This window comes from Micromonospora sp. NPDC049836, assembly GCF_044465125.1.
In the GTDB taxonomy this organism is placed as follows: domain Bacteria; phylum Actinomycetota; class Actinomycetes; order Mycobacteriales; family Micromonosporaceae; genus Micromonospora.
Map to the genome: position 1 here is coordinate 727,897 of NZ_JBITLH010000001.1, position 55,444 is coordinate 783,340.

General features: G+C 73.2%; 52 protein-coding genes, 1 tRNA gene and 1 pseudogene (1 of these 54 cut by a window edge). 21 read left to right on the plus strand and 33 right to left on the minus strand.

Annotated features, from left to right (window positions below; genetic code table 11):
* Window positions 1–19 precede the first annotated feature (19 nt).
* The gene (locus tag ACIBPB_RS03490; protein ID WP_396838175.1) at window positions 20–877 is read left to right on the plus strand and encodes a hypothetical protein; all 858 of its coding nucleotides are present in this window, start codon (window positions 20–22) and stop codon (window positions 875–877) included.
* Window positions 878–970: 93 nt separating this feature from the next.
* On the opposite strand, the gene ACIBPB_RS03495 is transcribed toward ACIBPB_RS03490, so the two are convergent.
* Together ACIBPB_RS03495 and ACIBPB_RS03500 are read right to left on the minus strand one after the other, a co-directional pair.
* Window positions 971–1,375: a hypothetical protein gene (locus ACIBPB_RS03495; RefSeq protein ID WP_357309294.1), complete on the minus strand. Its 405-nt coding sequence runs from the start codon at window positions 1,373–1,375 to the stop codon at window positions 971–973.
* A gap of 79 nt (window positions 1,376–1,454) precedes the next feature.
* Entirely contained in the window at window positions 1,455–3,653 is a 2,199-nt protein-coding gene (locus ACIBPB_RS03500; RefSeq protein WP_396837994.1) for a hypothetical protein, read from the minus strand.
* Between the two features lie 258 nt (window positions 3,654–3,911).
* Between ACIBPB_RS03500 and ACIBPB_RS03505 the strand changes: the two genes are divergently transcribed.
* Together ACIBPB_RS03505 and ACIBPB_RS03510 are read left to right on the plus strand one after the other, a co-directional pair.
* Entirely contained in the window at window positions 3,912–4,565 is a 654-nt protein-coding gene (locus ACIBPB_RS03505; RefSeq protein WP_396837995.1) for an HAD family hydrolase, read from the plus strand.
* Between the two features lie 164 nt (window positions 4,566–4,729).
* The gene (locus tag ACIBPB_RS03510; protein WP_396837996.1) at window positions 4,730–5,746 is read left to right on the plus strand and encodes an NADPH:quinone reductase; all 1,017 of its coding nucleotides are present in this window, start codon (window positions 4,730–4,732) and stop codon (window positions 5,744–5,746) included.
* Window positions 5,747–5,932: 186 nt separating this feature from the next.
* Here the strand turns inward: ACIBPB_RS03510 and ACIBPB_RS03515 are convergent, their stop codons facing one another.
* The gene (locus tag ACIBPB_RS03515; protein WP_396837997.1) at window positions 5,933–7,582 is read right to left on the minus strand and encodes a fatty acid--CoA ligase; all 1,650 of its coding nucleotides are present in this window, start codon (window positions 7,580–7,582) and stop codon (window positions 5,933–5,935) included.
* Between the two features lie 84 nt (window positions 7,583–7,666).
* Between ACIBPB_RS03515 and ACIBPB_RS03520 the strand changes: the two genes are divergently transcribed.
* Window positions 7,667–8,158, plus strand: coding sequence for an NUDIX domain-containing protein (locus tag ACIBPB_RS03520; protein ID WP_357309280.1), 492 nt, complete (start codon window positions 7,667–7,669; stop codon window positions 8,156–8,158).
* A 122-nt stretch (window positions 8,159–8,280) separates the two neighbouring features.
* Here ACIBPB_RS03520 and ACIBPB_RS03525 read toward each other — a convergent pair whose 3' ends face one another.
* Together ACIBPB_RS03525 and ACIBPB_RS03530 are read right to left on the minus strand one after the other, a co-directional pair.
* Window positions 8,281–9,954: a DHA2 family efflux MFS transporter permease subunit gene (locus ACIBPB_RS03525; protein ID WP_396837998.1), complete on the minus strand. Its 1,674-nt coding sequence runs from the start codon at window positions 9,952–9,954 to the stop codon at window positions 8,281–8,283.
* A gap of 51 nt (window positions 9,955–10,005) precedes the next feature.
* On the minus strand, window positions 10,006–10,554 hold the full coding sequence (locus tag ACIBPB_RS03530; RefSeq protein WP_396837999.1) for a type 1 glutamine amidotransferase domain-containing protein: 549 nt from the start codon (window positions 10,552–10,554) through the stop codon (window positions 10,006–10,008).
* Window positions 10,555–10,682: 128 nt separating this feature from the next.
* On the opposite strand from ACIBPB_RS03530, the gene rfaE2 reads away from it, so the two are divergent.
* On the plus strand, window positions 10,683–12,647 hold the full coding sequence (gene rfaE2 / locus ACIBPB_RS03535; protein ID WP_396838000.1) for a D-glycero-beta-D-manno-heptose 1-phosphate adenylyltransferase: 1,965 nt from the start codon (window positions 10,683–10,685) through the stop codon (window positions 12,645–12,647).
* Complete coding sequence (locus ACIBPB_RS03540) at window positions 12,644–13,510, plus strand: glycosyltransferase (protein ID WP_396838001.1); 867 nt, start codon at window positions 12,644–12,646, stop codon at window positions 13,508–13,510. The genes rfaE2 and ACIBPB_RS03540 overlap by 4 nt, the downstream gene beginning before the upstream one ends.
* On the opposite strand, the gene ACIBPB_RS03545 is transcribed toward ACIBPB_RS03540, so the two are convergent.
* From ACIBPB_RS03545 to ACIBPB_RS03555, 3 genes are read right to left on the minus strand one after another with little or no spacing between them, the layout of a single operon-like run.
* Window positions 13,491–14,612 carry a glycosyltransferase family 9 protein gene (locus tag ACIBPB_RS03545; protein WP_396838176.1) on the minus strand — a complete coding sequence of 374 codons (1,122 nt, stop codon included), beginning with the start codon at window positions 14,610–14,612 and terminating at the stop codon, window positions 13,491–13,493. The genes ACIBPB_RS03540 and ACIBPB_RS03545 overlap by 20 nt on opposite strands.
* Window positions 14,613–14,661: 49 nt before the next feature.
* Window positions 14,662–15,201, minus strand: coding sequence for an Hsp20/alpha crystallin family protein (locus tag ACIBPB_RS03550; RefSeq protein ID WP_396838002.1), 540 nt, complete (start codon window positions 15,199–15,201; stop codon window positions 14,662–14,664).
* A complete protein-coding gene (locus ACIBPB_RS03555; RefSeq protein WP_396838003.1) occupies window positions 15,198–15,704 on the minus strand; it encodes a DUF2231 domain-containing protein in 507 nt (168 codons plus the stop codon). Before ACIBPB_RS03555 ends, ACIBPB_RS03550 begins: the two co-directional genes overlap by 4 nt.
* 162 nt (window positions 15,705–15,866) lie before the next feature.
* On the opposite strand from ACIBPB_RS03555, the gene ACIBPB_RS03560 reads away from it, so the two are divergent.
* Entirely contained in the window at window positions 15,867–16,487 is a 621-nt protein-coding gene (locus ACIBPB_RS03560) for a pyridoxamine 5'-phosphate oxidase family protein (RefSeq protein ID WP_396838004.1), read from the plus strand.
* A 104-nt stretch (window positions 16,488–16,591) separates the two neighbouring features.
* Here the strand turns inward: ACIBPB_RS03560 and ACIBPB_RS03565 are convergent, their stop codons facing one another.
* Together ACIBPB_RS03565 and ACIBPB_RS03570 are read right to left on the minus strand one after the other, a co-directional pair.
* The gene (locus ACIBPB_RS03565; protein WP_396838005.1) at window positions 16,592–19,231 is read right to left on the minus strand and encodes a S8 family serine peptidase; all 2,640 of its coding nucleotides are present in this window, start codon (window positions 19,229–19,231) and stop codon (window positions 16,592–16,594) included.
* 162 nt (window positions 19,232–19,393) lie between these two features.
* The gene (locus ACIBPB_RS03570) at window positions 19,394–20,359 is read right to left on the minus strand and encodes a helix-turn-helix domain-containing protein (RefSeq protein WP_396838006.1); all 966 of its coding nucleotides are present in this window, start codon (window positions 20,357–20,359) and stop codon (window positions 19,394–19,396) included.
* Window positions 20,360–20,598: 239 nt separating this feature from the next.
* On the opposite strand from ACIBPB_RS03570, the pseudogene ACIBPB_RS03575 reads away from it, so the two are divergent.
* Window positions 20,599–21,048, plus strand: a pseudogene (locus tag ACIBPB_RS03575) (SRPBCC family protein); the annotation flags it as partial.
* Window positions 21,049–21,525: 477 nt separating this feature from the next.
* Window positions 21,526–22,011, plus strand: coding sequence for a carboxymuconolactone decarboxylase family protein (locus ACIBPB_RS03580; RefSeq protein WP_396838007.1), 486 nt, complete (start codon window positions 21,526–21,528; stop codon window positions 22,009–22,011).
* Window positions 22,012–22,336: 325 nt separating this feature from the next.
* Here ACIBPB_RS03580 and ACIBPB_RS03585 read toward each other — a convergent pair whose 3' ends face one another.
* A complete protein-coding gene (locus tag ACIBPB_RS03585) occupies window positions 22,337–22,699 on the minus strand; it encodes a hypothetical protein (RefSeq protein WP_396838008.1) in 363 nt (120 codons plus the stop codon).
* A gap of 81 nt (window positions 22,700–22,780) precedes the next feature.
* A complete protein-coding gene (locus ACIBPB_RS03590; protein WP_396838009.1) occupies window positions 22,781–22,915 on the minus strand; it encodes a hypothetical protein in 135 nt (44 codons plus the stop codon).
* A 170-nt stretch (window positions 22,916–23,085) separates the two neighbouring features.
* Here ACIBPB_RS03590 and ACIBPB_RS03595 point away from each other — a divergent pair, with 170 nt between their 5' ends.
* A complete protein-coding gene (locus ACIBPB_RS03595) occupies window positions 23,086–24,213 on the plus strand; it encodes an EcsC family protein (RefSeq protein WP_396838010.1) in 1,128 nt (375 codons plus the stop codon).
* Between the two features lie 212 nt (window positions 24,214–24,425).
* Here ACIBPB_RS03595 and ACIBPB_RS03600 read toward each other — a convergent pair whose 3' ends face one another.
* Both ACIBPB_RS03600 and ACIBPB_RS03605 read right to left on the minus strand, forming a co-directional pair.
* A complete protein-coding gene (locus ACIBPB_RS03600) occupies window positions 24,426–25,025 on the minus strand; it encodes a dihydrofolate reductase family protein (protein ID WP_396838011.1) in 600 nt (199 codons plus the stop codon).
* Between the two features lie 30 nt (window positions 25,026–25,055).
* Entirely contained in the window at window positions 25,056–26,030 is a 975-nt protein-coding gene (locus ACIBPB_RS03605; protein ID WP_396838012.1) for an RNA polymerase subunit sigma-70, read from the minus strand.
* A gap of 139 nt (window positions 26,031–26,169) precedes the next feature.
* On the opposite strand from ACIBPB_RS03605, the gene ACIBPB_RS03610 reads away from it, so the two are divergent.
* The 3 genes from ACIBPB_RS03610 (at window position 26,170) to ACIBPB_RS03620 (ending at window position 28,055) form a co-directional block, all read left to right on the plus strand.
* Entirely contained in the window at window positions 26,170–26,760 is a 591-nt protein-coding gene (locus ACIBPB_RS03610) for a GrpB family protein (protein ID WP_396838013.1), read from the plus strand.
* Between the two features lie 488 nt (window positions 26,761–27,248).
* A complete protein-coding gene (locus ACIBPB_RS03615; RefSeq protein ID WP_396838014.1) occupies window positions 27,249–27,650 on the plus strand; it encodes a nuclear transport factor 2 family protein in 402 nt (133 codons plus the stop codon).
* A gap of 99 nt (window positions 27,651–27,749) precedes the next feature.
* Window positions 27,750–28,055: a tyrosine-type recombinase/integrase gene (locus ACIBPB_RS03620; RefSeq protein WP_396838177.1), complete on the plus strand. Its 306-nt coding sequence runs from the start codon at window positions 27,750–27,752 to the stop codon at window positions 28,053–28,055.
* 104 nt (window positions 28,056–28,159) lie between these two features.
* Here ACIBPB_RS03620 and ACIBPB_RS03625 read toward each other — a convergent pair.
* A tRNA-Thr gene (locus ACIBPB_RS03625) sits at window positions 28,160–28,233 on the minus strand.
* A gap of 167 nt (window positions 28,234–28,400) precedes the next feature.
* Here ACIBPB_RS03625 and ACIBPB_RS03630 point away from each other — a divergent pair.
* Complete coding sequence (locus ACIBPB_RS03630; RefSeq protein ID WP_396838178.1) at window positions 28,401–30,104, plus strand: metallophosphoesterase family protein; 1,704 nt, start codon at window positions 28,401–28,403, stop codon at window positions 30,102–30,104.
* Window positions 30,105–30,211: 107 nt separating this feature from the next.
* Here the strand turns inward: ACIBPB_RS03630 and ACIBPB_RS03635 are convergent, their stop codons facing one another.
* From ACIBPB_RS03635 to tmk, 6 genes are all read right to left on the minus strand, one after another.
* Window positions 30,212–31,051 carry a stage 0 sporulation family protein gene (locus ACIBPB_RS03635; protein ID WP_396838015.1) on the minus strand — a complete coding sequence of 280 codons (840 nt, stop codon included), beginning with the start codon at window positions 31,049–31,051 and terminating at the stop codon, window positions 30,212–30,214.
* A gap of 290 nt (window positions 31,052–31,341) precedes the next feature.
* Complete coding sequence (locus ACIBPB_RS03640) at window positions 31,342–32,010, minus strand: hypothetical protein (protein WP_396838016.1); 669 nt, start codon at window positions 32,008–32,010, stop codon at window positions 31,342–31,344.
* Window positions 32,010–32,315, minus strand: a complete 306-nt coding sequence (locus tag ACIBPB_RS03645; RefSeq protein WP_357309217.1) for a type VII secretion target — start codon at window positions 32,313–32,315, stop codon at window positions 32,010–32,012. Before ACIBPB_RS03645 ends, ACIBPB_RS03640 begins: the two co-directional genes overlap by 1 nt.
* A gap of 1 nt (window position 32,316) precedes the next feature.
* The gene (locus ACIBPB_RS03650; protein WP_046564890.1) at window positions 32,317–32,646 is read right to left on the minus strand and encodes a YbaB/EbfC family nucleoid-associated protein; all 330 of its coding nucleotides are present in this window, start codon (window positions 32,644–32,646) and stop codon (window positions 32,317–32,319) included.
* A 173-nt stretch (window positions 32,647–32,819) separates the two neighbouring features.
* Window positions 32,820–34,040 carry a DNA polymerase III subunit delta' gene (locus ACIBPB_RS03655; RefSeq protein WP_396838017.1) on the minus strand — a complete coding sequence of 407 codons (1,221 nt, stop codon included), beginning with the start codon at window positions 34,038–34,040 and terminating at the stop codon, window positions 32,820–32,822.
* Window positions 34,037–36,190, minus strand: coding sequence for a dTMP kinase (gene tmk, locus ACIBPB_RS03660; protein WP_396838018.1), 2,154 nt, complete (start codon window positions 36,188–36,190; stop codon window positions 34,037–34,039). Before tmk ends, ACIBPB_RS03655 begins: the two co-directional genes overlap by 4 nt.
* Before the next feature lie 218 nt (window positions 36,191–36,408).
* Here tmk and ACIBPB_RS03665 point away from each other — a divergent pair, with 218 nt between their 5' ends.
* Window positions 36,409–37,617 carry an alanine racemase gene (locus tag ACIBPB_RS03665; protein WP_396838019.1) on the plus strand — a complete coding sequence of 403 codons (1,209 nt, stop codon included), beginning with the start codon at window positions 36,409–36,411 and terminating at the stop codon, window positions 37,615–37,617.
* 258 nt (window positions 37,618–37,875) lie between these two features.
* Here the strand turns inward: ACIBPB_RS03665 and ACIBPB_RS03670 are convergent, their stop codons facing one another.
* Complete coding sequence (locus tag ACIBPB_RS03670; RefSeq protein ID WP_396838179.1) at window positions 37,876–38,451, minus strand: TetR family transcriptional regulator; 576 nt, start codon at window positions 38,449–38,451, stop codon at window positions 37,876–37,878.
* A gap of 224 nt (window positions 38,452–38,675) precedes the next feature.
* Between ACIBPB_RS03670 and ACIBPB_RS03675 the strand changes: the two genes are divergently transcribed.
* The 3 genes from ACIBPB_RS03675 (at window position 38,676) to ACIBPB_RS03685 (ending at window position 41,014) form a co-directional block, all read left to right on the plus strand.
* Entirely contained in the window at window positions 38,676–39,983 is a 1,308-nt protein-coding gene (locus ACIBPB_RS03675) for a D-arabinono-1,4-lactone oxidase (RefSeq protein WP_396838020.1), read from the plus strand.
* Between the two features lie 105 nt (window positions 39,984–40,088).
* Entirely contained in the window at window positions 40,089–40,565 is a 477-nt protein-coding gene (locus tag ACIBPB_RS03680; protein WP_396838021.1) for a hypothetical protein, read from the plus strand.
* Window positions 40,562–41,014: a DUF559 domain-containing protein gene (locus ACIBPB_RS03685; RefSeq protein WP_396838022.1), complete on the plus strand. Its 453-nt coding sequence runs from the start codon at window positions 40,562–40,564 to the stop codon at window positions 41,012–41,014. Before ACIBPB_RS03680 ends, ACIBPB_RS03685 begins: the two co-directional genes overlap by 4 nt.
* Before the next feature lie 46 nt (window positions 41,015–41,060).
* On the opposite strand, the gene topA is transcribed toward ACIBPB_RS03685, so the two are convergent.
* From topA to ACIBPB_RS03715, 6 genes are all read right to left on the minus strand, one after another.
* Window positions 41,061–43,877 (minus strand): type I DNA topoisomerase, encoded by a 2,817-nt coding sequence (gene topA / locus ACIBPB_RS03690; protein WP_396838180.1) that lies wholly within the window; start codon window positions 43,875–43,877, stop codon window positions 41,061–41,063.
* A 318-nt stretch (window positions 43,878–44,195) separates the two neighbouring features.
* The gene (locus ACIBPB_RS03695; RefSeq protein WP_396838023.1) at window positions 44,196–44,810 is read right to left on the minus strand and encodes a hypothetical protein; all 615 of its coding nucleotides are present in this window, start codon (window positions 44,808–44,810) and stop codon (window positions 44,196–44,198) included.
* Complete coding sequence (locus ACIBPB_RS03700) at window positions 44,801–45,340, minus strand: hypothetical protein (protein WP_396838024.1); 540 nt, start codon at window positions 45,338–45,340, stop codon at window positions 44,801–44,803. The genes ACIBPB_RS03695 and ACIBPB_RS03700 overlap by 10 nt, the downstream gene beginning before the upstream one ends.
* 121 nt (window positions 45,341–45,461) lie before the next feature.
* Window positions 45,462–47,810: a sodium-translocating pyrophosphatase gene (locus ACIBPB_RS03705; protein WP_396838025.1), complete on the minus strand. Its 2,349-nt coding sequence runs from the start codon at window positions 47,808–47,810 to the stop codon at window positions 45,462–45,464.
* A 316-nt stretch (window positions 47,811–48,126) separates the two neighbouring features.
* Window positions 48,127–48,561, minus strand: coding sequence for an ATP-binding protein (locus tag ACIBPB_RS03710; RefSeq protein ID WP_396838026.1), 435 nt, complete (start codon window positions 48,559–48,561; stop codon window positions 48,127–48,129).
* Window positions 48,561–48,917 carry an STAS domain-containing protein gene (locus ACIBPB_RS03715; protein WP_396838027.1) on the minus strand — a complete coding sequence of 119 codons (357 nt, stop codon included), beginning with the start codon at window positions 48,915–48,917 and terminating at the stop codon, window positions 48,561–48,563. The genes ACIBPB_RS03710 and ACIBPB_RS03715 overlap by 1 nt, the downstream gene beginning before the upstream one ends.
* Window positions 48,918–49,042: 125 nt before the next feature.
* Between ACIBPB_RS03715 and ACIBPB_RS03720 the strand changes: the two genes are divergently transcribed.
* The 3 genes from ACIBPB_RS03720 to ACIBPB_RS03730 all read left to right on the plus strand — a co-directional run bounded on the left by ACIBPB_RS03720 (window position 49,043) and on the right by ACIBPB_RS03730 (window position 53,017).
* Window positions 49,043–51,751 carry a DEAD/DEAH box helicase gene (locus ACIBPB_RS03720; RefSeq protein ID WP_396838028.1) on the plus strand — a complete coding sequence of 903 codons (2,709 nt, stop codon included), beginning with the start codon at window positions 49,043–49,045 and terminating at the stop codon, window positions 51,749–51,751.
* A 338-nt stretch (window positions 51,752–52,089) separates the two neighbouring features.
* Window positions 52,090–52,296 carry a hypothetical protein gene (locus tag ACIBPB_RS03725; RefSeq protein ID WP_357309188.1) on the plus strand — a complete coding sequence of 69 codons (207 nt, stop codon included), beginning with the start codon at window positions 52,090–52,092 and terminating at the stop codon, window positions 52,294–52,296.
* Between the two features lie 142 nt (window positions 52,297–52,438).
* A complete protein-coding gene (locus ACIBPB_RS03730; protein ID WP_357309185.1) occupies window positions 52,439–53,017 on the plus strand; it encodes a hypothetical protein in 579 nt (192 codons plus the stop codon).
* Window positions 53,018–53,119: 102 nt separating this feature from the next.
* Here the strand turns inward: ACIBPB_RS03730 and ACIBPB_RS03735 are convergent, their stop codons facing one another.
* From ACIBPB_RS03735 to ACIBPB_RS03755, 5 genes are all read right to left on the minus strand, one after another.
* A complete protein-coding gene (locus ACIBPB_RS03735; protein ID WP_396838181.1) occupies window positions 53,120–53,434 on the minus strand; it encodes an Rv3654c family TadE-like protein in 315 nt (104 codons plus the stop codon).
* Window positions 53,435–53,652: 218 nt separating this feature from the next.
* Window positions 53,653–54,054, minus strand: coding sequence for a TadE family type IV pilus minor pilin (locus ACIBPB_RS03740; protein ID WP_396838029.1), 402 nt, complete (start codon window positions 54,052–54,054; stop codon window positions 53,653–53,655).
* Window positions 54,051–54,218: a DUF4244 domain-containing protein gene (locus tag ACIBPB_RS03745; RefSeq protein ID WP_013283643.1), complete on the minus strand. Its 168-nt coding sequence runs from the start codon at window positions 54,216–54,218 to the stop codon at window positions 54,051–54,053. The genes ACIBPB_RS03740 and ACIBPB_RS03745 overlap by 4 nt, the downstream gene beginning before the upstream one ends.
* A 23-nt stretch (window positions 54,219–54,241) precedes the next feature.
* Window positions 54,242–55,000 (minus strand): type II secretion system F family protein, encoded by a 759-nt coding sequence (locus tag ACIBPB_RS03750; protein WP_396838030.1) that lies wholly within the window; start codon window positions 54,998–55,000, stop codon window positions 54,242–54,244.
* Window positions 55,000–55,444, minus strand: the 3' portion of a protein-coding gene (locus ACIBPB_RS03755) for a type II secretion system F family protein (protein WP_396838031.1). It continues 668 nt past the right edge of the window; the window shows 445 of its 1,113 coding nt (coding positions 669–1,113); its start codon lies off the right edge, out of view; its stop codon occupies window positions 55,000–55,002. Before ACIBPB_RS03755 ends, ACIBPB_RS03750 begins: the two co-directional genes overlap by 1 nt.

The following is a 55,444-nucleotide window of genomic DNA, read 5'->3' on the forward strand; positions in this document are numbered from 1 at the left end:
CCCGGGAACGGCCCGGGTGATGTGGACCTGCTTCGAGCCGGTCCACGCGGTGACCTACTTCCACCCCCGGGCCCGGGCCGCCTACGAGGCGGTCGGGCTCCGCGGCTACTGGCGGGGCTACTTCGCCGGCCGGGCCGCCCCACTGGGGCCGGTCGGGGCGCCGACGGTGGTCGCCGCCTTCTTCAGCTTCGCCCCGGCGATGGTGGCCCGGGCGCTGCCCTCGGTGTGGCGGCTGGCCACCCCGCAGGAGGCGCTGCGCGCCCGGCTCACCGGGGCGGTGCAGGCGCTCGCCGAGTTCACCTACGAGCTGCCCGAGGCGCACCTGGTCGAGGCGGCCGACCTGCTGGAGGAGGCCGCCGGCCGGGTGGAGGTCGCCGGCCGGGTGCTCGGCGCGGTCAACGCCGCCCTGCCGCAAGGGGAATATCCGCTGGCCCGGCTCTGGCAGGCCGCCACCACGCTGCGCGAGCATCGCGGCGACGGGCACGTGGGGGCGCTGGTCACCACCGGCCTGGACCCGGTCGAGGTGGTGGCCTGGCGGTGCCGGGTCGACCAGTCCCGCGAGTTCCACCAGGCCGCCCGGGGCTGGACCGACGAGGAGTGGACGGCCGCCGAGGAGCGGCTGGTGGCGAAGGGGTGGCTGACCCCCGAGCGGACCGCCACCGAGCACGGCACCGCGACGTTCCGGGCGGTCGAGGAGGCCACCGACCGGGCCGCGCTCGGCCCGTGGCGGGCGCTGGGCGCGGAGCGTACGGCTCGGCTGCGCGAGCTGCTCGACCCGATCGCCACCCGGTGCCGCACGATCATCCCGGCGAAGGCCCCGATCGGGCTGCCGGCACAGCGCGGCAGCGCCCGGGACGCGTCGGCCCCGACCCGCTGAGCCAGCGGCTGGGCCGTTCCTGATCTGGCCGAGGTCCGGATGGTCCGTTGGCACGGGCCTCGGCGTCGCGCCAACGGACCATCCGGGTCGCGGTCAGCCAGCCCCGGGTGGATTGGCCGGCGCGACCAGCTCGAGCGCCTGCTCCGTGGTCAGGTTGGACGAGCGGGGATCGACCGAGTCGAAAAACCGCGCACCCGTGTCGCGGGCGAGCGCGACCAACGCGTCCAGCGCGGGCGTGATCTCCTGCCGGAATTCGTGTACCGGCTCGCCCCAGGATCTGTCGGCGATCTCGACGACCACCCGTTGTACACCCTGCGCGCCGGCATAGACATAACCGTCAATGCTGGCTCGCGCTCCGCTGAATTCAAGCTCGACAACGTCGCCGTCCTCGATCGGCAGATCCAGCTCGGGGTCGTCGCCGAACACTTCCCGCAATCTGCCGAGGACGACGTCGACCGGCAGGTCGGCCCCCGGCTCGCCGGCTTCATCGAATCGCATGACGACAAGTTGGTCACCCATAAAAGGCCGGGTTGGGTCGACCAGCCGGTCGACCCAACCCGATCACCTCCTCAAGCGCTTATTCGGGGAAGTGGATGGTATAGGGGATGTTATTCCGGATCAAGCAGTCGAGCACTTCCTGGGTCGGGCCCAGGCTGTCGTACGCGTTATGCGGCAGGAAATGCCAATGGACCCCGCGAACCTTGTACTTGCTGGTCTGCTTGTTCGCGTCCACCACGTCGACCGACGCCTGCTTGAGCATCCAGGCGTCCTTCTCGCATTCGGCCAATTCGCTGCCGTAGTTCGGGACGCCGGTCTTCACCTCGTGCAGGGTCAGTTCGCCCGGCGGATCCTCAACGGCGACGTCCGGCTTCCGGGAAACGGATCTCGGCGTCGGATACTGAGGCGTCAACACCTTCAGGTTGCGGTGTCGGGTGCCGGTCAGCAGGGTGTTCGCGACGAAGTCCTCCCCGTCCCGCCAGCCGTACATGTAGCGGACCCGCGGACCCGCGACATGCAGCGCATTCTGGTAGGCGGCCCGCAGCCGGGCGAAACTCGTCCGCTCGCCCTTGGCGAGGCGCAGCATGCCGGCCCGCACCGAGAGAGTGCTGAATCCGGCGCTCGGGACACCGGCGTCCTGAAGCGCGGTCCAGTCGTCGCCGAGGATCTGTTCGAGCGCGGCTTCCTTGATGCTGTCCGGAATGCTCTCGTACGTGGCGACGAGCAGGACGACCTGTTCGAGTCGGTGCGCGAACTTGAGGACGAACCGCAGGGCCTTCCCCGGAATCGCCACGGCGTCCCCGACGTAGGGGACGACGCCGAGGATGCTCAGCCCCGCACCGATCCAGTCGCCGTGGATCAGCCCGGCGATGGTGTCGCGGATGTCGGCGAGGCCGCCGACGATCCAACCGACGACCGGGATGAAGCTCAGCGCGCCGGAGCACAGGTTCCCGGAGAGCCAGGCGATCGAGTCGCGCGGGGCGAAGTCGCCGGCGAACATGCCGAGCAGGAAGTCGGACACGTACGTCCACTTGCTGACCTGCTCGTCCGGCCGGCCCGGGTCGAGGCCCTGGTCGTCCTTGTGCGCCACCTCGTAGTCGTCGCGCAGGCCGTCGCCGTCGGTGTCCTGAACCAGGGGGTCGATACCCAGGTCGTTGATCTCCGTGCCGTCGGACAGGCCGTCGCCGTCGCTGTCCACATTGTTGACGTCGGTGAGGGCTTCCTCCTCGGCGACGTCGATCAGCCCGTCACCGTCGGTGTCGGCCTCGTTCGGCACCGGCACGATCGGCGGCACGTCGCCGGGCGCCGGCGGGGCGCGGGGCTGGTCGGGGACCAGTGGGTTGCTGCCCTTGGCGACCTCGGTGCCGTCGTTGACCCCGTCACCGTCGGTGTCCGGATTGGTGGGCGAGGTGCCCAGGTCCTGTTCCTGGAGGTTGCTGAGGCCGTCGTGGTCGACGTCCTCGTCGCCGTCGGTGACCGAGTCACCGTCGGTGTCGACCTGGTTCGGCCGGGTCCAACCCGCCAACTCGGTGATCTCGAACTTGTCGGTCAGCCGGTCGCCGTCGGAGTCGACCAGCAGCGGGCTGGAGCCGAAGCGCAGCTCGACCACGTCGATCACGCCGTCGGAGTCGTGGTCGCCGTCGTAGCTGATGCCCAGCCGGGTCAGCACGTTGAAGCCGCTCGCCCAGGCCCGGCCGGCCTGGATCGTCGCCGGCTCGACGTTGGCCTTGACCAGCATCTCGTCGGCCTTGGCCAGGTTGCCCTTGGCCGCCGCCAGATCCGCGAACGCCTCGGTCAGCCCCGCCGGGGCGGGCGCGGGTGGTGGGTTGGCCCGGAACGGGCCGATGGTCGCCTCGGCGTCCTGGATCGCCGCGTCGGCCAGCAACCGAGCGCCGGAGAGGGTCTCCACCAGCGCCCGGACGTGCGCCTGCTCCGCCTCACCGTTCGGCGGGCTGGCCCCGGTCAACCGGCTCTTGAGGAACGACTCCAGGGGTTCCAGGTTGTCGAAGGCGACCTCGCCGTCGGCGGCGCTCTTGAGCCGCGCGCCGTCGAAGTACCGGCTCTGCACGTCGGCCAGCACCGGGGCGAGCCGGCTGTCACCCAGCCCACCGGTCACGTACGGGGCCAACGCCTCGGCGGACTCGGTGATGTAGAGCTTCGCGTCGCGGGTGTACTTCGCGGTCGGGATCTTCCCGACCTCCGTCTGCCAGAGCGGCGTCTCCCCCGCCGACGCCGAACTGCCGAAGAGCGCCAGCTGCGCCACGACGGCGGTCGCCACCGCCGCAGCCAGGCCTCTTCGTCGTAGTCGTCCATGGAATCTCATACATACTCCCATGTATCGATTGGATGAGATCCTGCGCAGACTAGCCCGCGCGGGTGAGCGCTCGCCGCCCCGTTACGCGCGGAGCCGCCACCACATCGGACGCGTCCCGCGATCTGGACGGGCGTCGCCGCCCGCGCGGTTGCGCCACCGGCACACCCACCCGGCCGCCCTGAGCGGCGGACACCCGACCGGTTGGTCCGGCAGGATGGGTACGTGGTGGACGCGGTGCTCTTCGACCTGGACGGCGTGCTGGTGGACTCCGAGCCGGTCTGGGAGGAGGTCCGGCGGGCGTACGTGGCCGCGCACGGTGGCACCTGGCAGCCGGACACCCAGCGCCGGCTGATGGGGATGAGCACCGCCGAGTGGGCCGCCTACCTCAGCGGCGAGCTGGGCGTGGACCGCGGCGCCGAGCAGGTCGCCACCGAGGTGGTGGCCGAGATGACCCGCCGGTACGCGCGGCGCGTACCGCTGATCGACGACGCCGACGCGGTGGTGCGCCGGATGGCCGCGCGCTGGCCGCTCGGGCTGGCCAGCTCCTCCCCCACCCGGCTGATCGCGGCGGCGCTGGACGCGATGGGCCTGGCCGACACCTTCGGCGCCACGCTGTCCACCGAGGAGACGGCCCGGGGCAAGCCGGCGCCGGACGTCTGGCTGGCCGTGGCGGCCCGGCTGGGCGTGGACCCGGCCCGCTGCGTGGCGATCGAGGACTCCTCCAACGGGGTGCGCTCGGCGGCCGCCGCCGGGATGCGGGTGGTGGCGGTGCCACACGGGTCGTACCCGCTGGACCCGGACGCGGCGGCCCTCGCCGCGGTGCTGCTGCCCGCGATCGGCGCGCTCACCCCCGAGCTGGTGGCCGGGCTCGGCTGAGCGACCTGCCGCACCTCCGGTCCACGCGGTGGTACGTCCGGCATGCCATCCTCCTGCCCGGGTGTGCCTGGTTGTACGGTTTCGGGGGCGCGCCGGACCGGAATGATCAGGCAGCGTCCGGGTAGCGCAGCCGGTGGCGACGTGGCGACGGGGAGGGGACGGCGATGAAGGCGGTCGTGTACGAACGCAACGGGGACGCCTCGGTGCTGGCGGTGGTCGAGCGGCCGATCCCGGAGCCGGGCCCCGGCGAGGTGCTGGTGCGGATGGCGGTGGCCGGGGTGAACCCGACCGACTGGAAGGCCCGCCGGGCGTGGCCGCTGCCGCAGGGCTGGCAGATTCCCGGGCAGGACGGCGCCGGGGTGGTCGAGGCGGTCGGCGAGGGGGTCGACCAGATCCTGATCGGCGAGCGGGTGTGGCTCTGGGAGGCGGCCTGGCAGCGGCCCTGGGGCACGGCCGCCGAATACACCGTGGTCCCGGTCCGGCACGCGGTACGGCTCGGCTCGGCCCCGTTCGACCTCGGGGCGGCCCTGGGCATCCCGTTCATGACCGCGCACCGGTGCCTGACCGCCGGCGAGTTCATGCCGGAGAAGCTGCACGCCGGCGCGCTCAGCGACCATGTGGTGCTGGTGCAGGGCGGGGCGGGTGCGGTGGGCAACGCGGCGATCCAGCTCGCCCGCTGGGCCGACGCCTGCGTGATCGCCACGGTCAGCAGCCCGGAGAAGGCGCAGCTCGCCGCGGCGGCCGGGGCCAGCTTCGTGATCAACTACCGGGAGCAGGACGTGGTCGAGGAGGTCCGCAAGATCGCCCCCGACGGGGTGCACACGATCGTCGAGGTCTCCGCGGCCCGCAACGCCGCCGCCGACGTGCAACTCCTGCGCACCGGCGGCGCGGTCTGCGTGTACGCCGATGACGGCGGCACGGAGGTGACGCTGCCGATCCGGCCGCTGATGATGCCGAACGCCCGCTGGCAGTTCGTGCTGATCTACACGGCGCCGAAGGCGGCGAAGGCGCAGGCGGTGTCGGACATCGCGGCGGCGGTGGCGCAGGGCGCCATCCGGGTGGGCGAGGAGGCCGGCCTGCCGCTGCACCACCACCCGCTGGCGGCGGCCCGGGCGGCGCACGAGGCGGTGGAGAACTCGGTGGTCGGCAAGGTGCTGATCACGACCAGCGAGGCAGGCTGACCCGAGCAGATTTCGCCATCATCGGGACAGAGGCGAACAAGTTTCGCGAGAATGACGGTGCGGGTCGCCCCGCACAAAGGGACGGGCGGCCCCGGCGCGGTGCGAACGCCGGGGCCGCCCTCTGGGGAGGGATGTCGTGAAAGACCGATGCCCCTACCCGTGTTGGCGACGGTACGCCGGAATGTGTTACGGCGCGGTCAGTTCGCGTACCTCCAGGCCGCCTTCGGCGTACCGGGACCGGACCACCTTCTTGTCGAACTTGCCGACGCTGGTCTTCGGGACCGCGTCGATGAACGCCCAGCGCTCCGGCAACTGCCAGCGCGCCACCGACGTCGACAGGAAGTCGCGCAGCTCCTCGGCGGTGACCGAGGCGCCCTCCCGGATCACCACGGTGGCCAGCGGCCGCTCGTCCCAGCGCTCGTCGGGCACGCCCACCACGCAGGCCTCCAGCACCGCCGGGTGACCCATCAGGGCGTTCTCCAGCTCCACCGAGGAGATCCACTCCCCGCCCGACTTGATCACGTCCTTGGCCCGGTCGGTCAGCGTGATGTAGCCGTCCGGCGACAGGGTGCCGACGTCCCCGGTACGCAGCCAGCCGTCCCGGAACTTCTCCTCGTCCGGGGCCTCGTCCCCGACGTACCGGGCGGTCACCCACGGCCCACGGACCTCCAGCTCGCCGACGGAGGTCCCGTCGGCGGGCAGCGGCTCCCCGAGCGGGCCGACGATCCGGGCGGCGACCCCGGCGGGCACCCGGCCCTGGGTGTAGCGGTAGCGCCAGGCCGTCTCGCCGGTCGCGCCGGCCGGCGGCCGGGAGACCGAGCCGAGCGGCGACATCTCGGTCATGCCCCAGGCGTGGATGACCTCGATCCGGTGCCGGTCGTGGAAGGCGTGCATCAGCGCCGGCGGGCAGGCCGAGCCGCCGACGATGACCTCCCGCAGGGCGGAGGTGTCGACCTCGTGGCTGTCCAGGTAGGCCAGCAGGTCGGTCCAGATGGTCGGCACCGCGCCGGCCAGGGTGGGCCGCTCGGCGGCGATCATCGCGGCGATCGGCTCGGCCTGGAGGAACCGGTCCGGCATGATCAGCGACGCCCCGGAGAGGAACGCCGCGTACGGCAGGCCCCAGGACATCGCGTGGAACATCGGCACGATGGCCAGTTCGCGGTCCTCCGGGCCGAGGCCGAAGCCCTCCGGCATGCAGACCTGGAGCGAGTGCAGGTAGATGGAACGGTGCGAGTAGGCCACCCCCTTGGGGTTGCCGGTGGTCCCGGAGGTGTAGCAGAGCGCGGCGGCGTCCCGCTCGTCCACCTCGGGCCAGTCGTAGACCTCCGGCCGGCCGTCCAGCAGCGCGTCCCAGTGGTGCACGGTGAGCCGGTCGCCGGCCGCGGCCAGCAGCGGGGCGGGGTCGCCGCCGCCGACCACCACGACGTGCCGCACCGTGGCCATCTCCCCGATCACCCGGGCCAGCAGCGGGATCAGCGTGCTGTCGACCAGCACCACCCGGTCCTCGGCGTGGTTGGCGATGTACGCGACCTGGTCCGGGAAGAGCCGGATGTTCAAGGTGTGCAGCACCGCGCCCATGCTCGGCACGGCGAAGTACGCCACCAGGTGCTCGTTGTTGTTCCACATGAAGGTGGCGACCCGCTCGTCGCCGGTCACCCCGCACTCGTCGCGCAGCGCGTGGGCCAGCCGGGCGGCGGTGCGGCCGACCTCGGCGTACGACATCCGGCGGGGTTCGGCGCCGGTCCAGGTCACGACCTCGGCCGTGCCGTGCACGGTGGCGCCGTGTTCGAGGATCCGGGCGACCTGGAGGGGGGCGTCCATCATCGTGCTACGCATGGGTAACAACGTAGTGTCGCCGGTCACACGTACGGAACCCCCGGAACGGCCGACGTGCCCCGGCAGGGTGCGTAGATTGTCCGGGTGAGCATCTCGTGGGCCGACTCGTACGTCGGGCAGCTCCGCGCCCTCGCCGGTGACCGCACCCTGATGTTCGTCGGCGCCCGGGCCGTGGTCCGCGACAACGCCGCCCGGGTGCTGCTGATCCAGCGCTCCGACAACGGCCAGTGGGCGCTGCCGGCCGGGGCCATGGAGCTGGGCGAGTCGATCGCCGACTGCGCCGTCCGGGAGGTACGCGAGGAGACCGGGCTGCGCGCCCTGCGGGTCAGCGCCTTCGCCCTCTACACCGGCCCCGACCGCACCCACACCAACATGTACGGCCACACCTACCAGATCTTCACCACCGCGTTCCGGGTCGAGGAGTGGGACGGTGAGCTGCTCCGGATGACCGACGAGACCACCGACGCCGGCTTCTTCCACCCCGAAGAGCTGCCCACCCCGCTCTCCGCCAGCGTCCACGAGACCCTGGCCGACCTGGACGTGTTCGAGCAGACCAACCGGCTGATCCTCAAGTGACGGCGACCCCGGCGGGCCGCCCGCCGCAGCGTCGCCGCGACGTGACCGTGACCCCGGCGGGCCGCCAGGCCCCGCGCCGGCCCGGTCCGACCGGGCCCGGCCGGCGCGGCTGACCGGCCCGGTCAGAGCAGCGTCTGGGACTTCGCCTCCATCTCGGCGGCGGCCTCCTCCTTCGACTCCTTCGCCAGCGGCTTGCCGCCCGGCGCGGCGGCCTTGCCGCCGAGCGGATCCGCCCCGCCGGTGGCGCCCTGCGGCCCGGTGCCGCGCAGCTGGGCGTTCGGCATCAGCAGGGTCACCAGCACGGCCAGGATGGCGATCAGCCCGGTGGTGAGGAAGACCGGGTGCAGCGAGTCGACGAAGGCGCCCTGGATGGCGGCCCGCACCGGACCGGGCAGGGCCAGCACCGTCGCCGGGTCGTTGATCGAGATGTCGGTGCCGCCGTTGGCCGCCACGGCCGCCCGCTGGTCGGGCGGCAGCTGCGCGATGGCGGCCGGCAGCCGTTCGCCGAGGTGGCGGGTGAGCTGGGACGACAGCACCGCGCCGAGGATGGCCACCCCGAACGAGCCGCCCAGCGAGCGGAAGAAGGTCGCCGAGGAGGTGCCGGCGCCCAGGTCCCGCGGGTCCACCGCGTTCTGCACGGCCAGGATCAGCGACTGCATGCACAGCCCCAGCCCGACGCCGATCACCACCATGAAGCCGAACGCGACCCAGAGCGAGGTGGCCACCTGGAGCTGCCGGAACAGCAGCATGCCGACGACCAGCACGGCCGAGCCGGCCACCGGGAACCACTTGTACCGCCCGATCCGGCTCATCGCCCGGCCGGTGATGATCGAGGTGACGATGATGCCGGCCATCATCGGCAGCATCAGCAGACCGCTGCGGGTCGGCGAGGCGCCCTTGACGAGCTGGAGGTAGAGCGGGATGAAGATGATCGACCCGAACATCACCAGACCGAGCACGAACCCGGCCAGGTTGGCCAGCGAGAAGGTGCGGTTGCGGAACAGCCGCAGCGACAGGATCGGCTCCGCCACCCGGGCCTCCTGGAGCACGAAGAGCACCGCCAGCACCGCGCCGGCCACCAGCAGCCCCACGATCACCCCGGAGCCCCAGGCGTACTCGTTGCCGCCCCAGCTCAGCGCGAGCAGCAGGCAGCTCACCGCGGCCACCAGCAGCCCCGCGCCGAGCCAGTCGATGGCGTGCTCCCGGCGCTGGAACGGCACCAGCCGCATCACGTGGTAGCAGACCACGATCGCGAGGATCCCCAGCGGCACGTTGATGTAGAAGATCCACCGCCAGTTGGTCTCCGCGAAGTAGCCACCGACCAGCGGGCCGGCCACCGAGGAGATGCCGAAGACGGCCCCGAACAACCCCTGGTAGCGGCCGCGCTCCCGGGGGGAGACCACGTCCGAGATGATGGTGAACGCCAGGGTCAGCAGGCCACCCGCGCCGAGGCCCTGCACACCCCGGGTGACGATCAGCTGGGTCATGTTCTGCGACAGGCCGGCCAGCAGCGAGCCGAGCAGGAACGTGCCGATGGAGAAGAGGAAGACCGGGCGGCGCCCGTACAGGTCGGCCATCTTGCCGTACAGCGGCGTCGAGGCGGTGGAGGCGAGCAGGTACGCGGTGACCACCCACGAGTAGTGGTTGATCCCGCCCAACTCGCCGACGATGGTGGGCAGCGCGGTTCCGACGATGGTCTGGTCCAGTGCCGCCAGCAGCATGCCGGTCATCAGGCCGAACATCAGCAGGCGGATCTGGCGGGCGGGCAGCACGGGACGAGCGGCCTGGGCTGTCATCCCGCTTCCTTTCCCACCGGGGGCGGATCATGCCCCCGGTGGGAGAAGAAGTCAGTGCTTCCCCTCGGCGAACTCCTCGACGATCTTGGCGCAGAACGCCGGCAGATCGTCCGGCTTGCGGCTGCTGACCAGCCCGTTGTCGGTGACCACCGGCTCGTCGACCCAGCTGGCCCCGGCGTTGGTGAGGTCGGTACGCAGGCTCGGCCAGGAGGTGATCCGGCGGCCCCGCACCACGTCCGCCTCGACCAGCGTCCACGGGCCGTGGCAGATCACCCCGACCGGCTTGCCGGCGGCGAAGAACGACTTCACGAACCGGACCGCCTCCGGGTCCGTCCGCAGGAAGTCCGGGTTGGCCACGCCGCCCGGCAGCACCAGCGCGTCGTACGCCCCGGCGTCCGCCTCCTTCGTCGTCACGTCGACCGGGTACTTCCCGCCGTGGTCCAGGTGGTTGAAGGCCTGGATCTCGCCCGGCTCGATCGAGACCAGCTCGACCCGGGCGCCGGCGCTCTCCACCGCCTCCCGGGGCTTGGTGTACTCGACCTCCTCGACGCCGTCGGCGGCCAGGAAGGCGATCCGCTTGCCCTGCAGTGTCGCTGCCATGGTGTTTTCTCCTCTCCGGGGTGTTCTTGACCCGTTCCCGAGGCCGGCGCGGCGAAACCGGACCCCGGCGTGGCCCGCCCCTCAGCCGGGCAGGTTTGGCCGGACCGGCTCGGGGGACCCGAAGGGGCATGGCAGGAGCAGCAGCGGAAGAGCGCCGGCTCGCCACCGTCGTGGAGAGCTGGCTGGGCCGCCCCGTGCTGGTGGTCGGCGACGCCATGCTGGACGAGTGGCGGTTCGCGGAGTCCGACCGGCTCTGCCGGGAGGCGCCCGCCCCCGTCCTCACCCTGCGCCGACGCATCTCCGCGGCCGGCGGCGCGGCGAACACCGCGGTCAACGTCGCCGCGCTCGGCGGGCGGGCCGCCCTGGTGGCCCCGGTCGGCGCCGACGTGGCCGGCGACGAACTGCACGACTGCCTCGACCGGGCCGGCGTCTGGGACCGTACGGTCAACCAGCCGGGCCGGCCGACCCCGGTCAAGCGGCGGATGCTGGCCGGCAACCAGATCCTGCTCCGCGAGGACTCTGGCGACCCGGACGACGCGCTCGACGACGACGGGGTGGCCCGGCTGCTGACCGCGCTGCACTGCGCCACCGAGGAGTTGCACGCCGCCGCGCACGGTCAGCCGCTCACCCTGGTGGTCTGCGACTACGGCCTGGGCGCGCTGCCCGGCGGGGTCCGCGCCTGGCTGGTCGCCAACCGCGACCGCTACGCCACGGTCGCCCTCGACGCGCACGACCTCGCCGACTGGCGCGGCCTGAACCCCACCGTGGTGACGCCGAGCTTCGCCGAGGCCACCCGGCTGCTGGCCCGGGCCGCGGCCGGGTTCAACGGCGCCGGGCACCCGCCGAGGCGGGTGGACGGCCTGCACCTGGACCACCAGGACGACCCGGCCGACGGCCCCTCCGAGCTGGTCGTCGGCGCGGCCCCCGGCGGCGCCGGTGAGCCCGCGCCGGCCCCGGACCCGCTGCGCGACGGCAGCCGCCTGGCGATGGGCGCCGCTCCCGCCGGGCACCGGCCGGCCGGCGCCCCGCACCCGACCGCCGGCCCCGCGCCGGCCACCGCCGGACCGACCGGCGAGCCGACGCCCGGCGAGGAGCGGGTGGCGCTCACCGGCGACGGGCTGAGCGTGACCGGCACCGGCGTGACGGTCAACGCCGAGGCCGGCGAGGGCGTGGACCGGGCGGTGCTGGCCCAGTCGCGCCTCGACGAGCTGCGCGCGCACACCGGCGCGGACGTGGTGGCGGTGACCCTGGACACCGAGGGCGCGGTGGTCGGCGGGGCCGACGGCGAGCCCCGGCGCAGCCACAGCACCCCGGTCCCGGCCAGCCACGCGGTGGGCGCCGGGGACGCGTACCTGGCCGCGATGACCCTGGCGCTGGCGGCGGAGGCGAGCTTGCCGACCGCCGCCCAGCTCGCCCAGCTCGCCGCCACCATCACCGTCTCCGACACCGGGACCTGCGTGTGCCGGCGGGAGGACCTGCTGGACGCGCTCGGCACCGGCCCGGAGCAGGGCGACCATCCGACCCTGGTGGGCGCCGCCGAGCTGGGCGCGATCGTCACCGAGCACCGGCGGGCCGGCCGCTCGATCGTGTTCACCAACGGCTGCTTCGACGTGCTGCACCCGGGGCACGTCCGCTACCTCACCCAGGCCCGCGCGCTCGGCGACCTGCTGGTCGTGGCGGTCAACTCCGACGGCAGCGTACGGCGGCTGAAGGGGCCGGACCGGCCGGTCAACCCGGTGGAGGACCGGGCCGCGCTGCTCGCCGCGCTCGAGTGCGTCGACCACGTGGTGGTCTTCGAGGAGGACTCCCCGGCCGGGCTGATCGAGGCGGTCCGCCCGGACGTCTACGTCAAGGGCGGCGACTACCCGCCCGAGATGGTTCCCGAGGCACCCCTGGTCCGCCGGCTCGGCGGGCAGGTCCGCACCCTCGGGTACGTGCCGGACCGCTCCACCTCGGCGATCATCGACCGGATCCGGGCCCAGTCGCCCATCCCGGCCGGCGCCGAGACGACCCGCCGCGAGGCCACCCACCACGAGGCCAGCGGGCCCGGCGGCGGGGGCCGGCCCGCGGTGGGCGAAGGCAGGTCGGCGTGAACCGACCGCTCGACCTCGGCGACCCGGCAGGGTTCCGCCACCCCCGGCAGCTCGACGTGCTGATCCCCACCCGCAACCGCCCGGCCGAGCTGGCGGTCACCCTCTCCGGGCTGGCCGCCCAGGAGGGCGTACCCGGCTTCGGCGTGGTGGTAAGCGACCAGTCCGACGAGGACCCGGCGTACGCCCACCCGGCCGCGGCCACCATGGTGCGGGCGCTGCGCCACCGGGATCACCCGGTGCTGCTGACCCGCCGGCTGCCCCGGCGCGGCCTGGCCGAACACCGCGCCTACCTGTTGAGCCGGTCGGTCGCCGAGTACGTGCTCTGCCTCGACGACGACGTCTGGCTGGAACCCGGCACGCTGTCCCGGCTAGTCACCGCGATCCAGGAGCTGGGCTGCGGGTTCGTCGGCAACGCGGTGCACGGCCTGTCGTACGCCGACGACGTCCGGCCGGAGACCCACGGGCACTACGAGGAGTGGCCGGGCCGGCCCGTGCCGGAACGGATCCGCCCCGGCACCCCGCAGTGGCAGCGGGCCGCCATCCACCCGGCCGCGAACCTGCTGCACGTCACCGAGAAGCTGCGGCTGCCGCCGGGCGCCTGGCGGGCGTACAAGATCTCCTGGATCGGCGGGTGCGTGCTCTACGACCGGGCCAGGCTGGTCGACGCGGGCGGCTTCGAGTTCTGGCGCCGGGTGCACGAGCGGCACCAGGGCGAGGACGTGGCCGCCCAGCTCGCGGTGATGGCGCGCTACGGCGGCGCCGGCGTGCTGCCCAGCGGGGCGTACCACCTGGAGTCGCCGACCACGGTGACCGAACGGGAGGTGGAGGCGTGGGAGGTGGTCCTCACCGACCAGCCGGCCTGACCGCGAGCAGCTCGCGGGCGGCCTCCACCACCTCGATCACCGGTACGTCGGCGACGAACGAGTCGCGGTGCGGGCACTCGCCGTCGCCGGGGCGGTGCGGGTAGATCCCCGGGGTGCAGTCGACGCCGCAGACCGGGCAGTGGGTGGTCCACGAGGCGATCGGCCGGTGCCGGCCGCGCAGCGGGGTGGCCCCGTTGATCAGGTTGCCGACCCAGTAGACCCCGACGGTCGCGGCGCCGACGGCCGCGGCCAGGTGCAGCGGCCCGGTGTCGTTGGAGATCACCAGCGCGCAGCCCTGGTAGCAGGCGGCCAGCCCGCCGAGGCTGAGCGTGCCGACCTGCGGGCTGACCGGCACGCCGGACGCGGCGACCACCGCGTCGACCGTCTCCTGCTCGGCCGGGGTGCCGGTGACCAGCACCTCGTACCCGTCGCCGGCCAGCGCCCGGGCCACCGCGCCGAACCGGTCCGGCGGCCAGCGGCGGCGGTTGTCGGTCGCCCCGGGGTGCAGCGCCACCCGGGGCCGGGCGGGCGCGCCGAGCACCCGGCCGGCCTCGGCCCGGTCGGCGTCGGTGACCGCCAGGGCCGGGGTGATGGTGGTGGCGGGCGCCCCGACCAGGGCCACCACCTCCAGCGCCCGGATCACCTCGTGCTGGTAGTAGACGTAACGCAGCCAGCGGTCCAGCGGCGGCGCGTCGGCGGCGCGCAGGCCGGCGGTGACCCGGGCCCCCAGCCCGGCCACCACCGGGTTCGAGTTGGCGCCGCCGCCGTGCACCTGCAGCGCCAGGTCGAACCGTTCCGTCCGCGCCGCGGCCAGGAAGTCCGCCATGGCCGCCGGTTCCTCGCCCGGCGCCGGTTCCCGGATGCCGGGCGCCGGCGGCACCACCAGCACCCGGTCCACCGGGCCGGGGCGGTCGCGCCAGAGCGTCGCGTGCCAGGGCGCGCCGAGCAGCACCAGCTCCGCCGCCGGGTACGCGGCCCGCAGCGCCTCCAGCGCGGGCAGGATGAAGATGAAGTCGCCGAGCGCGTTGGCCCGCAGCACGGCGATCCGTTCGACGTCGGGCACCCGCTCCCCGACCGGGCCGAGCACCGGCGACGGCGGCAGGTCGCGGCGCGGCGCGCTGGGGTTGTCGCCCGGGGTGCCCACGCGACCCCTACGGCCGGTCGATCTCGTCGACCGTGGTGTCCGGGTGGTGCAGCTCCCGGTCCGCGGCCGGATCGGCCAGCCGCCGGCCGTCCCCGGTGGCGGCGCGGGGACCGGACCGGCCGACGGTGATGGTGCGCGGCGCGGGCCGGGCGGCCCGGGGCAGGTGCACCCGGAGCAGGCCGTGGTCCATCACCGCGTCGATCCGGTCGGGGTCCACCCGGGACGGCAGGTCCACCCGGTACTCGAAGCCGCGCGTCTCGAAGCCGCCGGGGATGCCGTGATCGGCGTTGACCTCGGCCTCCGAGCGGGCCCGTACGCACAGCTCCCGGTCGTCCAGCTCGACGGCGACCTCCTCGGGCGCCACGCCCGGCAGCCGGACCACCACGGCCCAGCCGTCGGCGGTCTCGGTCAGTTCCACGTCGGTACTGCCGCCGGTACGGCCACCGACCAGCCGGCTCAGCTCCGCGCGCAGCGACTGGAGCTCGCCCATCGGGTCCCAGCCCTGCTGGCGCCCCCGCCAGCCTCGACCGCCACTCTGTTCCGTCATCGCGCCTCTCCGATCCGCTGGTTCGCCGTGGGGGGTCGCAGCGAGCTCGGGGCGTTCAGGTCGTGCTCCGGGTCCACCCCGACGCCGAGCCGGTCGACCAGCTCACCGCCGAGCCACGCGCTGACCCCGAGGATCGCCACGGCGACCACCTCGATGGCGATCAGGGCGCCGCCGGCGGCCCGGGAGTCGGCGTTGAGCCGGACCACCCAGACCGCGGCGAAGAGCAGGATCACCGCGAGGTTGGCGGCGGCGTGGGTGAGCCCGACCCGCTTCGCGCGGGTGCCGGTCGGCAGGGCCAGCAGGTCGACCGCGCCGGCCGCCGCGGCCAGCAGGCCGCCGATCAGGCCGACCGCGATGTTCCAGTACGCGACCTCGCCGAGGAAGTCCGGCCCGCCGACGGTGTCCACCACGTCGAAGATCACCGCGGTGACCAGGAGCGCCACCGGGAACATGACCAGCATCGGGTGCACGGGGTGCCCGAGCACCTTCAGCCGGCTCTCCATCTCCGCCTCCATCGATCGGTCCGGGCGCGCTGCGGCTTAGCCCGTACCCGGGCCGACCGGGGGCAAACCTGGTCCGGCGCGCGCCCCTAGGCTGACGATGACGGAAACCGGCCGCGCGCGGGCCGGAATCGCCGTCACGGTCGACCGACGGGGGAGGCAGGCGTGCCGACACAGCAGATCAGTAGCCCGGAGGAGTTGCGCGAGGTGCTGGGGGCGCCGATGCCCCGGGCGCTGACCAAGGAACGGACGGCGCTGCACGCCCGGGACCGGGAATGGTTGGCCGCCTCGCCGTTCTGCCTGGTGGCGACGGCCGGCGCCGACGGCAGCTGTGACGTCTCGCCGAAGGGCGACCCGCCCGGCTTCACCCTGGTGCTGGACGAGACGACCATCGCGATCCCCGAGCGGCCCGGCAACCGGCGGGCCGACGGCTACCGCAACATCCTGGCCAACCCGCACGTCGGGCTGATCTACCTGATCCCGGGGCGCACCGACACCCTGCGGATCAACGGCCGGGCCCGGCTGCTGCGGGACGCGCCGTGGTTCGACGACCTGATGGTGCAGGGGCACCGTCCGGTGCTGGCCGTCGAGGTGACGATCGAGCAGATCTTCTACCACTGCGCGAAGGCGTTCCTCCGCTCCGAGCTGTGGCGGCCGGAGACGTGGCGGCCGGACGTACTGCCGTCCCGGGCCCGCCTGGTCAAGGAACTCGAGGCGCCCACGGCGAGCCTGGAGAGCCTGGAGAGCCACTACGGGCCGGAATACCTGAAGACCCTCTACGCCTGATCGGCCGGGTCGCCGCTCCGACGACCTGGACTGGGTGTACGGCGCCGCGCCGTGGGCCCGGGTCGACGGTGTCGACCCGGGCCCACGGGGTGTTCAGCGCGTCGTCACTGGGTGACGGAGGCCGTCAGCTGGAACGGGTTCGCCAGCAGCGGGCTGGTGCGGCGCGCCTCGACGACGAACTCCCAGACGCCCGGCTTCGGCTTGGCGTAGCTGCGGGTGAACGGGTCGCAGCCGTTGCCGTCCTGGTAGTTGGCGTAGCAGTAGATGGTGCCGGCGCTGGACTTCTCCGCCTCGAGACCGTCCGGGCCGTACGCCCACCAGCGGGTCTGGCTGCCGTCGGCCAGGCCGGCGAGGTTGACGGTCAGGTCGGTGGCGCCGGCCGGGACCGCGACGCTGTAGATGAGCGTGTCGTTCCGGTCGACGGTGCCGGCCACGGACCAGGTGGCGCCCGGGGTCAGCGCGGTGGCGGCCTCGACGGCCAGCAGGGCGGACTGCTCGACGGCCTGCGTGGCGCGGTTGTCGATGGTCAGCACGGCGCTGTGGATGCCCTGGCTGCCCGGGGCGGCGGTCACCTTGACCACCGTCGGGACGCCCTTCGCCAGGCTGACCTTGCCGGGCGCGGTGAAGGTGCCGTCGTTGCCCCGCAGGTCGAGGACGTAGTCGAGCGCACCGTCCGGGCCGCTGGTGCGGGTCAGGGTGAGGTCGTAGGTGCGGGACTCGCCCACGCCCTGACCGCCCTCGCCCGGCGCGCAACTGTTGTAGAGACCGCTGCCGGTGTGCGGCGTGACGAGCTTGGCGGAGAGGCTGGTGCAGACCGGCGCGGAGACGGTCACCTCGTCGGTGCCGGCGACGCCCTTGGCCAGGTACTGCCAGGCGTGCCCGACGTTGAACTCGCCGCGGCCCTGGGCGATGGCCGGCTCGTCCTTGTTGTAGTCGGCGGTCGAGAAGATGGCCCGGCGCAGCTCGGCCGGGGTGGCGCTGACGCCGTTCTGCCGGGCGGCGGAGAGCAGCAGCGCGGCGGCGCCGGTGGCCTGCGGGGACGCCATCGAGGTGCCCTGCAGCATCGAGTACCCGGCCGGCAGGGTGTAGCCGGCGTCGGCCACCAGGCTGTTGGCGATCCAGGTCGGGGTGGGGGCGATGGCCGCGCCGGGCGCGGTGATGTCCGGCTTGAACCCGCCGTCCTCCCGCGGTCCCCGGGACGAGAACGGGAAGACCGCCCGCGCCTGGGTCACGAAGGAGCCGTAGTTGGCCCACCAGGTCTGCTTGGAGACGGAGGCGCCCACGCTGACCACGGTGTCGGCGGAGGACGGGTCGCCGACGCTGTTGGTGCCGGCCCCGGAGTTGCCGGCCGAGGAGAAGATCTGCACCCCGGTGGTGGCGATCAGCCGGTCGTACAGCAGCGCCATCGCGCTCTGCCCGTCGTTGAGGGCAGGGCTGGAGCCGATGGACAGGTTGATGACGTCGACGTGGTAGTTGGTGGCCAGGTCCACCATGCCGTCGGTGAGGGCGGCGCTGGAGCAGCCGCTGTGCGTGCAGGCCCGCATGGAGACCAACTTGGCGCCGGGCGCCTGGCCGTTCATCCGCCCGCCGAGGACCCCGTTCGCGGCGGTGATGCCGGCCACGTGGGTGCCGTGCGCCTCGTCGAGGGTGTTGATGTTGACACCGATCAGCGCCGAGCTGAGGCGCCGGGCCTCGACGGTGAACGGCTGGCGCTCGTTGACCTCGGTCGCCGGGTTGTCGGTGCCGATGTACCCGATCTGGTGGTTCTCCCGGTACGGCCGGTAGCGCTCGTCGGCGGTGAAGGCGTGGTCCTGGTTGAGGTCGATCCACACCGCGTTGTCCGACTCGCGGTAGGCGATACCCAGCGTTCCGGTGAGGGTGGGGTCCACGTAGCCGGCGACCGCCAGGTTCTTGCGGGTCAGGTACATGTCGTCGCTGCCACCCTCGGGCAGCGTCCAGGTGATGTCGTACTTGTCGACGGTCGACCCGGTGACCTTGTTGCCGTTGGTCAGCGTCAGCCAGGTGCGGTCGAAGAGGATGTCGATCAGGTTGCGCGGGTCGCTGCCGGCGACGGTGTCGACCAGCTTGCGCTCGCCGGTCGTGGTGGTGGCCAGCGCCGGGTGGGTCGGGTCGACGCCGGTGTCCATGATGCCGATGGTCACGCCGCGGCCGTCGTACGTGGGGTGCTCGGTCTTGAAGGCCACCGAGCCGGTCTCCCGGGTCGGCAGGTACGGGTTGTCGTCCGGGGTCGCCGCGGACGGCGCGGGCGGCAGCTCGCCGGGCTGGCCGACGCCACCGGCGCCGGCGGTGGTCTGCTCCAACTCGAGCAGCTCGTCGGCGTCCACCCGGAGCACGGAGTCGATGGCGACGGCCTGCTCCACCAGGGCGAACGGGACGTTCGCCTTGACGTAGCCGATCTCCGGGTCGATCCGGGTGACCTCGACGCCGAGCTCGGTGAGCTGCCGGGCCACCTCGTCGGTGCGGCCCGCTTCCACCGCCAGCATCAGGGTGACGAAGTCGGGGACCGGCTGGGCGGCGTCGGTCGGGACGGCCCGGGTGCGGGACTGGGCGGCGTACCGGGCGATGAGGGCCCGGTCGTGGCTGCCGAGCTTGTCGGCGACGCTGCCCGGCGGGGTGGCGGGCTCGGCGTGGGCGGGCAGGGAGGACAGGGTCAGTCCGCCGGCAACAAGTGTCGTGGCCAGTGCGGCGGCTGCTCGGCGGGTGCGCTTGGCAGGGGAGGTCACTCGACATCCTTCAGGGCTGGGATGGGTTGACGCGCACACACTGCCACCGGTGACACCCGGCCCATCAGCCCTCTGAGCTGGCAGTTCAACGCCATGGCGTAAATCCGTCAGCCGCTCGGCGCGGCTGCGCCGGACCCCTCCCACCGCCGGGGACGCGGTCGGCTAGATCCACTCGCGGCGGGCGGCCTGCCAGCCCAGCTGGATCCGGCTCTGCACCCCGGCGACGGTGAGCAGCCGCTGCACCCGGCGCTGCACCGTCCGCATGCTCACCCCCAACTGCGAGCCGATCGCCTGGTCGGTGTAGCCGGCCAGCAGCAGGGCCAGCAACCGGCGGTCGTCGGCGGCCAGCGACCCGTCCGCGGCCTCGGAGAGCGCGACGGGCACCGGCAGCGCCGACTCCCAGATCCGGTCCACGATCCAGGCGAGGCAGTCCACCAGCGGGCGGGCGTGGATCACGAAGAGCACCGGTTCCTCGGCCGCCGGGTCGGGCGGCACGAGCGCCGCCTGCCGCCGGTCGAAGACCATCAACTTGAACGGGACGGCGGCCACCCGCATCTCCTCGCCGAGCGCCGCCCACTCCTCGAGCAGCAGCGGGATCTCCGGGCTGCCCGGGTCCAGCAGGTCCCGGTCGTACACGACCCGGTACTGGATGCCGGCCCGCAGCGCCTCCCGCTGGGCGACGTTCTCGCTGGCCGGTACGGCGACCGTCGGCCGCCTGCTGAGCGCGGAGATGTCCCGGGTGGTCTCCCGCTGCAACATCGCGTACCGCTCGGCGATGGCCCGGGCGCCCCGGACCACCTCGACCGCCTCGGCGCCGCGCCACGCCTCCCGGGCGTGGAACCGCTCGGCCAGCTCCGCGATCACGGTCTGCGCCCGGCGGAGCTCGTCCATCCGGCGCAGCGCCAGCAGCTTGAGGGTGGGGTCGGGCGGGGCCGCCCGGATCGCGTCGGCGGGATCGGACGGCAGGTCCACCAGACCCTTGGCGGCCAGCCCCGCCAGCGCCCGCCCGACCGCGGGGCCGGCGAGCCCGGTCCGCTCGGACAACTCGTCCGCGTCGCCCGCCGGCCGGGCGGTGAGCGCCAGGTAGACCTGCTCCTCATCGGGCTCGACGCCAACGGCCTCCAGCATCCCGACTCCTCCGCTCAGCAGCCCGACCCACTCTGTGAGCTGGGATTATGCAGCAGCTCTCGGGTGTGCCGGAAAACCTGGTCCGCAGACCGGGACGGCCCGGGGCCGGCCCGCCGGGACCGGTCCGGCGGGGCCGGCGGCCGGCACGGTGGGCGCGGACCGGCGCGGGCGGCCGAGGTTGAGGGCGGCTTCCCGGGGTACGGATTTCTCAGCGGACGACTGAACGACGAGGAGGATCCATGACCACGAAGGTCGAGAAGTCCATCGACGTGAATGTTCCCGTGAGCACCGCGTACAACCAGTGGACGCAGTTCGAGGAGTTCCCCCGGTTCATGGGCGGCGTGCGGGAGGTGCGCCAGCTCGACGACCGGCGGATGCACTGGGTCGCCGAGATCGGCGGGGTGAAGCGCGAGTGGGACGCCACGGTCCTGGAGCAGGTGCCGGACCGGAAGGTGGCCTGGGCGGCCACCAGCGGCGCCACCAACGCCGGCGCGGTCTACTTCCAGCCGATCGACACCGACCGCACCCAGGTCCGTCTCTGCCTGGAGTACGAGCCGGAAGGGCTGGTCGAGAAGGCCGGCGACAAGCTGCGCGTCGTCGAGAAGCGGACCGAGGCCGACCTGGAGAAGTTCAAGGCGTACATCGAGGGCCGGGGCGCCGCGACCGGCGCCTGGCGCGGCACCATCGACGACGGCCGTGCCCTCGGCACGCCCGGCGTCGCGCACGCCGCCGGCTCGGTGGGTGACGACGGCAAGGCCGGCCTCTCCGGCAAGGCGGTGGCCGCGGGCACCGTGGCGGCGGGTGCGGCGGCCGGCGCGGCGGCGCTGGCCAAGCACCGCCGGGACGGCGAGGACGACACCCCACCGGCGGAGCCGGCGACCGGGTACGTGGTGACCGACCTGCCGGCGCAGCGGGCGGGCACCTTCCCGCCGGACCCGGCCGACCCGAGCCGCAACGTCTGACCTTTCACCTCCCTGCCGGAGCGAGCCCGGTGGGCCGGCCCCGAGCCGTGCCTGCCGGGCTCGCTTCGTCGCAGCTGACCGGGCCCCGTGCGGGCCTCCGTGGCCGGTGGTGGCCCAGGTCACGACGTACCGCTGTCACAGGAACCGGGCCGCCGGGGTCTTGTGCTCGTCCGGTACCCGCAGAGCACGAGGAGGATCGACGTCATGGACGCCCGGTTCAACATGTTGGACAACGAGATGGCCGTCAAGTTCTTCAAGCGGTTCGCCAACGCCAGCCTGGTGATCCAGCAGTCACCGCTGCCGAAGTCCACTCAGGAGCTGGTGTCGCTGCGTGCCAGCCAGATCAACGGCTGCGGTTGGTGCATCGACATGCACACCAAGGAGGCCGCCGCCGAGGGCGAGAGCGCGGTCCGGCTCAACCTGGTCGCCGCCTGGCGCGAGTCGACCGTGTTCACCGAGGCCGAGCAGGCCGCGCTGGCGCTCGCCGAGGAGGGCACCCGGCTCGCCGACGCCCACCAGGGGGTGTCCGACGAGACCTGGGCGCAGGTGCGCAAGCACTACGACGACGACCAGATCGCCGCGCTCGTCTCCCTGGTCGCCCTGATCAACGCGGCCAACCGGCTCGCCGTGATCGTGCACCAGCGGGGCGGCTCCTACGAGCCCGGCATGTTCGCCGCCGCGCTGAGCTGAGCGCCGGCGCAGTCCGGCCCGGCCCGGGATCGTAAGGTCCCGGCCCGGCCCGGCCCGGCCCGGCCGGGCCGGGCCGGGCCGGGCCGGTCCTGGCCGTCGCTGGCGGTCGCTGGCGGTCGCTGGCGGTCGCTGGCGGTCGCTGGCGGTCGCTGGCGAGAATGTGCGGCACGACGGAATCCGCGGCGGCCGGGCCTGTTGGCGTGGCTGTGCCTGCCGTCGATCCTCGACGCGGGCCTCGCGTTGGTCTTCGCCTCGTGCCTGTCGCCGCACCTCTACCCCTGACCCGGTCCGCGGCGGCACAGGGGCGTGCGGGAACAGCGGCGGGCTAGGCCTCGGTCGCGTCGACGCCCATCAACTCGCAGAGCTTCCGGACCCGCTCGACCCGCTCCGGGTGCAGCTTGTCGCGCAGGATCCGGCCCGGCAGGTTGATGCAGTTCTGACCGGTGTACGCATGGCAGACGGGGCAGGACACGTATTCCGGGAGGCACGACGACAACGGCATACCCTGGGACAACGCGGCAATGGCCATCTTGCGGACCGCCCGGTACAGCTCCTCGTCGCGATGGACGGCGGCCGCATCCGTTATGTACTGCAGACCGGACCAGAACCAGAGCGCAGCCTGCTCGCCGCTCAGCGCTGTCACCTGCCGAATGAGCAGGCTCTCGGGGGACTCGTCCGGGTGGCCCATGCGCCGAGTCTCCCCGGCGTCCGGGTGAGCAAACCTCGGTCCGGGTCGGCCCGGACCACCGGTCCCGGGTACGGATCCCGCCTACCGCATCCGGAAGGACGCGCGGTTCGAGGCGGGACCATCACCGGCCACGGTGGCGTTTTCGCAGGTCAGGAAGCGGTCGCTGACGTGGCCGACGAGCAGTCCGGGTATCGCCACGACCGCCACGATCGCCACCACGGTGACCTTGAGGCGAAGTCCCGGGAGGGGCGAAATAACAGGGTGCGCAGCCGGTGACGGAAACGGCTGGAATATCGCGGCCCACGTGGTCAAGGCTGATCGGGCCAACGCCACCTCCGCCGTCCACCTGTTCATGAGCGGCGGTTCCGGTCACTAACCTCGGTGACATGGCAGAGCCCTCGGAGTATGAGCTTGCGGCGTGGCGGGACATTCAGCAGTTCAAGGGCAGGCCGCTGTCGGCCGCGTTGCGCAGAGCCGGCGAGGGCGTGTCCAACGGCGCGGCGGCACTCGGTCGGCGTGCGACGACGTACCTGGAAAACCACCCGGGAGCCCAATCGGTCGTGTCGCGGGGGCGGGGCATCGCCGCCAAGGGCGCGAGCGCTATCGGTGCCGGGGCCCGCAAGGCTGCCGGCGTCGTCCCCACCAGCGCGGCAGATTGGAGTGGCAGCGCTCTGGGCTCGATGCAGCGAACGGTGGCGAAGATCTCCCGAGCAGGGCTCTCGCCCAAGCGAGTGGTGGAGCTCCACCAGAAGCGCGGACACGACGTCACCAAGCTCTCCGACCTGCGGCGACTCGACCTCGAGAAGATCCACGCGGTCCGTGGTCGGGCCTTGAGCTGGTACTACCCGGCTACTGCCGCAGTCTCGGGAATGGGTGCGGGGCTGGTGATCTCGGGAGGCGAGCTGGCTACCGCGGTCTCCGGCGGAGCGGCGGCGGCGCCGTCGGGAGGTGCCATCGTCAGCGCTTTCGCCGGCGACGCCGCAATCGTCATCGGACTCGCGTCCCGCGCCGTCGGCCATGTCTCACTGCTGTACGGCTACGACCCCGAAGAACCAGCCGAAAAGCTCTTCGTGCTGTCCGTGGTCAACGCTGGGACGGCCGCATCCGTGGGCGCGAAGAACGCCGCCTTCGCCGACATCTCGCGCCTCACCCAGGCACTCGTCCGAGGTAAGACGTGGAAGGTCCTGAACGATTCGGTCGTCGCCCGGATCGCCGGACGGTTCGCGGAAGCGTTCGGCCACACGCTCACCAAGAAGGGCCTCGGCAAGGTCGTGCCGGTAGCGGGGATCCTGGTCGGTGGCACCATCAACTGGACCACTCTGGAGGGAATCGTCGACACCGCCGAAATGGCGTACCGGCGCCGGTTCCTGCTGGAGAAATACCCGCAGCTCCTGGCAGATGAACCAATCGACGCCTTTGTTGTTGAGGACACGGACGACCCGAACGACGTTGTCTACGACGGGTTCAACGTGCTCGACGAACTCGCTGTGGAGGGCGGACCCGACCTGCGCTGAATCCGGACCGCCTCGCCCCCGTCCGCCGCCTCCCCGACCACGGCGAAAATGCCGCCCACCAATCCGGAACACGAACGCTGCCGCCAGGGTCAACGCACTCATCACGGCGTACCCGCCGATCAGCCAGACGTGGCCCGGCTCCACCGATCGTGGAGCCGGGCCACGGTCAAGGGCAGATCCAGGTGTGCGGTCGGCTGCGCCCCGAAGGGTGATCAGTCGGCACCGTCGGTCGGGGTGGGCGCCCCGGTGGCGGGCCGGTACCGCACGTTCACGATCGCGGTGGGTGGCCGTTCGCCGACGTGCCGGAGGGTGATCGGTTCGCCGCCGGGGTTGTCGAAGAGCCTGATGCCGTCACCGAGCAGGACGGGTGCGACATGCAGGTCGATCTCGTCGAGCAGACCGAGGGCGAGCAGTTGGCGGCCGATGGTCGCCGAGTGCACCTCGAGGTTCTTGCCACCGGCCGCCTTCAGCCCGATCCGTACCGCCTCGGCCGGGTCGCAGTTCAGGAACGTCACGTCTTCGGCCGGCGTGGCGCCCTCCGGGTGGTGGGTGAGGACGAAGATCGGTCCGACCCAGGCGCCGCCGTAGGGGCGGGCGCTCGGATCAGCGTCCCATCCGGCGCGGCCACGGAGCACGGCGCCGGTGGTGCCGACGTACTCCTCGACGAGGCCGGGGCGGGACAGGGTGCCGGTCATCCAGCCCATCGCATGGTCCGGTCCGGCGACGAACCCGTCCAGGGACATGGTGAAGTGCCAGAGCACCTTTCCGGCCGCCGTCTGCGGCGCGGTGTCGATCATTGTTGGGTTGGCCATGGGTGTTGAGACGGGTGCCGGCGGAAAAGGTCATCGGTCCAGCGAGGGCGGCAGCAGGAAGGCCGCAAAGAGCACCGGCTCGTGGAACGCGGTGAGCTCGGCGATGTGGCCGTCCTCGATCCGCAGCACCCCGATGGCGAACGGCAGGTAGGCCTGCCCGGCCGCCGCCCGGACGTAGCCCGCCACACCGAGCTGACCGTTGACCGGTACGTCGAGCATGCGCATGGCCCCGACGTACTCGGCCGAGCCGGGGTCCCAGCTTCGTGCCAGCGCGCCGAGCAGCGACTCCCGGTCCGAGAACCACTCGGGATACGGCGGCATCGTCGCCCGGACGTCCGCAGCCAGGAGTTCGGCGAGCTGGACGAGATCGCCGCGCTCGACCGCTGACATGTACCGGCGCACCAACCGACGGTCGTCGTCGCTGGGTGGCGCGGTCGGCGCCCATTCCGTGCGGCCCGGCGGCAGGTGGTCGCGCAGGGTGGCGCGGGCGCGTTGCAGCGCGCTGTTGACCGAGGCGACGGTTCCGTCGAGGGCTTCGGCGGTCTGCCGGGCGGGCCAGCCCAGCACGTCGTGCAGGATCACCGCGGCGCGCTGTCGGGGCGGCAACTGCTGGATGGCGGCCAGGAAGGCCAGCTCCAGGGTCTCCCTCGCGACGGCCGCCGCCTCCGGCTCATCGGACCGCGCGGCGACCGGCTCCCGGAGATGATCGGGGAACGGCTGCAGCCACGAGGCCGCTCCGGCTCCCGAGGGCGAACCGGCCTGGTACGGCAGCAGGCGAGGCGCCCGGCCGCGGAGGACGTCGAGGCACACGTTCGTCGCGATGCGGTAGAGCCAGGCGCGTGCCGAGGAACGTCCCTGAAAACCGCCGCGGCCGCGCCACGCCCGGAGGAACACCTCCTGGACCAGGTCCTCGGCCTCCTGGAAGGAGCCCAGCATGCGGTAGCAGTGCACCCGCAGCTCGGCCCGGTGCCGCTCCACCAGGTCAGCGAACTCCCCGTCGTCCATCCGGCGACCGTACTCAACGGCGACGGCAGGCAGGGTCCGTGGCAGTCCGCCACCGCCTCAATCGGGCCGCCGGACGGAATCCCCACGAGGTGGTCGAACGGGGCGGCGGATCACGGGCGGCCACACTAACGTGCCGCTAATGCGCATTCCACCTCTGCCTCAGGCATCGCTGGATCTCACCGGCGACAAGGCTGCGAAGCGAGCAGTCGGCAACCGTCCGGCGAACGTCACCGCACCCATCACGATCGACGCCTACAACCCCGAGTGGCCTGCCATGTTCGCCAAGGAGGAGGCCGTTGTCCGGGCTGCACTCGGTGCCAAGGCTCTTGCCGTCGAGCACGTCGGGTCGACCGCCGTGCCCGGGCTGGCGGCCAAGAATCGACTCGACATCGACCTCATCGTTGCCGACCCGGCAGACGAAGCCGCCTACGTGCCTCCGCTGGAGGCCGCCGGCTACGTCCTCCGCACCCGCGACCTTGACTGGTACGAGCACCGCTGCCTCTGGAACCACGACCACAGCGTGAATCTGCATGTTTTCGGCCCCGACTGCGATGAGTACCTGCGGCACCTGATCCTCCGGGACTGGCTTCGCACCCACCCCGAAGATCGCGATCGCTACGCGGCCGAGAAGCACCGAGTCGCCCGGGACCACCCGATGGACATGGCGCTCTACGTCCAGGGCAAGTCGGCGATCATCCTCGACATCCTCAAGCGCTGCGGGCTGCGCTGAACAGCGCCCCCCCTCCGTCAACCTCAGCGCGCTCATTGTGGGGGCACTGCGAGATGTACACGGGGAAGGCGAACGGCTCCAGGCCCTGCTCAAGTTGCCCGTGCTGCCGACCTCGGCACATGGAGATTTAGCAGCGGAACCACCCGACCCTCGGGCAAGGAGAACACCGGTTACCTCGGCTCGTGGTGCACGTGGCGGGGGGCGGGTCGCGGTGTCCCAATATTCAGACCCGGGATCACTCCGGGGACCTACCAGTGCCCGCCCCCCGTAGCCGCGCTGTCCCCGTGGGGTTGCTCTGACCGGCCAACTGCGGCGCACCGTAACAGGCGGTTGCGACATGAAAGTCCTGGGCCGGCGATTAGAAGAAGATCTCGGACGGGTGGTCACGCTAGCCTGCCCCTGGTCACGCAGTCTGTTGCTGTCTGGCCGTGTCGGCGTCTGCCGGCAGTCTCGGCTGTACAGATGGCTGTACGGGGAGGGGTTCGCTGATGACGCTCTCGGCGGAAGACAGGTTGGCGGTCCACGAGCTGATAGCTCTGCACGGGCATCTCATGGACGCCGGCGAACTCGACAGGATGGACGAGCTGTTCGCTGTCGACGTGGTGTACGACGTGACAGCCTTCGGAGCTGGCGAGCTGCACGGCTATGAGGCAATCAAGCAAGCAGCTCTAGCCCTCGGGGACAGGAACCCTGTGGGCCACCATGTCACGAACGTCTACGTAACCGAGGACGCGGACGGCACCGTCCGGGCTGTGTCGAAGGGGATTGGCATCAATTCCAACGGCTCGGCCGGCAGCGTGGTTTACGAGGACATCGTCCGTCGAGAGGCCGCAGGGTGGCGGATCGCATATCGGAAGGTGAAACCTCGACGGGCACCGCTGCATCCATGACTTCACCTGTCGTCTGCGAGGGCGGATCTCCTCGTCGGCGCGATCAGGTTCGTTCGGTGGCAAGGGGCGGTCCGGCCTGACGTATGCAAGATCGACGAGCTGGCCGCGCAAGTCGCCGGGAAGCCGCGGGACGCCTCGGTGTTCATTGCCCCAAACGGCGGGCCGCTGCGTAGCACCAACTTCCGCTGCCGGGTGTTGGCGGCGGCGGTCGGGGCGGGCCGGGCCGGGCTGACTCCGCACGACCTACGACACACGGCGGCAAGCCCGGCCGTGGCGTCGAGGGCCAACGTCAAGGCGGTGCAGCGGATGCTCGGACACGCCTCAGCGTCGATGAGCTGGACGTGTACGCGGGCCTGCTCGGTGACGGCCTGGACGCGGACGCCAACCGGCTGGACGAGGCGGTAGCGGCACCGCGACAAGGACTGTTCAAGGACTGGCACGGCCGGCAGCGAGCCTGTCGACCTTGGGAAACGGCGAAGCCCAGGTCGTTGACCTGGGCTTCTGTACCGAGCCGCCTGACGGAATCGAACCGTCGACCTACGCATTACGAGTGCGTCGCTCTAGCCGACTGAGCTAAGGCGGCAACGATCGTCAAGTGTACGGCACACCGCGCCGGCCGCCGAACGGGATCCCCCGCCCGCCCGATCCGGACATCGAGGAAGGTTCGGTACGTTCGCCGGAGAGCGGTTCCGATCGGCCCCGACTACCCTGCGGCGGGTGAGCGACGATCACGTACCGGCGGGGCGGCCGATTCCCGAGGCGCATGCCGGGGAGCGGGCCGGCCGGCGGCCGCGCAGCCTCGACCCGTTGGAGCTGGGCTTCACTCCGCGCAAGCCGGTGCCCTGGCTGGCGCCACTGCTGCTGATCAGCACCGGCCTGCGGACGCTGCTGGCGATGCTGTTCGGGGCGTACCTGGACAAGCGGGAGCTGCAGAACGCGTTCGACGACGCCACCTCCCGGCAGGTCGGGTCGGACGGCGGGCTCTGGTTGGACTACGTGGCCGACCTGGGCGACGGCTTCGACGCCACCTACTCGGTGGCGTACCTGCTGGCGCAGCCGGAGCTGACCGTCGACGGTCACCGGCTGCCGCGGGCGCAGACCCTGGTGATGGGGGGCGACCAGGTCTACCCGTCGGCCGCCTACGCGGCGTACGAGGACCGGTGCAAGGGGCCGTACCAGGCGGCGATGCCGCTGTCGCCGCCCGAGCGGCCGACGCTGTTCGCGGTGCCCGGCAACCACGACTGGTACGACGGCCTGACCGCCTTCCTGCGCCTGTTCGTCCGGTCCCGGGACCGGCACTTCGCCGGCTGGGGCACCGGGCAGTCCCGGTCGTACTTCGCGGTGGAACTGCCCGCCGGCTGGTGGCTGCTCGGCCTCGACGACCAGTCCGGCTCGTACCTGGACGACCCGCAGCTCACCTACTTCGACGAGGTGGCCCGGAAGCTGACCCCGCGCGACAAGATCATTCTGGCGGTACCGGCGCCCACCTGGGTCAAGGCCGCGGATCATCCGACGGCGTACGACTCGATCGACTATTTCATCCGTACGATCATCGCCCCCACCGGCGCCCAGGTACGGTTGCTGCTCTCCGGCGACCTGCACCACTACGCCCGGTACACCGGGCCGGAGCGGCAGCTGATCACCTGTGGGGGCGGCGGCGCCTACCTCTACCCGACGCATCAGCTGCCGGAGCGGCTGGAGGTGCCGCCGCGCGACACGCTGTCCCGCCGGGCCAGCCGCACCCGGGAGTACGCGCTGGCGGCGCGCTACCCGGACAAGGCCCGCTCGCGCCGCTACGGCTGGGGGATCTTCGCCCGGCTGCCGTTCCGGAACCCCGGTTTCACCACCCTGCTGGGCACTCTGCACACGCTGCTGATGCTGGCCATGGCCGGCGTAGCGGCGGACCACGCGGGCACCACGGAGCAGCGGCTGTTCAGCGTCCCGTTGGTGATCATGCTGCTGGTGACCCTGCTCGGGGCGGCATTCTTCGCCAAGCCGCCCAGCGCCGGCGGCAAGCGGCACGCCCGGCACTGGATCCTCGGCGTGGGCCACGGGCTGGCCCACGTGGCGCTGGCCGCCGCCGGCACCTGGCTCTGGCTGCGCCTGCCCTTCTACGACTGGCCGTGGCCACTGCCGGCGGTCGCCGCGGCGGTGCTGTACGGGCCGGTGATCGGCCTGGTCGCCAGCCAGTTGGTGGCGCTGTATCTGCTGGTGGCCGGGGCGTTCGGGGTGAACGTCAACGAGCTCTTCGCCGGGCAGGGCATCGAGGACTCGAAGGCGTTCCTGCGGCTGCGGATCGACCCGGACGGCACGCTGACCATCTACCCGATCGCGGTCGACAAGGTCGCCCACGCGTGGCAGCTCAACCCCGACCAGTCCCCCGAAGCCTCCTGGCTGACCCCCCGCCAGCCCCTGCACCCCCGCCTCGCCGAACCCCCCGTCGTCCTGCGCTGAAGCCCTCAGCCGCGTTGATCAAGGAGTTTGCGTCAGGAGCCGCGCGATGTCCGACGCGAACTCCTTGATCACCGGGACATGGGGCCTGGGCGCGGCGGGGTGGGGGGTTAGGGGGCGTAGCGCTGGTCGTGGGCTTGGCGGGAGCCGCAGACGTCGGCGCGGGAGCACATGGAGCGCGAGCCGTCGGCGTCCAGGCGCACAGTCACCGCGTCTCTCGGGACGCTGTGGCCGACCACCCGGCCCTCCCCCTCCGGCGTGGTGACGCGGCTGCCGATCGCCGGGGCGGACTCGGCAAATTTGGCGTACAGCGGATGCTCGTACTTCAGGCAGCACATCAGCCGACCGCACGCGCCGGAGATGCGCAGCGGGTTGAGCGGCAGGTCCTGGTCCTTGGCCATCCGGATGGTCACCGGCTCGAAGTCGTTGAGGAAGGTGGCGCAGCACAGGTCCCGACCGCAGGAGCCGATCCCGCCCTGCACCCGGGCCGAGTCACGGGCGGAGAGCTGCCGCAGCTCGACCCGGCAGTGCAGGGTCGCGCCCAGGTCGCGGACCAGGGAGCGGAAGTCCACCCGGTGCGGCGCGGTGAAGTAGATGGTGGTGCGGTCGCTGCCGGTCTCCGGCGTACCGAAGACGTGGTCGACCGCGACCACCTTCATCGGCAGCCCGTGCTCGCGGATCAGCCGCTTGGCCGCGACCTTGGCGTCCGCCTTGCGCCGGCGCAACTGCTCGTCGCGGCGCAGGTCGTCCGCCTCGGCCAGCCCGGCCAGTTTCGGGAAGCCGGCGGTGTTCTCGCTGACCCACTGGGCGGCCCAGACACACTCGGCCACCTCGGGACCCTCGTCCGTCGGCACCAGCACCTTGTCGCCCACCTGCGGGCGCAGCTCACCGGGATCCAGGTAGTAGAGGCGCCCGTACCGGTTGAAGCTGACCGCGCAGAGCATGCCCATGCCCACCACCCTACGACCTCGGCCGGGTCCCGGCCGGGTCGGCGGTCGCCAACCGGTCACCCGGCGCAGCGATTCACGAATGTCGACTCGACCGAACCGGTTCCGACCCGTCGGGCCGTTGCTCCTCGCCCGGACGGCTGAAACATGAACGAGCCGGAGGACAAACGGCCGCGGACCGCGTTGAGTGAAGCCAGACCTGCGGGGGGTGCAGGGGAAGGCCACGGCGTCGCCGCCGCGGTCCGGCCACGGCCGGCCCGGCGTGCGACGCCGTGGACCGTGTCCGGCCCGGTTCAGTGGCCGATCCGCGTGGTGCCGCCGTGCCGGTACGGGCCGGTGGCCTGCTCCCGCCAGGTCGTCTCCGCCAGGCTCGGGGCCCACTGGCGCAGCAGCGTCTCCGCCCCGTCGTAGGCCACGCCCAGCACGCCCAGCACCCGGACGGCGATCTCCGCCGCCGCGTGCGCCCCGAGGCGGCCGGTGTCCGCGCCGGCGCGGGTGGCGGCGTGCACGGTGACCGCCTCGGCCGAGCGCAGCACGTCGGCGAGCGCCCGGGCCAGGGTCAGCCGGCTGCCCTCGACCCAGTCGGCGAGGGCGTCGGCGTAGCCCGCGGTGGACTCCAGCCGCCCGACCAGGCTCTCCGGCCCCTCGTCGAGGTGGCGCAGCAGCGCGGCGCGGGCCTCGTCGTACGCCCCGGCGGCCGGCCCGGACCAGGCGACCGGGTCGGCGAGCATGGCGCAGGTGTCGTCGTACCCCCGGACGAGCCGGCGCACCGCGTGGCCGGCGCCGGTCAGCGGCGCCGGGTGCAGGTCGAGGAACTCGCGCACGGCCGCGCCGGGCAGCACCTGCATGCGGCGCAGCAACGGCCAGAGCCGGTGCCCCTCGGGCACCCCGGCGGCGAGCAGCGTGTCGACCCGGCCGAGCAGGTCGAGGCCGGGCTCGGCGAGCCGGTCCAGGGCGTCCATCAGGCCTCCCGCCGGAACCGGTGCCGGGCGGACTCGTCGGTCGCCGCGTACCGGTCGGCGGCGCTGCGCAGCGCGGCCGCGGCGGCGGCCAGCCGGGCCGCGGCGGCGGCCGCCTCGCGGGCCCGGTCGCCGGTGGCCGTGGTCCACTGCCGGTGCAGCGCCCGGCCGATCTCGCCGGGCCGGCCGGCGGCGTGCGCGCCGAAGGCCGGGTGGGCCGGGTCGGTGGCGGTCACCGTGCGGGACAGGGTGGCGAGGCTGGCGCCCGCCTCGTCGAGCCGGGCGGCCAGCACGCGAAGGGTCTCCATGTCAGGCTCCCGCCAGCGGCCGGTACGCCGCGAAGGTCTCGTTGTGCAGCTTCTCCCGCGCCCACTGGGCGGCGTCGGCCGCCGCGGTGACCGCGGCCTGCACCGAACCGGCGACGTCCCGGGGGTGGCGCTGGTGCAGCGGGCCGAGGAAACGCACGTCGGTGATCCGCCCGCCGGCGGTCACCACCACCTCGACCAGCCCGTCCGGCGACCGGACGGTGACCTCGACCGTCGCCACGGCCCGGTCGAACTCGGCCTGCAGGGTCTCGATGCGCCGGTAGCGGCGCACCGCCTCCTCGATCCAGGCCTCGTCGATCTCCCCCCGCGGCATCGGCGGCTCCTCCCGGCTGCTGGACGACGCCGCCGGCCTGCCGGCGGCGCTGCCCCTCACTGAGCGTGCCGCCACCGTCACCGCGGCACACCGGACCGTACCGCACCGCAATTGCGCGTGTCGATGCCCTGTGGACGGCGCGGGAACCGCGCCGAGCCCGCCCTCCGGGCGGCTCAGCCCCGCCAGAGGGCGAGCATCATCGCCTCCACCGCGATCCGCGGCTTGACGTTCGCCTCGATGGCCGCCCGGCACTCCAGCACGGCCTCCAGCCGGCGCAGCGACCCGTCGGCGGCCCACTTCTCGGCCCCGGCGCCGGCCACCGCGGCGGTGTCCGTGTGCACCGGCGCGACCGGGGCCCGCAGCGCCATGGTCAGCGCGTCCCGGTAGAAGCCGGCCAGGTCGACCAGGGCCCGGTCGAGCGCGTCGCGCTGGGCCCGGGTGGCCCGCGACTTCTGCCGCTTCTCCAGGTCCTTGAGCTGGCCGGCGGCGCCCCGCATGGCGCCGGCCGCGCCCCGGCCGGTGCCACCGGCCCCGAGCGCCGTCTGCAGCGCGGACCTCTCGGCCTCGTCGAGTTCGGCGACCGACGCGGCGGCCTCCGCCTCGGCCGCCTCGATCAGCGCGGACGCCGCGTCGAACGCCGCGCCCACCCCGGTCAGCCGGCGCGGCACGGCGAGCACCGCCTCCCGGCGCTGCCGGGCCTCCGGGTCGCGGGCCAGCCGCCGGGCCCGCCCCACGTGTCCCTGCGCGGCCGCCGCGGCCCACCGGGCCAGGTCGGGCGCGATGCCGTCGCGGCGCACCAGCACCTCGGCCACCGCGTCGGCCGAGGGCTGCCGCAGCGGTACGACCCGGCAGCGCGACCGGATGGTCACCGAGACGTCGTCCGGGTGCACGGACGGGGCGCAGAGCAGGAAGACCGTCCGCGGTGGCGGCTCCTCGATCGCCTTGAGCAGCGCGTTGCCGGCCGCCTCGGTGAGCCGGTCGGCGTCCTCGATGATGACGACCTGCCAGCGCCCGCCGGACGGGGTGCTGGCCGCGCGGAGCACCAGCGCCCGCATCTCGCCGACCCCGATGGACAGCCCTTCGGGCACTACCAGCCGCACGTCGGCGTGGGTGCCGGTCAGCGTGGTGTGGCAGCCGGGGCACTGGCCGCAGCCGGTGCCGTGCACGCACTGCAACGCGGCGGCGAACGCCCGGGCGGCCACCGAACGGCCGGAGCCGGGCGGCCCGGTGAAGATCCAGGCGTGGGTCATCCCGCCACCGGGGTCACCGCCGGCCGTCGGGTCCGCCGGTTCCGCGCCGGCGCGCAGCACGGCGGCGGCCGCGGCGGCGGCCCGCCGCAAGGTCGCCACGGCCTCGTCCTGACCGACCAGGTCGGCGAAGACGTCCACCGTCAAGGGGAGCGCTCCATCGTCACCAGCTCCGCGTCGGATAACTCGGGCTGGACCGTGGTGTCCGGGCCGTGGGCCGGGCGGGGATGCACGATGCCGGCCGGGTCGACCAGGAACTCGTCCACCCGCCGGGCCACCGCCTCGGCGATCTCGCCGACCGGGCGGGCGGCGTCGAGCACCAGGTACCGCTTGGGGTCGGCGGCGGCCAGGTCGAGGAAGGCGTACCGGACCCGCTCGTGGAACGCCAGCGACTCGGCCTCCAGCCGGTCGGCGTCCCGGCTGCGGGACTCGACCCGGGACAGCCCGGTGCGCGGCTCGACGTCCAGGAGCACCACCAGATCGGGCTTGAGCCCGCCGGTGGCCCACGAGGAGAGCCAGGAGACCTCCTCCACCGGCAGCGTACGGCCGGCGCCCTGGTAGGCCAGGGACGAGTCGACGTACCGGTCGCTGACCACGACGGCGCCCCGCACCAGCGCCGGCCGGACCACGGTGGCCACATGGTGCGCCCGGTCGGCGGCGTAGAGCAGCGCCTCGGCGCGCGGCGACGGGGCCTGGTCGCCGGACTTCTCCAGCACCAGCGAGCGGATCCGCTCGCCGACCCCGGTGGCGCCCGGCTCGCGGGTGACCACGACGTCCCGGCCCTGCTCGCGCAGCCGCTCGGCGAGCGCCGCGAGCTGGGTGGACTTGCCGGCGCCCTCGCCGCCCTCGAAGACCACGAAGAGGCCGGTGGAGACGAAGGGCTCGGCGGGCATCAGCGGGCGGCCCCGGATCGACCCCCAGAGGTCGGCCAGGACCGGCACGCCCTTCTTGTCGTCCATCTGACCGAACGCGCTGATCCCGGCGAAGATGCCGGCGGCGCCCGCGACGAGCAGCAGCAGGCGGGTCGAGGAGATGGAGATGCCCAGGTCGGCGATGGTGAGCTGGCGGGAGCCGCCGACCCCGACCAGGAGGCTGCTCAGCGCGATGGCCAGGATCAGCACCAGCCGGGTGCCGATCTGCACCACCGCGAAGACCCGGCCGCGCACCTCGTCGGCGACCTCGCCGCCGAGCAGCGTGGTGCCGGCCAGGAACGCCATGCCGGCGCCCGCGCCGACCAGGATCGCGCCGATGATGGCCATGGACAGGTGGATGGCGAAGGCGAGCACCAGCACCGAGGCGCTGGCCAGCACGATGCTCATGCCGAACCAGCGCCGCCGGGACATGTCCCGCACGATCATCGGCCCGAGCCCGATGCCGAGCGCCAGGCCCACGAAGATCGCGCCGAAGAGCAGCGAGAACGCGGCGTCACCGGCGCCGAGCGAGTTGGCGAAGAACTTGCCCGTGCCGACCACGATGCCGCCGCCGGCGAACGCGCCGAAGATGCCCAGCACCAGGCCGCGGACCAGCGGGGTCTGGCCGATGTATTTCCAGCCCTCGGAGAACTGGCGGAACATGCTCTGCTCGGTGCGCTCCGCCTCGCCGCGCTGGGCCTCGCTGATCTCCTTGATCCCGAACGCCACCACGAGCGCGGTGGCCAGCCGGGAGAGGGAGTTGAACCAGAGCGCGAGCTGCGCCGGCTGGGCCCAGTCGGGCAGGTTGCCGCCGACCGCGCCGGGCAGGCCGCGGGTCAGCACGGCCAGGGCGATGGCCGCGGCCACCGGGGTCAGGCCGTACGTGGTGATCAGGGTGAGCTGGTTCGCCACTTCCAGCCGGGTACGCGGGATGAGGTTGGGGACCGCGGCCTCCTTGGCCGGGATCCACAGCAACGTGATCGACTCGATCAGGAAGGTGGCGATCAGCGCCCAGCCGACCACCAGGCCGCCCGCGGCGCCGGTGAGCGCGTAGAGCGGGATCGAGGCGAACAGCACGAAGCGCAGCAGGTCGCAGACGACCATGGTCCACCGGCGGTCGAACCGGTCGGCGAAGACGCCCGCCACCGGGCCGAGCACCAGCGCCGGGAGCAGCCGGATGGCGGTCACGCCACCGAACGCGGCGCCCTGGGCGGTGCTGCCGGAGACCTGCGAGGCGGCGAAGAGCGCGGTGGCGAGCAGGCCGAGCCAGTCGCCGAAGGAGGCCGCGCTGAGCACGATCCACAGCCGGCGGAACGGCCGGATGCGCAGCACCGAGCGGATGGCGGCGGCACCGGACCGGTCGGTCTGGGCGCCGGGCGACGACACGCCGGACGACTCGCCGTTGTTCTGGCTTTCGATGGCCGTACCTCCACGTGCCGGCCCAGAGTTGGGCATCCCCGGTGGAACACTCTAGTCGCGCCCGGGATGCGCCCCCGGAGCGACATTCGCCTGCTCGCCGAGCCTAGGCCGCCGGGACCGTCGCCCGCAGCCCAGACAGACGCGAGGGTATTTCGCATTGTCCCTCAGACAGTTAGCGTGCAGACGTGGTCAGCGACAGCGACAAACTGCGCGATCGTCTCGAACGGGCGACCGCACACCTCGATCCGCCCTTCGCCGTGGTCGATCTCGCCGCCTTCGACGCCAACGCGGCGGCCCTGGTGGACCGGGCCGCCGGCAAGCCGGTCCGGGCCGCCAGCAAGTCGGTACGGGTCCGGGACCTGCTCACCCGGGCGCTGGACCGGCCCGGCTGGCACGGCGTGATGGCGTTCACCCTGCCCGAGGCGAACTGGCTGGTCCGCACCGGTGTCAGCACCGACGTGCTGGTCGCGTATCCGACAGCGGACCGGGGCGCGCTCGCCGCGCTGGCCGCCGAGCCGGCGCTCGCCGACGCGGTCACCCTGATGGTCGACGACCCCGCCCAACTCGACCTGATCGACCAGGTCTGCCCGCCGGGCCGCCGGCCCTCGCTGCGGCTCTGCGTCGACCTGGACGCCTCCTGGCGACCGCTGCGCGGACGGGTGCACGTCGGCGTGCGCCGCTCCCCGGTGCACAGCGCCCGGGCGGCCGGCGCGTTCGCCGCCGCCGTCGCCGCCCGGCCCGGCTTCCGGCTGGTCGGGCTGATGTCCTACGAGGCACAGATCGCCGGGCTCGGCGACGCCCCGCCCGGGCAGGCGATGCTGGGCACCGCGATCCGGGTCGCCCAGCGCGGGTCGTACCGGGAACTGCTGGCCCGGCGCGCGGCCGCGGTCGCCGCGGTACGCGAACACGCCGACCTGGAGTTCGTCAACGGCGGCGGCACCGGCAGCGTGGCCGCCACCAGCGCCGATCCCGCGGTCACCGAGGTCACCGCCGGTTCCGGCCTGTACGGGCCGACGCTCTTCGACGCGTACCGGGCCTGGCGGCCGACCCCGGCGGCGTACTTCGCCTGCGCGGTGGTCCGGCGGCCCGGGCCGGGACTGGCCACCGTGCTCGGCGGCGGCTGGATCGCCTCCGGCCCGGCCGCCGACAGCCGGTTGCCCCGCCCCTGCCTGCCGGCGGGGCTGAAGCTGCTCGGCGCCGAGGGGGCGGGCGAGGTGCAGACCCCGCTCGCCGGCCGGGCCGCGGACACACTCCGGGTCGGCGACCGGGTCTGGTTCCGCCACGCCAAGGCCGGTGAGCTGTGCGAACACGTCAACGAGGTGCACCTCGTCGAGGGTGACGCGGTGGTGGCCACCGCGCCGACCTACCGCGGCGAGGGGCACGCCTTCCTCTAGGGGCTCCGCCACCGCCGGCCGGGCCGCGTGGGTGTCGGCCGGCTCCCCGCACCGTGGGCCGGGCCGCACCGTGGGCCGGGCCGCACCGTGGGCCGGGCCGCACCGCCGTCGGCCGGGCCGCGTGGGTGTCGGCCGGCCCCCGCACATGGTGACGGCGGGCCCCGGCGCACCTCGGGAACCCGCCGCTCGTCGTTCTGCCCGGTCGCACCCGGGCGTCGCACCGGTCATCGCCGCCGGCCGCGGCCGGCGGTCTGCCGCTCAGCTCTGCTGGGCGACCTCGGTCCGGGCGTCCACCTGCCGGTGCAGGTACTCCCGGATCAGCGCCTTCGCCTCGACCAGCACCCGCTCGTCCCCCTCGGGCCGGCGGCGGAACGCCAGCTTGATCAGGGCGTCGGCCGCCTCGACCGCGACCTCGAGGTGGAACCGCAGGTCGGGTACGCCGGCCAGCCCGAAGCGCTCGGTGAGCACGCGGGCCAGTTGGTCCGCGATCACCCCATTGTTGTCCCGCTGCTCGTCGAGCAGGTGCAGGTCGACCACGTCGCCGAAGTGCAGGGTACGGAAGCCCGGGATCGTGCGGTGCATCGAGATGTACTCGTCGATCGCCGCGTCGACGCCGTCCCACCAGTAGGTCAGGTCGTCGGCGGAGAACCGCTCGTCGAGCCGCTGGAGGTAGGACTCCATCGTGCGCAGGGTCAGCGCCTGCACGATTGCCCGCTTGTCCGGAAAGAACTGGTAGACCGACCCGATCGCCACCTCGGCACGCTCGGCGAGCAGGGTCGTGGTCAGCCCCTCATACCCCACCTCGTCGACGAGCTCGGCACAGGCATCCAGCATTCGCTGGACCCGCGCGACACTTCGACCCTGCACCGGTACCCGGCGCAGCGGCCCGGTCGTGGCGGCTGGTGTGGACACTCGGCGCCACCCCCCTTCGACGGATGAACATATCTGCACGTCACCAGACTGTGACTACCGGTACAACGAGCGGGCAACGATTGCGGTATTTACCAGGTACAACGTTCCTGATATGAAGTCAGTTCATATTCACCTCGAGGAGCGCCATGTCGGCAACCCCAGCCGCCTGGTCCAACTGGGCCGGCAACCAGAGCAGCACCGCCGCCCTCGTCGTCCGCCCCCGCACCGTCGAGGAGGTGGCCACGGCGGTCCGGGCCGCCGCCGACGCCGGCCGGACGATCCGGGCGGTGGGCAGCGGCCACTCGTTCACCGCGACGGCCGTGACCGACGGACACCGGCTCGACCTCGCCGACCTGGACACCGGCGTCCACGTCGACACCGCCCGCCGCCTGGTCACCGTGCCCGCCGGGATGACCCTGCACACCCTGAACGAGCTGCTCGCCTCGCACGGACTCGCCCTACCCAATCTCGGCGACATCGACGCGCAGACGGTAGCCGGGGCGCTCTCCACCGGCACCCACGGCACCGGGGCGAAGCTCGGCTGCCTCTCCACCTTCGTGGTGGGACTGACCCTGGTCACCGGCACCGGCGAGGTGCTGCGCTGCTCCGCCGACGAGCACCCGGACGTCTTCGCCGCCGCCCGGGTCGGGCTCGGCGCGGTCGGCGTGCTGGTCGAGCTGACCCTGCGCTGCGTCGACGCGTTCACCCTGCGGGCCCACGAGCGACCGGCCCCGCTGGACGCGGTCCTGGCCGACCTGCCGTCCCTCGTCCCGGCCCACGACCACGTCGAGTTCTACTGGTTCCCGTACACCGCCCGGGTGCAGGTCAAGACCAACGACCGGGTACCCGCCGACGACCGGCCGCTGCCCCGCTGGCGCGGCTGGCTGGACGACGAGTTCCTGGCCAACACCGTCTTCGCCGGCGCCTGCCGGCTCGGCCGGGCCGTCCCGGCGCTGGCACCCGGGATCAGCGCCGTCTCCGCCCGGGCGCTCACCGAACGCACCTACACCGGCCGCTCCGACCAGGTCTTCTGCACCCCGCGCCGGGTCCGCTTCGTGGAGATGGAGTACGGCCTGCCGCGCGCCGCGCTGCCCGAGGCGCTGACCGCGCTGCGGCGCATCGTCGACGGCCTGCCGTTCAAGGTGCTCTTCCCGGTGGAGGTGCGGTTCACCGCCGCCGACGACATCTGGCTCTCGCACGGCTACGGGCGGGACTCCGCGTACCTCGCCATCCACCAGTACGTCGGGATGCCCTACGAGCCGTACTTCCAGGCGTTCGAGAAGGTCGCCGCGGACCTGGGCGGCCGGCCGCACTGGGGCAAGCTGCACTGGCGCGACGCCGCGTCGCTCGCCCCCGCGTACCCGAGGTTCGCCGACTTCCTGTCGGTCCGGGACCGCCTCGACCCCCACCGCCGCTTCACCAACCCGTACCTCGCCCGCGTCCTCGGCTCCTGAAGATCTTGGTACGGATCCGCCCTTGGCGGGGCGTTTCCGTACCAAGATCTCGGCGGCTGTCCACAAGGGCTGCGCGACGGGCTGCGGTTCGGGTGGGGTGTGAGTGTGAAGATGCCGGCGGATGACGCGGGAGAACTGAGCTGGTTGCTCTTTCGCCAGGCTCGGGTGCTCGGCGCAGCGCAGGCTCGACGGTTCCTGTCCGAGAAGGCGATCCGGCACCGGGTCGCCAGCGGACGGTGGCGACAGGTGCACCGGAGCGTCTACGTCACCCATGATGGTCCCGTCGGTCCTGAGGAGCGGCGCTGGGTCGCGGTGCTGGCGGCAGGACCGGCCGCGACGTTGGGCGGGCTCACTGCGGCCCAGTGCTGGGGGCTCAGGCGCTATGAGAGCCACCTGATCCACCTGCTGTTACCGGCCCGGCACCAGCTGCGGGCACTACCGCCTGGGGTACGGGTCCACCGCACCACAGTGCTGTCCTCGGAAGACGTGCTCGCCGTCGGCCGACCCCGCCGGACCATGCCGGCCCGCTCGCTCGTCGACGCGGCGCAGTGGGCGGCAACCGACGAGGAGCACGATCGGTGATCGCGGCGGGTTTCCAGCAACGCCTGGTCCGGGGCGACGACCTGCACCGGGTGCTGCAACGCCTCCCCCGGGCACGCCGCCGTCGCCTGATCCTGGCGACCGCCACGGACGCGGCGGGCGGCGCCCACTCACTCGCCGAACTCGACTTCCTCGGTCTTGTCCGGCGGTCCGGGTTACCCGAACCGTCCCTGCAGGTCGTCCGGCGTGACGCCACCGGGCGGCGGCGCTACCTGGACGTCTGGTTCGAGCGGTGGCGGGTGCACGTCGAGATCGACGGCGGGCAGCACCTCGACCCGAGGGCCGCCTGGGCGGACATGCAGCGGCAGAACGACGTTTGGGCGGCCGGTGACCGGGTGCTCCGCTTCCCCGCCTGGGCCGTCCGCGAGGACCCCGCCCGCGTCATCGCCCAACTACGCGCCGCCCTGCGATCCGCCGGCTGGATCGGCTGAGATCTTGGTACGGACCCGCCCCTCCACGGGCGCTTCCGTACCAAGATCACTCCGTGGTCGAGGTTGCCTTCTTGGGGGCGGCCTTTTTGGCAGGGGTGGTCTTTTTGGTGGCGGTGGTGGACTTGGCGGCGGCGGTCTTCTTCGCTGCCGTCTTCTTCGCCGGGGCCGCCTTCTTCGCCGCCGCCTTCTTCGCCGGGGCCGCCTTCTTCTTCGGCGCCGGACCCTTCGCCCGCTTCTCGGCGAGCATTTCGGAGGCCTCCTCCAGGGTCAGCGCCTCCGGGGTCTGCGCGCGGCGCAGCGACGCGTTCGTCTCGCCGTCGGTCACGTACGGGCCGAACCGGCCGTCCTTGATCACCAGCGGCTTCTCGGTGAGCGGGTCGTTGCCCATCTCCCGCAGCGGCGGCGCCGCGGCCCGGCGCTGGCGGGCCTTCGGGGCGGCCAGCAGGGCGAGCGCCTCGTCCAGCGTGACGGTGAACATCTTGTCTTCCGAGTCCAGCGAGCGGAACTCGTCACCGCGCTTGACGTACGGGCCGTAGCGGCCGTTGTTGGCGAACACCTCGGCCCCGTCGGGCGCCACGCCGATCAGCCGGGGCAGGCTGAGCAGCTTCAACGCCTCGTCGAAGGTGAGCGTGTCCGGCGACTGCGAGCGCAGCAGCGAGGACTTCCGCTCGCCGCTGGCCACGTACGGGCCGAACCGGCCGGACTTGAGCACGATCGGCTCGCCGGTGGCCGGGTCGTCCCCGAGCTTGCGCTCGCCGCCACCGCCGAGGAACAGCTCGTGCACCTTCTCCGGGGTCAGCTCGTCGGGCGCCAGCCCTTCGGGGATCGGCGCCCGGTCGCCCTGGCCGCCGCCCTCCTCGCCCTCGCCGGTGGGCCCGGGCTGCTCGCCCGGCAGCGCCCGCTGCAGGTACGGCCCGTAGCGGCCGACCCGCACGACGACCTCGCGCCCGTCCTCGTCGGTGAAGAGCGGGATCGAGTTGACGCTGCGCGCGTCGATGTCGCTGAGGTTCTCGGTGACCAGCTTCTTCAGGCCACCGGCGTGGGCGATCGCCTGGTCGCCGGTGCCGTTGGTGCTGCCGAAGTAGAAGGAGGTGAGGAAGTCGACCGCGGCGTGGTCACCGCCGGCGATCTCGTCCAGCTCGTTCTCCATGCTGGCGGTGAAGTCGTAGTCGATCAGGCGCGGGTAGTGCCGCTCCATCAGCCCGATCACCGCGAACGCCAGGAACGACGGGATCATGGCCTGGCCGCGCTTCACCACGTAGCCGCGGTCCTGGATGGTCTGCATGATCGACGCGTACGTGGAGGGGCGGCCGATGCCCAGCTCCTCCAGCGCCTTGACCAGCGACGCCTCGGTGTAGCGGGCGGGCGGCTGGGTGTGGTGGCCCTGCGCGGCCAGCTCGTCGGCGGTCAGCGGCTGGTCCTTGACCAGCGTGGGCAGCCGCCGCTCGGCGTCCTCGGCCTCGGCGTTCTCGTCGTCGCTGGACTCGACGTACGCGCGCAGGAAGCCCGGGTCGGTGATGGTCTTGCCGGTCGCGCCGAAGTCGGCCTCCTCCTGGGCGGAGGAGACGGCGCGGATCCGCACCGAGACGCTGGAGCCGACCGCGTCGGTCATCTGCGAGGCGATGGTGCGCCGCCAGATCAGCTCGTAGAGCTTGAACTCCTCGGCGGAAAGCTCCTTGGCCACCTCGCCCGGGGTGCGGAAGTTATCCCCGGCGGGGCGGATCGCCTCGTGCGCCTCCTGCGCGTTCTTCACCTTGCCGGTGTAGCGGCGCGGCTCCGGCGGCACGCTGCGCTCGCCGTACAGCTCGACGATCTGCCGGCGGGCCGCCGAGATGGCGGTCTCCGACAGGTTCACCGAGTCGGTACGCATGTAGGTGATGTAGCCGTTCTCGTAGAGCCGCTGCGCGGTACGCATCGTCTGCTGCGACGACAACCGCAGCTTGCGGGCCGCCTCCTGCTGGAGGGTGGAGGTGATGAACGGCGCGTACGGCCGGCGGCGGTAGGGCTTCTCCTCGACCCGGGTGACGGTGAACGGCCGCCCCTCGAGGCGGGCGACGAGCCCGCGGGCCCCGCCGGAGTCCAGGTGCACCACGCCCGCGCCGGGCCGGACCCGGCCGGTGGTCGGCTCGAAGTCCTTGCCGGTGGCGATCCGGTCGCCGTTCAGCGCGATCAGGGTGGCGTTGAAGGTGCGCGGGCCCTCGCCCGGGTTCGCCACCGCCAGGGTGGCCAGGATGTCCCAGTACTCGGCGGTGCGGAAGGCCATCCGCTGCCGTTCCCGCTCCACCACGATCCGGGTCGCCACGGACTGCACCCGGCCCGCCGAGAGCTTCGGCATGACCTTCTTCCACAGCACCGGGGAGACCTCGTAGCCGTAGAGCCGGTCCAGGATGCGCCGGGCCTCCTGCGCGTCGACCAGGTCACGGTCGATCTCGCGCGGGTTGGCGACCGCGGCCTGGATGGCCGGCTTGGTGATCTCGTGGAAGACCATCCGCTTGACCGGCACCTTGGGCTTGAGGGTCTCCACCAGGTGCCAGGCGATCGCCTCGCCCTCGCGGTCCTCGTCCGTCGCCAGGAAGATCTCGTCGACCTCCTTGGCCAGCTTCACCAGCTTGCTGATCTGCTGCTTGCGGTCGGCGGAGACGACGTAGAGCGCGTGGAAGCCGTTGTCCACGTCCACGCCGAGCCGCGCCCACGGCTCACCCTTGTACTTGGCCGGCACGTCGGCGGCGTTGCGGGGCAGGTCGCGGACGTGACCGAAGCTGGCCTCCACGACATACCCCGGGCCGAGGTAGCCCGAGATCGTCTTGGCCTTCGCCGGCGACTCGACGATGACCAGACGGGTGGTTCCAGCGTTGCTCGGCACGTCTCTCTCCGACCTCACTCCTGCTCCATGCCCGTTTCCGGCCGTGTTGCACCGGCCGGCCCGTCGGCGGTCCGGATGTCCAACGTAACGCGCCGTCCGGCTCGCGGGTTTCGAGGGCGGCAAACGATCACTGGGTGGCGGCCACCGGTGACCGCCACCGGACGGCGCCACCGTACACCGTGGGTAGGGCACCGAGCGGGTGACTGTGACGATCACACGCCCCACGGCCGATCATCTTCGCGCCGTTTTCCCGGGCCGGCCACCGGCCGGAGGTGTCCGGGATCGGACAGCCGGTGCGATTGCGCCTGGCCCGGCCGGTCAGGCCGGCGGGCCGGGCCACTCGGCGGGCGGCGCCGCGGGCGGTCGGTCGCCGACCAGCTCCGCCAGCCGGGCCAACCGCCGTCGGCCGGCGATCCGGTACGCCGGGCCGCCCTCGCCCGGCTCCACGAACGCGCCGGGCAGGCCCACCGCGGCCAGCGCGGCCCGGACCGCCGGCCAGCAGTCCTCGTCGGCGGCGCCGAGCCGGAGCAGGAAGCCGGCCGGGTCGGCGGCCCCCGCGGCGGCCAGCCAGAGCCGCAGCCGCCGCCCGTTGAGGTGGAACCCGGCCGGGGGCCGCTTCACCGTGCCGCGCAGCAGCCAGGCCCGGGCCAGCGGGGCGAGCGTCGTCGCGTACGCGGTGCGGACCAGGTGCCGCCCGTCCTCGGCCGGCTCCCAGCTCGCCGGCACCCCGCGGGCGCCGAACTCGGCCACCAGCACGTGCACCCGCCAGGCGGCGTCCACCACCACGGAGATCCGGGCGGTGCCACCCATCCGCACCACCTCGCCCGGCCCGGCCAGCAGGCCGGCCAGATCGGGCAGGACCGGGTCGGCCGCCTCGGTGGAGAAGAGCGAGGGCTGCCGGACCGGATGCGGGGAAGGTGGCGTCAGCGACACTCCGGGACCTCGTCGAAGGCCTCTTTGAGCTCGGTCGAATTGAGCTGGCTGGTGTCCAGCGCGCTCGCGTCGTACTCCTTGTTGAGGGTGTCCACCGCGGCGCGGACGCCGGCGTAGAACGGTCCGGCCTGGCCGGTGTCCAGCTTGTCGATGGTGTCCCGGGCCCGGCCGTACGCGTCGCGCATCTTGCTCAGCGAGGCGCGGAAGCCGGCGGAGATCTCCGCGCCGTGGTCGGTCTCCGGCACGCCGGCCTCCTCGACCTTGCGTCGGGCGGTCTCGCTGGCCTGCTCGGCCCCGGCGAAGAGCCGGACCAGGTTCTCCTTGGCCTGCGCCGGGGTGGTCTGCGCGGTCATCTGCTGCTGGGTGCTGCTGGTCAGCTTGTTGATCTCCGCGCGCCACGGGGTGAGCGCCTGGCAGACCGAGGTGGCCCAGGCCCGCGGGCTGGGGCCGCCGCAGCCGGCGACGAGGAGGCTGAGCGTGGCCAGGACCACCGTGAGCTTTCCGGCGGTTGCCGCCCGGCACGTACGCATGCGAAGCAGCGTACGGCCTCCGGGTGGAAGTGCCACCGGTCAGGTTTCCGGCCCGGGACCGCCGACGGGCAGGGCTCCCGGCCGGCGCGGAACGCCGGCCGGGAGCCGTTGCCGTGCCGGGTCAGGCGTTGACCCGCTCCGGGTGCTGGTCCGGGCTGCCGGCGTCGGTGCCGGACTCGGCCATCGCGATGCCCTTGCGCTTGCTGAACACCACGGCCGCCACGATGATCAGCGCCGCCACGATCGCGATCGCGAGGCGCAGCGGGGTGTTCCGGTCGTCGCCCACGCTCCAGGCCACCACGGCCGGGGCGATCAGCAGCGAGACCAGGTTCATCACCTTGATCAGCGGGTTGATCGCCGGGCCGGCGGTGTCCTTGAACGGGTCACCGACGGTGTCGCCGATGACGGTCGCGGCGTGCGACTCGGAGCCCTTGCCGCCGTACGCGCCGTCCTCGACCAGCTTCTTCGCGTTGTCCCAGGCGCCACCGGAGTTGGCCAGGAAGACCGCCATCAGGGTGCCCGCGCCGATCGCACCGGCCAGGTAGGACGCCAGCGCGCCCGGGCCGAGGCCGAAGCCGACCGCGATCGGGGCCAGGATGGCCAGCAGGCCGGGGGTCATCAGCTCGCGCTGCGCGTCCCGGGTGCAGATGTCGACGACCTTGCCGTACTCGGGCCGCTGGGTGCGGTCCATGATGCCGGGCAGCTCACGGAACTGCCGGCGGACCTCCATCACCACGGCGCCGGCCGAGCGGGAGACCGCGTTGATGGCCAGGCCGGAGAAGAGGAAGACCACCGCCGCGCCGATGATCAGGCCGACCAGGTTGCGCGGGTTGGCCACGTTGAGCGCGTTGAGGATCTCGGTGCCGACGTCGCCCACGCCCGCGTCCCCGTACGAGGAGCGCAGCGTGTCGGTGTACGAGCCGAACAGCGCGGTCGCGGCGAGCACCGCGGTGGCGATCGCGATGCCCTTGGTGATCGCCTTGGTGGTGTTGCCGACCGCGTCCAGCTCGGTCAGCGTCCGCGCGCCGTGCTCGTCGATGTCGCCGGACATCTCGGCCACGCCCTGCGCGTTGTCGGAGATCGGGCCGAAGGTGTCCATGGCGACGATGACGCCGACGGTGGTGAGCAGGCCGGTGCCGGCCAGCGCCACCGCGAACAGCGACAGGGTGATGGAGCTGCCACCGAGCAGGAACGCCCCGAACACGCCGGCGCCGATCAGCAGCGCCGAGTAGACGGCCGACTCCAGGCCGACGCTGATGCCGGCGAGGATGACGGTGGCCGGGCCGGTCTGCGAGCTCTTGCCGATGTCCTGCACCGGGCGCCGGTTGGTCTCGGTGAAGTAGCCGGTGAGCGCCTGGATCGCGGCGGCCAGCACGATGCCGATCACCACCGCGCCGATGGCCACCAACCGGGGGTTGCCGGACGCGTCGGTCAGCCCGCTGTCGAACTCGCCGAAGGTCGCCGGCAGGTAGGCGAACGCGGCGATCGAGACCAGCACCGCGGCGATCACCGCGGAGAGGTAGAAGGCCCGGTTGATCGCGGTGAGGCCGTTGCGGTCGCTGGGGCGCAGCCGGGTGATGAAGACGCCGACGATCGCGACCAGCACGCCGATGGTGGAGATGATCAGGGGGAAGACCAGGCCGTCCTCGCCGAACGCGGCGCGACCCAGGATCAGCGCGGCGACCAGGGTGACCGCGTACGACTCGAAGAGGTCGGCGGCCATGCCGGCGCAGTCACCGACGTTGTCGCCGACGTTGTCGGCGATGGTGGCGGCGTTGCGCGGGTCGTCCTCGGGGATGCCCTGCTCGACCTTGCCGACCAGGTCGGCGCCGACGTCGGCGGCCTTGGTGAAGATGCCGCCGCCGACCCGCATGAACATGGCGAGCAGCGCGGCGCCGAAGCCGAAGCCCTCCAGCACGGTGGGCGCGTCACCCCGGAAGATCAGCACGACCAGCGCCGCGCCGAACAGGCCGAGGCCGACGGTGAGGAAGCCGACCACCCCACCGGTACGGAAGGCGATCTTCATGGCGCCCTCGCGCCCGCCTTCGCGCTCCCGGGCGGCCGCGGCCACCCGCAGGTTCGCGCGGGTGGCCAGCCACATGCCGGCGCCACCGATGAACGCGCTGAACCCGGCGCCCACCACGAAGAACGCCGAGCGGCCGATCTTCACCAGGGTCTCGTTGCCGTCGGTGTCGTGCACCGGCAGCAGGAACAGCAGCACGACGGCGACGACCACGAAGATCGCCAGGGTACGGAACTGCCGCAGCAGGTACGCGGACGCGCCCTCCTGCACCGCCCCGGAAATCTCCTGCATGTTGGTGGTGCCCTTACCGGCTGCCAGCACCGCCCTGGTCAGGGTGGCGGCGAAGACGAGCGCCACCAGCGCGATGACCGCGGCGATGACGACGTACGTCACGTTGGCTCCGGTAAGGGACAGTGCGCCGCCGTCGGCGGCCAAGGTCCCGGACATCTATGTCCTCCTGTACCGAACACTCGCGCCGGCCCATGGAGACGCACGGACCGACGCCTGGAATGCGGACTCGCAAGCGTGCGCCAACCCACTCCGGCGGACCAGCGATGAACACCCATTCCCGCTGGCTGCGGGACGGGTCACTTGCTGACAACTCGCGTACTGTAGCCCTCCGACGTGTTGAGGGTCACAGCGAGGTGGCACCCGGTCTCGATGATCTTCGTCGCTGTGCTATGCGAAAAAATCTGATATATGGGGCGACCAGCACGACGAGGCCGCGCTCCCCTCGGGAAACGCGGCCTTCAACGTCCTCAGCTCAGCGGCGGACCGGCCACACCATCTGGACCTCGGTGCCCACGCCCTCCTCCACCGGGCGCACCTGGAGGTCCTCGACGAAGCCGGCGAGCAGCGCGAACCCGACGCCGGTGGTCAGCGCGTCCTCGCTCAGCGACTCCTGGGCCAACTCGTCCGGGGCCAGCGCGGCCAGCCCGATGCCCGCCTCGATCGGGGCCCGGTCCACCACCCGCACCGTGTACGCGCCGCTGTCCGACATCTCCACGTACACCGGGTCGGGCAGGCCGTACTGCCGGTGCAGGGCGACCGCCCGGGTGCACGCCTCACCGATGGCCAGGCGCACCTCGTCGAGCAGGTCCTCGCGTACCCCCGCCCGACGGGCGACCGCGACACCGACCAGACGGGCGGTCCGCACGTGCACCGGCGCCGGCGAGAAGGAAAGCTTGACGGTCGCCATCACGCGCCGGCACCGGTCGGGTCGGCGCTGATCGCCGCGTCGACCGTCGGGTGCAGCGGGAAGACCTGGTCCAGCGCGGTGATCCGGAAGATCTTGAGCAGCGGCTCCTTGTCGCAGACCAGGGCGAACGAGCCACCGGACGAGCGCAGCCGCTTGAGCGCCCCGACCAGCACGCCGAGGCCGGTCGAGTCGAGGAAGTCCACCCGGCCCAGGTCGACCACGACCCGGCGGGCCCCGCCGTCGATCAGTTCGAGGAGCCGTTCCCGCAGGCGCGGCGCGGTGTAGACGTCCACCTCACCGCCGACCTCGAGCACCGTGTGCTCCCCCACGGTGCGGGTCGCCAGCGACAGCTCCATCGGTCCCTCCTCGGTAAGCTCTCCTGGGCATCTAACCATCCCCGCACGTGGCCCCTTCGGGTCACCGGCGGCGGCTCTCCCATACCCAGGCCCCCCGGTTCCCAATTCCGAACACCAGTGCGAGAGTGCAGGACGTGACGTTCGACGAGTCCAGCTCGGCGCCGCCGGTCGCCGACCGGACGGCGTCGTCCACCGGCCCCGCGCCGCCGGTCGCCGGCCGGGAGGCGTCGTCCACCGGCCCCGGGCCGGGGCGTGCCGGTGCCGGCCGCCCGCCGGCCGAGCTGCTGCGCCGGCTCCGGCTCCGGCACGCCACCGACCCGGTCACCCACGTCGAACGGGTGCCGGCCCGCGCCGGGGAGCCCGCGCCGTGGCCCGACTGGGCGCCGGCGGAACTGCGGGCGGCGTTCGCCGGGCGCGGCGTGGTCGCCCCGTGGCGGCACCAGGCCGAGGCCGCCGAGCTGGCGTACGCGGGCCAGCACGTCGTGGTGGCCACCGGGACGGCGTCCGGCAAGTCGCTGGCGTACCAGCTGCCGGCGCTGGCCACGCTGCTCGCCGACCCGCGCGCCACGGTGCTCTACCTGGCCCCGACCAAGGCGCTCGCCGCCGACCAGCTACGCGCCGTCGCCGGCCTGGAACTCGACGGGGTACGCCCCGCCACCTACGACGGGGACACCCCCCGCGCCGAACGCGAATGGATCCGCCGGCACTCCCGGTTCGTGCTGACCAACCCCGACATGCTGCACCACGGCATCCTGCCCGGGCACGCGCACTGGTCGGGCTTCCTGCGCCGGCTCGCCTACGTGGTGGTCGACGAGTGCCACACCTACCGCGGGGTGTTCGGCTCACACGTGGCGCACGTGCTGCGGCGGCTGCGCCGGCAGTGCGCCCGCTACGGGCGGCCCTCCGGTCAGGCACTCGCCGGCCCGCGCAGCACCCCGGTCTTCGTGCTGGCCTCGGCCACCTCGGGCGACCCGGCGACGGCGGCCGGGCGGCTCACCGGCCTGCCGGTCGCGGCCGTCACCGAGGACACCTCGCCGCGCGGCGGGGTGACCTTCGCACTCTGGGAGCCGCCGCTGCTGCCCCCGCCCTCCGCCGACGAGGAGGTCGCCGACCTGGCGTCCGTCCGGCGTTCGGCGCTGCGGGAGACCGCCGACCTGCTGACCGACAGCGTCATCGAGGGGGTACGCACGCTCGCCTTCGTCCGGTCCCGGCGCGGCGCCGAGGTGGTCGCCGCGAACGCGCGGCGGGCCCTCGACGAGGCGGTGCCCGGGCTCGGTGCCCGGGTGGCCGCCTACCGGGCCGGCTACCTGCGCGAGGAGCGGCGCGAACTGGAACGCGCGCTGCTCCACGGCGACCTGCTCGGGCTCGCCTCCACCAACGCGCTCGAACTCGGCGTCGACCTGGTCGGGCTGGACGCCGTGCTGATCTGCGGCTGGCCGGGCACCCGGGCGTCGCTCTGGCAGCAGGCCGGCCGGGCCGGCCGCTCCGGCGACGAGGCGCTCGCGGTGCTGGTGGCCCGGGACGACCCGCTCGACACCTACCTGGTGCACCATCCGGAGGCGCTGTTCGGGCGGCCCGTCGAGGCGACCGTGCTCGACCCGGCCAACCCGTACGTGCTCGCCCCGCAACTGGCCTGCGCCGCGCACGAGGCCCCACTCATCCCCGCCGACCTGGAACTCTTCGGCGAGGGCGCGAAGGAGGCGGTCGACTCGCTGGTCGAGGCGGGCGCTCTGCGCCAGCGGCCCACCGGCTGGTACTGGCGGCACCGGGAACGCCCCGAGGTCGACCTGCGCGGTGAGGGCGGAGCCCCGGTCTGCGTGGTGGAGGAGTCCACCGGGCGGCTGCTCGGCACCGTCGACGGCGGCTCCGCGCACTTCCTGCTCCACACCGGCGCGGTCTACCTGCACCAGGGCGTCTCGTACGTGGTCGACTCGCTCGACCTGGCCGACGGGTGCGCGCTGGTGCACGCCGAGGAGCCGGACTGGTCCACCCACGCCCGGGACGTCACCTCGCTGTCGGTGGTGTCCGTCCGGTCGTACGTGGACGCCGGCCCGGTCGGGCTCTTCCTCGGCGAGGTGGACGTGACCAGCCAGGTGGTGTCGTACCAGCGGCGGCGGATCGCCACCGGCGAGGTGATCGACACCCGGCCGCTGGACCTGCCGGCGCGGGAACTGCGCACCGTCGCGGTCTGGTTCACCCTCTCCCCGGAGTCGCTGGCGCTCGCCGGCGTCGAGGCGGCCGACATCCCGGGCGCGTTGCACGCCGCCGAGCACGCCGGGATCGGCCTGCTGCCGCTGATGGCGACCTGCGACCGCTGGGACATCGGCGGCCTCTCCACCGCCCTGCACCCGGACACCGAGGCCCCCACCGTCTTCGTGTACGACGGCCACCCCGGCGGCGCCGGCTTCGCCGAGCGGGCGTACGCGACGGCGGCGGGATGGCTGCGGGCCACCCGCGACGCCATCGCCGAGTGTGGCTGCGAGTCGGGGTGCCCCTCCTGCGTCCAGTCCCCGAAGTGCGGCAACGGCAACAACCCGCTCTCCAAGCCGGACGCCGTCAAGGTCCTCGACGTGGTCCTGGCCAACCTGGCCAAGGCCACTCCGGACGGCGCGACGGTCCCGGCCGCCGGCACCGGCGCGGAGGTTGCGGAGGTTACGCCCGCAGAAGGCAGGGTTGCCGGTGCGGGCAGCGGTGCGGCCGGCTCGGGCAGCGAGGCGGTCGGCTCGGGCGGCGGGACGGTCGGCTCGGGCGGCGGGGCTTCGGGCGGCGCCGGTGGTGGTCGAGTGCTTCCTCGGCAGGATGAACGGGCGACCGAGCGAACAGCGACCGAGTGAGCACGCCGCCCTCGGCGGGCTGAGGTAGCTGTCGTCGTATCCGTCACCCGGCCACGCCGCGGCACCGGTGCCGCACACGTTCGAGCGGTTGTCGCCGGCCGGGTGTCGGGGCGGTTGGGCCGGCCCGAGTTGCCCGGCCGGAGCCCGTCAGGTGCGCGGGTGGTCTGGGTCGGAGGCGTGCTCGGCTCGGTCGGGGCGGCCGGGTGTCTGGGTGGTGGGATGTGTGGTTGAGCAAGTGATCGGGTGGGCATTGACGTATGGGAGCGCTTCCATGGCTTCCTGGCCGTGCTGGGCGTTCCCCCGACCGAGCTGAGATTCTTCCCGCCGGAGGAGATGCCATGGCCGACACCATCGCCGAGACCGTCGACCTGCTCTACACGATCGACCAGGAGAACCTCACCCCCGACCAGCTGATCGCCCTGGGCAGCGCGATGGCCCACCTGGCCCAGGCGGAACGCCTGGAACAGATCAACGAGCGTCTGCGCGGCATCCACCAGGTGTTGAACTCCTGGGCGATGAAGGCCACGGTCGACGGCGTCCGCTGAGAGCGGCCGGCCGGCCGCGCGGACCGGTGGCCGGCGGGGCCGGCGTCACGCGTCGCGCGGTGTGGACCGGTGGCGTGGCGGGGCGGACGTCGGGAGCCGGGCTGTGCGAGACTCCGGCGTTCGCCCCCTCTAAGGAGATCCCATGCAGCTCGACAGCCTGCAGACCCAGCATCAGTTCTTCATCCGGCAGCGGATCCGGATGATGGTCAACCAGTACGAGGTCCGCGCGGTCGCTCCGGACGGCACCGAGGGCCCGCTGCTCGCGTTCGCGCAGCAGAAGCGCCTCGCGTTCAAGGAGCAGGTGACCATCTACACCGACGACTCCAAGCAGTACCCGCTGCTCGGGTTCAAGGCCCGCCAGCGGCTCGACCTCGGCGCCACGTACGACGTGACCGACCACGCCGGCACCCCGATCGGCCTGTTCCGCAAGGACTTCGCCCAGTCGCTGCTGCGCTCGACGTGGCACGTCGAGCAGGCCGGCCTGCCGCAGATCACCGGGCAGGAGCGCAGCATGCCGGTGGCGCTGCTGCGGCGGTTCGTCGACTCGCTCTCCTGGCTGCCGTACCACTTCGACTTCGTCGCGGGCGGTCAGCCGGTGTTCTCGGTCATCAAGAAGTGGGGCCTGCGCGACCGCTACGTGGTGGAGATCCAGAGCCCGCACATCGACCGGCGCCTGGTGATCGCGATGGCCGTCGGCCTGGACGCCCTCCAGGGCCGCTGACCCGGCCGGCATGATCCACCGCGGCCCGTCGGTGAACCGAGCCGACGTCACGTGACGGGGTCGGGGCGGACGTTCAGCACCGTCCAGCCCTGACCCCGCGGGTCAGCCGCGGATCGGGCCGGCCCGGGAGGTGACCGTGGCGGTGCGGCGCAATCCGGGCAACGGAGAAACCTCGACCTGCGCCGTGATCAGGACGTCGAGCCCGTCGAGCCGGCAGGCCACCAGTCGCCCGCCGTTCGCCCTGGTCACCGCGCCGGCCCGGGCGCACGCGGCGACGTCCCCGTCCAGCACCTGACCGGCGCCGGCCAGCGCGCCGAAGTCCGCCGCGACGCGGGCCTGCTGTCGCGCCAGCCGGGCGGCACCGACCGCCGCGCCGAAGAGCCCGACCAGCACGAAGACCAACCCGGCCGCGAGCAGGCAGAGGGTCGCCCCACCCCGCTCCGCCGCCCGCCGGTCGAGCCCCGACCGGGCCGCCGCGACCGACCCGACGCCGGCCGCGGCCGGCGGACTCCGGTCTGTGCCGCGGTGCTGCCGGCCGGGCCGGCCGAAGCCCGATCCGGGCAGCCCACCCGTCCTGGTCGCGGCTCGGTCGCGCCGGGCCGACCGGCGTGACCCCGAGCAGGCAGCTCCTTCCGTCATGGTCGTGGCCCCGGGGTGCCGGGTTCGACGACGGCCACCGCGGTGGCCGAGACGGTGAGCCGGGGCAGTCGTGCCCCGAGTGCCCGGACCGGGGCCCGGACCGTGGCGGTGACCTGCTCGCCCGCGACGCTGACGGAGACCTCGGCGCCGGCGGGGGCGTGCCGCGCCCCGGCGGCCTCGCCGGGCTCGCCCCGGGAGGCGGCGAGCGCCGCCTCCCGGGCCGCGTCGAGGCAGCCGGCCCGTGTGGTCACCGAGTCGACCGCGGTGAGGCCGGTGAGGAGCAGCAGCAGGAGCGCCGGCAGGCCGGCCGCCATCTCGGCGGTGAAGGAGCCCCGCTCCGCGTCGCACCGGGCCTGCCGTCCAGGGCGGACAGTCCCGGCCCACCGGCGTTCCGTCACTTCAGCGCCCGGTCGATGACGGCGGTGAGGGCTGACTGCACGTTGCCGGAGGTGAGCACCTTCAGCAGGATGCCGGCGAAGGCCACCGCGGCGAGGGTGCCGACCGCGTACTCGGCAGTGTTCATCCCGGCGTCACCGCGCAGGCGGGTGAGGAGTTTGCGCATGTCGTACTCCTTGTCTCAGGGGATCACAGCACGTCGCCGAGGACGGCGACGATCACCGGCACCAGACCGGCGAGAATGAAGGCGGGCAGGAAGCAGAGCCCCAGCGGCAGCACGATGAGGACTCCGGCCCGGCGGGCCGCCGCCTCGGCCGCCGTGGACCGGTCCGCCCGCAGATCGTCGGCGAGGCGGACGAGGGCGCCGGCCAACGCGGCGCCGCTGTCGGCCGAGCGGATCGCGGCGGCCACCAGCCGGTCGGCGCCGGCCACCGGGCCGAGGTGGCTCCACGCCTCGGCCGCCGTGCCGCCCAACTCCAACGTGCGGCCCACCCGACCGAGCCGGTCCGCGAGCGGCCCGCCGAGCGCCTCGGCGACCGCCAGCACCGACCGGTCGACCGGTGCCCCGGCCCGCAGCGCGGCCGCGAGCAGGTCGGCGGCCAGCGGAAGCTCCGCCGCCTCGCGCAGGCGGCGGTCCCGCAACGAGGGTGGCTCGACCCGCCGGAGCAGGCGGTCCGCGAGCACGCCCGTCAGCGCCCCGGTGATCAGCCCGGCCGCGCCGCCGACCAGCACGAGGGCGGCCACGCCGGCGGCCACGGAGGCGAGCCGGATCGCATCCGGCCACCAGCCCGGCCGGGCCCGCCCGCGCGTCGAACCGGACCGCCACCCGCGCCCCAGCCGTGGCGCCAGCCGACGCAGCCGCCGTCCCGGTCCGGCCACCGGACCCGGCACGACCAGGAGCAACGCCGCTCCGGCGAGGCAGCCGGCGGCCACCGCCCGGCCCGACATCAGGCCGCCCGCCCGGAGGTCGCGCCGAGGCGTTCCGCCCAGAGCAGCCCGCCGATCTGGAGGGCGACGGCGGTGAGGGCGCTGCCGCCGCCGAGGGTGCTGTGCAGCAGCACGTCCACGGGGTCGACGCCGATGGCGTAGCCGAGCCCGATGCCACCCAGCGGCAGCGCGGCGAGCAGCCAGGCCGTGGCGCGGGCGCCGGCCGCCTGGGCGTCCGCCGCGGCCAGGCCACGGTCGGTGGCGCGCGCATCCGCCTCGACCCGTTCGAGCAGTTCGGCCAGGGGCGCCCCGGTGCGGTCGGCCAGCCGTACGGCGGCCCGCCCCAGACTGGCCAGCCGGGTCGGACCGTCGAGCGGCTCGAACGCCACCGGCAGGCCGGCCCGCAGGTCGGCGGCGAGGGCGCAGAGCCGGTCCAGCTCACCCCGTCGGGCCCGGTCGGCCGCC

What these genes read in the sequence shown, in the direction of transcription:
- ACIBPB_RS03490 (WP_396838175.1), top strand. Translation starts at nt 20, where the DNA reads ATGTGGACCTGCTTCGAGCCGGTCCACGCGGTGACCTACTTCCACCCC.
- ACIBPB_RS03495 (WP_357309294.1), bottom strand. Translation starts at nt 1,375, where the DNA reads ATGCGATTCGATGAAGCCGGCGAGCCGGGGGCCGACCTGCCGGTCGAC.
- ACIBPB_RS03510 (WP_396837996.1), top strand. Translation starts at nt 4,730, where the DNA reads ATGAAGGCGGTCGTGTACGAACGCAACGGGGACGCCTCGGTGCTGGCG.
- ACIBPB_RS03515 (WP_396837997.1), bottom strand. Translation starts at nt 7,582, where the DNA reads ATGCGTAGCACGATGATGGACGCCCCCCTCCAGGTCGCCCGGATCCTC.
- ACIBPB_RS03525 (WP_396837998.1), bottom strand. Translation starts at nt 9,954, where the DNA reads ATGACAGCCCAGGCCGCTCGTCCCGTGCTGCCCGCCCGCCAGATCCGC.
- ACIBPB_RS03530 (WP_396837999.1), bottom strand. Translation starts at nt 10,554, where the DNA reads ATGGCAGCGACACTGCAGGGCAAGCGGATCGCCTTCCTGGCCGCCGAC.
- rfaE2 (WP_396838000.1), top strand. Translation starts at nt 10,683, where the DNA reads ATGGCAGGAGCAGCAGCGGAAGAGCGCCGGCTCGCCACCGTCGTGGAG.
- ACIBPB_RS03550 (WP_396838002.1), bottom strand. Translation starts at nt 15,201, where the DNA reads ATGACGGAACAGAGTGGCGGTCGAGGCTGGCGGGGGCGCCAGCAGGGC.
- ACIBPB_RS03555 (WP_396838003.1), bottom strand. Translation starts at nt 15,704, where the DNA reads ATGGAGAGCCGGCTGAAGGTGCTCGGGCACCCCGTGCACCCGATGCTG.
- ACIBPB_RS03570 (WP_396838006.1), bottom strand. Translation starts at nt 20,359, where the DNA reads ATGCTGGAGGCCGTTGGCGTCGAGCCCGATGAGGAGCAGGTCTACCTG.
- ACIBPB_RS03580 (WP_396838007.1), top strand. Translation starts at nt 21,526, where the DNA reads ATGGACGCCCGGTTCAACATGTTGGACAACGAGATGGCCGTCAAGTTC.
- ACIBPB_RS03585 (WP_396838008.1), bottom strand. Translation starts at nt 22,699, where the DNA reads ATGGGCCACCCGGACGAGTCCCCCGAGAGCCTGCTCATTCGGCAGGTG.
- ACIBPB_RS03595 (WP_396838010.1), top strand. Translation starts at nt 23,086, where the DNA reads ATGGCAGAGCCCTCGGAGTATGAGCTTGCGGCGTGGCGGGACATTCAG.
- ACIBPB_RS03600 (WP_396838011.1), bottom strand. Translation starts at nt 25,025, where the DNA reads ATGGCCAACCCAACAATGATCGACACCGCGCCGCAGACGGCGGCCGGA.
- ACIBPB_RS03605 (WP_396838012.1), bottom strand. Translation starts at nt 26,030, where the DNA reads ATGGACGACGGGGAGTTCGCTGACCTGGTGGAGCGGCACCGGGCCGAG.
- ACIBPB_RS03610 (WP_396838013.1), top strand. Translation starts at nt 26,170, where the DNA reads ATGCGCATTCCACCTCTGCCTCAGGCATCGCTGGATCTCACCGGCGAC.
- ACIBPB_RS03615 (WP_396838014.1), top strand. Translation starts at nt 27,249, where the DNA reads ATGACGCTCTCGGCGGAAGACAGGTTGGCGGTCCACGAGCTGATAGCT.
- ACIBPB_RS03635 (WP_396838015.1), bottom strand. Translation starts at nt 31,051, where the DNA reads ATGGGCATGCTCTGCGCGGTCAGCTTCAACCGGTACGGGCGCCTCTAC.
- ACIBPB_RS03640 (WP_396838016.1), bottom strand. Translation starts at nt 32,010, where the DNA reads ATGGACGCCCTGGACCGGCTCGCCGAGCCCGGCCTCGACCTGCTCGGC.
- ACIBPB_RS03645 (WP_357309217.1), bottom strand. Translation starts at nt 32,315, where the DNA reads ATGGAGACCCTTCGCGTGCTGGCCGCCCGGCTCGACGAGGCGGGCGCC.
- ACIBPB_RS03650 (WP_046564890.1), bottom strand. Translation starts at nt 32,646, where the DNA reads ATGCCGCGGGGGGAGATCGACGAGGCCTGGATCGAGGAGGCGGTGCGC.
- ACIBPB_RS03670 (WP_396838179.1), bottom strand. Translation starts at nt 38,451, where the DNA reads ATGCTGGATGCCTGTGCCGAGCTCGTCGACGAGGTGGGGTATGAGGGG.
- ACIBPB_RS03675 (WP_396838020.1), top strand. Translation starts at nt 38,676, where the DNA reads ATGTCGGCAACCCCAGCCGCCTGGTCCAACTGGGCCGGCAACCAGAGC.
- ACIBPB_RS03700 (WP_396838024.1), bottom strand. Translation starts at nt 45,340, where the DNA reads ATGCGTACGTGCCGGGCGGCAACCGCCGGAAAGCTCACGGTGGTCCTG.
- ACIBPB_RS03705 (WP_396838025.1), bottom strand. Translation starts at nt 47,810, where the DNA reads ATGTCCGGGACCTTGGCCGCCGACGGCGGCGCACTGTCCCTTACCGGA.
- ACIBPB_RS03710 (WP_396838026.1), bottom strand. Translation starts at nt 48,561, where the DNA reads ATGGCGACCGTCAAGCTTTCCTTCTCGCCGGCGCCGGTGCACGTGCGG.
- ACIBPB_RS03715 (WP_396838027.1), bottom strand. Translation starts at nt 48,917, where the DNA reads ATGGAGCTGTCGCTGGCGACCCGCACCGTGGGGGAGCACACGGTGCTC.
- ACIBPB_RS03725 (WP_357309188.1), top strand. Translation starts at nt 52,090, where the DNA reads ATGGCCGACACCATCGCCGAGACCGTCGACCTGCTCTACACGATCGAC.
- ACIBPB_RS03730 (WP_357309185.1), top strand. Translation starts at nt 52,439, where the DNA reads ATGCAGCTCGACAGCCTGCAGACCCAGCATCAGTTCTTCATCCGGCAG.
- ACIBPB_RS03745 (WP_013283643.1), bottom strand. Translation starts at nt 54,218, where the DNA reads ATGCGCAAACTCCTCACCCGCCTGCGCGGTGACGCCGGGATGAACACT.
- ACIBPB_RS03750 (WP_396838030.1), bottom strand. Translation starts at nt 55,000, where the DNA reads ATGTCGGGCCGGGCGGTGGCCGCCGGCTGCCTCGCCGGAGCGGCGTTG.